Source organism: Streptomyces daliensis (assembly GCF_054782395.1).
Map to the genome: position 1 here is coordinate 1 of NZ_BAAGSO010000057.1, position 57,671 is coordinate 57,671.

At 72.2% G+C, this 57,671-nt stretch carries 44 protein-coding genes, 1 tRNA gene and 2 pseudogenes (1 of these 47 running past the window's edge); 28 read left to right on the forward strand and 19 right to left on the reverse strand.

Going from position 1 to position 57,671, the window contains the following annotated elements:
* Nucleotides 1-201: 201 nt before the first annotated feature.
* The 7 genes from ACYVOO_RS11700 to ACYVOO_RS11730 all read right to left on the reverse strand — a co-directional run bounded on the left by ACYVOO_RS11700 (nucleotide 202) and on the right by ACYVOO_RS11730 (nucleotide 5,167).
* Nucleotides 202-1,095: a JmjC domain-containing protein gene (locus tag ACYVOO_RS11700; protein ID WP_461015584.1), complete on the reverse strand. Its 894-nt coding sequence runs from the start codon at nucleotides 1,093-1,095 to the stop codon at nucleotides 202-204.
* The gene (locus tag ACYVOO_RS11705; protein ID WP_461015585.1) at nucleotides 1,092-1,532 is read right to left on the reverse strand and encodes a lasso peptide biosynthesis B2 protein; all 441 of its coding nucleotides are present in this window, start codon (nucleotides 1,530-1,532) and stop codon (nucleotides 1,092-1,094) included. The genes ACYVOO_RS11700 and ACYVOO_RS11705 overlap by 4 nt, the downstream gene beginning before the upstream one ends.
* Nucleotides 1,529-1,789 (reverse strand): lasso peptide biosynthesis PqqD family chaperone, encoded by a 261-nt coding sequence (locus ACYVOO_RS11710; RefSeq protein WP_461015586.1) that lies wholly within the window; start codon nucleotides 1,787-1,789, stop codon nucleotides 1,529-1,531. Before ACYVOO_RS11710 ends, ACYVOO_RS11705 begins: the two co-directional genes overlap by 4 nt.
* 48 nt (nucleotides 1,790-1,837) lie before the next feature.
* Complete coding sequence (locus ACYVOO_RS11715; RefSeq protein WP_461015587.1) at nucleotides 1,838-3,643, reverse strand: asparagine synthase-related protein; 1,806 nt, start codon at nucleotides 3,641-3,643, stop codon at nucleotides 1,838-1,840.
* 124 nt (nucleotides 3,644-3,767) lie between these two features.
* Entirely contained in the window at nucleotides 3,768-3,884 is a 117-nt protein-coding gene (locus tag ACYVOO_RS11720; RefSeq protein WP_461015588.1) for a lasso RiPP family leader peptide-containing protein, read from the reverse strand.
* A gap of 114 nt (nucleotides 3,885-3,998) precedes the next feature.
* Nucleotides 3,999-4,118 (reverse strand): lasso RiPP family leader peptide-containing protein, encoded by a 120-nt coding sequence (locus ACYVOO_RS11725; protein WP_461015589.1) that lies wholly within the window; start codon nucleotides 4,116-4,118, stop codon nucleotides 3,999-4,001.
* Between the two features lie 98 nt (nucleotides 4,119-4,216).
* Nucleotides 4,217-5,167: a helix-turn-helix domain-containing protein gene (locus ACYVOO_RS11730; RefSeq protein ID WP_461015590.1), complete on the reverse strand. Its 951-nt coding sequence runs from the start codon at nucleotides 5,165-5,167 to the stop codon at nucleotides 4,217-4,219.
* A 789-nt stretch (nucleotides 5,168-5,956) separates the two neighbouring features.
* On the opposite strand from ACYVOO_RS11730, the gene ACYVOO_RS11735 reads away from it, so the two are divergent.
* Nucleotides 5,957-6,892, forward strand: a complete 936-nt coding sequence (locus tag ACYVOO_RS11735) for a LysR family transcriptional regulator (protein ID WP_461015591.1) — start codon at nucleotides 5,957-5,959, stop codon at nucleotides 6,890-6,892.
* A gap of 21 nt (nucleotides 6,893-6,913) precedes the next feature.
* Here the strand turns inward: ACYVOO_RS11735 and ACYVOO_RS11740 are convergent, their stop codons facing one another.
* The gene (locus ACYVOO_RS11740; RefSeq protein ID WP_461015592.1) at nucleotides 6,914-7,690 is read right to left on the reverse strand and encodes an SDR family oxidoreductase; all 777 of its coding nucleotides are present in this window, start codon (nucleotides 7,688-7,690) and stop codon (nucleotides 6,914-6,916) included.
* 298 nt (nucleotides 7,691-7,988) lie between these two features.
* On the opposite strand from ACYVOO_RS11740, the gene ACYVOO_RS11745 reads away from it, so the two are divergent.
* Both ACYVOO_RS11745 and ACYVOO_RS11750 read left to right on the forward strand, forming a co-directional pair.
* Nucleotides 7,989-8,435, forward strand: coding sequence for a hypothetical protein (locus ACYVOO_RS11745; RefSeq protein ID WP_461015593.1), 447 nt, complete (start codon nucleotides 7,989-7,991; stop codon nucleotides 8,433-8,435).
* 414 nt (nucleotides 8,436-8,849) lie between these two features.
* Nucleotides 8,850-9,320: a hypothetical protein gene (locus ACYVOO_RS11750; RefSeq protein WP_461015594.1), complete on the forward strand. Its 471-nt coding sequence runs from the start codon at nucleotides 8,850-8,852 to the stop codon at nucleotides 9,318-9,320.
* A 267-nt stretch (nucleotides 9,321-9,587) separates the two neighbouring features.
* Here the strand turns inward: ACYVOO_RS11750 and ACYVOO_RS11755 are convergent, their stop codons facing one another.
* On the reverse strand, nucleotides 9,588-10,526 hold the full coding sequence (locus tag ACYVOO_RS11755) for a helix-turn-helix transcriptional regulator (RefSeq protein ID WP_461015595.1): 939 nt from the start codon (nucleotides 10,524-10,526) through the stop codon (nucleotides 9,588-9,590).
* A gap of 102 nt (nucleotides 10,527-10,628) precedes the next feature.
* Between ACYVOO_RS11755 and ACYVOO_RS11760 the strand changes: the two genes are divergently transcribed.
* The 3 genes from ACYVOO_RS11760 to ACYVOO_RS11770 all read left to right on the forward strand — a co-directional run bounded on the left by ACYVOO_RS11760 (nucleotide 10,629) and on the right by ACYVOO_RS11770 (nucleotide 12,607).
* A complete protein-coding gene (locus ACYVOO_RS11760; protein WP_461015596.1) occupies nucleotides 10,629-12,113 on the forward strand; it encodes an MFS transporter in 1,485 nt (494 codons plus the stop codon).
* 65 nt (nucleotides 12,114-12,178) lie between these two features.
* Complete coding sequence (locus ACYVOO_RS11765) at nucleotides 12,179-12,367, forward strand: hypothetical protein (protein WP_453348658.1); 189 nt, start codon at nucleotides 12,179-12,181, stop codon at nucleotides 12,365-12,367.
* A gap of 6 nt (nucleotides 12,368-12,373) precedes the next feature.
* The gene (locus ACYVOO_RS11770; RefSeq protein WP_453348659.1) at nucleotides 12,374-12,607 is read left to right on the forward strand and encodes a hypothetical protein; all 234 of its coding nucleotides are present in this window, start codon (nucleotides 12,374-12,376) and stop codon (nucleotides 12,605-12,607) included.
* Here the strand turns inward: ACYVOO_RS11770 and ACYVOO_RS11775 are convergent.
* Entirely contained in the window at nucleotides 12,586-14,019 is a 1,434-nt protein-coding gene (locus tag ACYVOO_RS11775; RefSeq protein WP_461015689.1) for a glycosyltransferase 87 family protein, read from the reverse strand. The genes ACYVOO_RS11770 and ACYVOO_RS11775 overlap by 22 nt on opposite strands.
* 313 nt (nucleotides 14,020-14,332) lie before the next feature.
* Here ACYVOO_RS11775 and ACYVOO_RS11780 point away from each other — a divergent pair.
* The 6 genes from ACYVOO_RS11780 to ACYVOO_RS11805 all read left to right on the forward strand — a co-directional run bounded on the left by ACYVOO_RS11780 (nucleotide 14,333) and on the right by ACYVOO_RS11805 (nucleotide 24,325).
* Nucleotides 14,333-14,405: transfer RNA gene (locus ACYVOO_RS11780), tRNA-Ala, on the forward strand.
* A 658-nt stretch (nucleotides 14,406-15,063) separates the two neighbouring features.
* Nucleotides 15,064-17,958: a leucine--tRNA ligase gene (gene leuS / locus ACYVOO_RS11785; RefSeq protein ID WP_461015597.1), complete on the forward strand. Its 2,895-nt coding sequence runs from the start codon at nucleotides 15,064-15,066 to the stop codon at nucleotides 17,956-17,958.
* Nucleotides 17,959-18,129: 171 nt separating this feature from the next.
* Nucleotides 18,130-18,969, forward strand: a complete 840-nt coding sequence (locus tag ACYVOO_RS11790) for a hypothetical protein (protein WP_461015598.1) — start codon at nucleotides 18,130-18,132, stop codon at nucleotides 18,967-18,969.
* 21 nt (nucleotides 18,970-18,990) lie between these two features.
* Nucleotides 18,991-19,836: a DegV family protein gene (locus tag ACYVOO_RS11795; RefSeq protein WP_461015599.1), complete on the forward strand. Its 846-nt coding sequence runs from the start codon at nucleotides 18,991-18,993 to the stop codon at nucleotides 19,834-19,836.
* A 620-nt stretch (nucleotides 19,837-20,456) separates the two neighbouring features.
* Nucleotides 20,457-21,227 carry a helix-hairpin-helix domain-containing protein gene (locus ACYVOO_RS11800; RefSeq protein WP_461015600.1) on the forward strand — a complete coding sequence of 257 codons (771 nt, stop codon included), beginning with the start codon at nucleotides 20,457-20,459 and terminating at the stop codon, nucleotides 21,225-21,227.
* Between the two features lie 398 nt (nucleotides 21,228-21,625).
* Nucleotides 21,626-24,325 carry a ComEC/Rec2 family competence protein gene (locus ACYVOO_RS11805; RefSeq protein WP_461015690.1) on the forward strand — a complete coding sequence of 900 codons (2,700 nt, stop codon included), beginning with the start codon at nucleotides 21,626-21,628 and terminating at the stop codon, nucleotides 24,323-24,325.
* On the opposite strand, the pseudogene ACYVOO_RS11810 reads toward ACYVOO_RS11805, so the two are convergent.
* Nucleotides 24,219-25,640, reverse strand: a pseudogene (locus tag ACYVOO_RS11810) (MFS transporter); the annotation flags it as partial. The gene ACYVOO_RS11805 and the pseudogene ACYVOO_RS11810 overlap by 107 nt on opposite strands.
* 324 nt (nucleotides 25,641-25,964) lie before the next feature.
* Here ACYVOO_RS11810 and ACYVOO_RS11815 point away from each other — a divergent pair.
* From ACYVOO_RS11815 to ACYVOO_RS11865, 11 genes are all read left to right on the forward strand, one after another.
* Nucleotides 25,965-27,506 carry an aldehyde dehydrogenase gene (locus tag ACYVOO_RS11815; protein WP_461015601.1) on the forward strand — a complete coding sequence of 514 codons (1,542 nt, stop codon included), beginning with the start codon at nucleotides 25,965-25,967 and terminating at the stop codon, nucleotides 27,504-27,506.
* A 94-nt stretch (nucleotides 27,507-27,600) separates the two neighbouring features.
* A complete protein-coding gene (locus ACYVOO_RS11820; protein ID WP_461015602.1) occupies nucleotides 27,601-28,602 on the forward strand; it encodes a VOC family protein in 1,002 nt (333 codons plus the stop codon).
* Nucleotides 28,599-29,444, forward strand: a complete 846-nt coding sequence (locus tag ACYVOO_RS11825; RefSeq protein ID WP_461015603.1) for an aspartate dehydrogenase domain-containing protein — start codon at nucleotides 28,599-28,601, stop codon at nucleotides 29,442-29,444. Before ACYVOO_RS11820 ends, ACYVOO_RS11825 begins: the two co-directional genes overlap by 4 nt.
* Nucleotides 29,441-30,319, forward strand: a complete 879-nt coding sequence (locus ACYVOO_RS11830; RefSeq protein ID WP_461015604.1) for an alpha/beta fold hydrolase — start codon at nucleotides 29,441-29,443, stop codon at nucleotides 30,317-30,319. The genes ACYVOO_RS11825 and ACYVOO_RS11830 overlap by 4 nt, the downstream gene beginning before the upstream one ends.
* Nucleotides 30,320-30,411: 92 nt before the next feature.
* On the forward strand, nucleotides 30,412-30,933 hold the full coding sequence (locus ACYVOO_RS11835) for a cupin domain-containing protein (RefSeq protein WP_461015605.1): 522 nt from the start codon (nucleotides 30,412-30,414) through the stop codon (nucleotides 30,931-30,933).
* Nucleotides 30,933-31,805, forward strand: a complete 873-nt coding sequence (locus tag ACYVOO_RS11840; RefSeq protein WP_461015606.1) for an SDR family oxidoreductase — start codon at nucleotides 30,933-30,935, stop codon at nucleotides 31,803-31,805. The genes ACYVOO_RS11835 and ACYVOO_RS11840 overlap by 1 nt, the downstream gene beginning before the upstream one ends.
* Before the next feature lie 81 nt (nucleotides 31,806-31,886).
* Nucleotides 31,887-32,675, forward strand: a complete 789-nt coding sequence (locus tag ACYVOO_RS11845; protein ID WP_461015607.1) for an SDR family oxidoreductase — start codon at nucleotides 31,887-31,889, stop codon at nucleotides 32,673-32,675.
* Nucleotides 32,676-32,805: 130 nt separating this feature from the next.
* Nucleotides 32,806-34,767: a thiamine pyrophosphate-binding protein gene (locus tag ACYVOO_RS11850; protein WP_461015608.1), complete on the forward strand. Its 1,962-nt coding sequence runs from the start codon at nucleotides 32,806-32,808 to the stop codon at nucleotides 34,765-34,767.
* Between the two features lie 13 nt (nucleotides 34,768-34,780).
* Nucleotides 34,781-35,800 (forward strand): PDR/VanB family oxidoreductase, encoded by a 1,020-nt coding sequence (locus ACYVOO_RS11855; protein WP_461015609.1) that lies wholly within the window; start codon nucleotides 34,781-34,783, stop codon nucleotides 35,798-35,800.
* A gap of 59 nt (nucleotides 35,801-35,859) precedes the next feature.
* A complete protein-coding gene (locus ACYVOO_RS11860) occupies nucleotides 35,860-36,117 on the forward strand; it encodes a recombinase-like helix-turn-helix domain-containing protein (RefSeq protein ID WP_461015610.1) in 258 nt (85 codons plus the stop codon).
* Nucleotides 36,118-36,122: 5 nt separating this feature from the next.
* Complete coding sequence (locus ACYVOO_RS11865; protein WP_461015611.1) at nucleotides 36,123-37,160, forward strand: Rieske 2Fe-2S domain-containing protein; 1,038 nt, start codon at nucleotides 36,123-36,125, stop codon at nucleotides 37,158-37,160.
* Nucleotides 37,161-37,176: 16 nt separating this feature from the next.
* On the opposite strand, the gene ACYVOO_RS11870 is transcribed toward ACYVOO_RS11865, so the two are convergent.
* Both ACYVOO_RS11870 and ACYVOO_RS11875 read right to left on the reverse strand, forming a co-directional pair.
* The gene (locus tag ACYVOO_RS11870) at nucleotides 37,177-38,919 is read right to left on the reverse strand and encodes an AMP-binding protein (RefSeq protein WP_461015612.1); all 1,743 of its coding nucleotides are present in this window, start codon (nucleotides 38,917-38,919) and stop codon (nucleotides 37,177-37,179) included.
* Nucleotides 38,888-39,712, reverse strand: coding sequence for a TetR/AcrR family transcriptional regulator (locus ACYVOO_RS11875; protein WP_461015613.1), 825 nt, complete (start codon nucleotides 39,710-39,712; stop codon nucleotides 38,888-38,890). The genes ACYVOO_RS11870 and ACYVOO_RS11875 overlap by 32 nt, the downstream gene beginning before the upstream one ends.
* 73 nt (nucleotides 39,713-39,785) lie before the next feature.
* On the opposite strand from ACYVOO_RS11875, the gene ACYVOO_RS11880 reads away from it, so the two are divergent.
* Nucleotides 39,786-43,055, forward strand: a complete 3,270-nt coding sequence (locus ACYVOO_RS11880; protein WP_461015614.1) for a carboxyl transferase domain-containing protein — start codon at nucleotides 39,786-39,788, stop codon at nucleotides 43,053-43,055.
* A gap of 27 nt (nucleotides 43,056-43,082) precedes the next feature.
* On the opposite strand, the gene ACYVOO_RS11885 is transcribed toward ACYVOO_RS11880, so the two are convergent.
* From ACYVOO_RS11885 to ACYVOO_RS11895, 3 genes are all read right to left on the reverse strand, one after another.
* Nucleotides 43,083-43,646, reverse strand: a complete 564-nt coding sequence (locus ACYVOO_RS11885) for a MarR family winged helix-turn-helix transcriptional regulator (protein ID WP_461015615.1) — start codon at nucleotides 43,644-43,646, stop codon at nucleotides 43,083-43,085.
* 126 nt (nucleotides 43,647-43,772) lie between these two features.
* Complete coding sequence (locus ACYVOO_RS11890; RefSeq protein ID WP_461015616.1) at nucleotides 43,773-45,308, reverse strand: substrate-binding domain-containing protein; 1,536 nt, start codon at nucleotides 45,306-45,308, stop codon at nucleotides 43,773-43,775.
* Between the two features lie 164 nt (nucleotides 45,309-45,472).
* A complete protein-coding gene (locus tag ACYVOO_RS11895) occupies nucleotides 45,473-45,718 on the reverse strand; it encodes a hypothetical protein (RefSeq protein WP_453348679.1) in 246 nt (81 codons plus the stop codon).
* Between the two features lie 110 nt (nucleotides 45,719-45,828).
* Between ACYVOO_RS11895 and holA the strand changes: the two genes are divergently transcribed.
* Nucleotides 45,829-46,827, forward strand: coding sequence for a DNA polymerase III subunit delta (gene holA / locus ACYVOO_RS11900; protein WP_461015617.1), 999 nt, complete (start codon nucleotides 45,829-45,831; stop codon nucleotides 46,825-46,827).
* Between the two features lie 1,151 nt (nucleotides 46,828-47,978).
* On the opposite strand, the gene rpsT is transcribed toward holA, so the two are convergent.
* Complete coding sequence (gene rpsT, locus ACYVOO_RS11905; protein WP_453348681.1) at nucleotides 47,979-48,245, reverse strand: 30S ribosomal protein S20; 267 nt, start codon at nucleotides 48,243-48,245, stop codon at nucleotides 47,979-47,981.
* Nucleotides 48,246-48,480: 235 nt separating this feature from the next.
* Here rpsT and lepA point away from each other — a divergent pair, with 235 nt between their 5' ends.
* Both lepA and ACYVOO_RS11915 read left to right on the forward strand, forming a co-directional pair.
* On the forward strand, nucleotides 48,481-50,346 hold the full coding sequence (gene lepA / locus ACYVOO_RS11910) for a translation elongation factor 4 (RefSeq protein ID WP_461015618.1): 1,866 nt from the start codon (nucleotides 48,481-48,483) through the stop codon (nucleotides 50,344-50,346).
* Nucleotides 50,347-50,656: 310 nt separating this feature from the next.
* Complete coding sequence (locus tag ACYVOO_RS11915; RefSeq protein ID WP_461015619.1) at nucleotides 50,657-52,558, forward strand: AMP-dependent synthetase/ligase; 1,902 nt, start codon at nucleotides 50,657-50,659, stop codon at nucleotides 52,556-52,558.
* Nucleotides 52,559-52,616: 58 nt separating this feature from the next.
* Here ACYVOO_RS11915 and ACYVOO_RS11920 read toward each other — a convergent pair whose 3' ends face one another.
* Complete coding sequence (locus ACYVOO_RS11920) at nucleotides 52,617-53,294, reverse strand: response regulator (protein ID WP_461015620.1); 678 nt, start codon at nucleotides 53,292-53,294, stop codon at nucleotides 52,617-52,619.
* Nucleotides 53,291-55,306 (reverse strand): annotated as a pseudogene (locus ACYVOO_RS11925) (hybrid sensor histidine kinase/response regulator); the annotation flags it as partial. The pseudogene ACYVOO_RS11925 and the gene ACYVOO_RS11920, both read right to left, overlap by 4 nt.
* A 704-nt stretch (nucleotides 55,307-56,010) precedes the next feature.
* On the opposite strand from ACYVOO_RS11925, the gene ACYVOO_RS11930 reads away from it, so the two are divergent.
* A protein-coding gene (locus ACYVOO_RS11930; RefSeq protein ID WP_461015691.1) for a SpoIIE family protein phosphatase crosses the window boundary here: on the forward strand, nucleotides 56,011-57,671 show its 5' portion. Its footprint extends 340 nt past the window's final position; the window shows 1,661 of its 2,001 coding nt (coding positions 1-1,661); the start codon lies at nucleotides 56,011-56,013; its stop codon lies off the right edge, out of view.

A 57,671-nucleotide genomic window follows, 5' to 3' on the forward strand; every position in this document is an offset into this window, starting at 1 on the left:
CCGCAGCTTCCGCAGCGCGAACGCGAACCGCGAAACCGGCCCCGCGCCCGGATCCACCGGACTCTCCCGACGCGGCATCCCACCCCCCTGCCCGACGGCGACGTTTGATGCGCGGAAACCTACGCACCCGCCCCGACCATGGCAAGACCCCACAAAAGCCACCCCACGCATCCAAGCCGTGCCGTATCAGGGCCGCCCCGGTCACTGTGACGTGCGCGGCGGTGGCTGTCCGGAATCCATGGTGTCCTCCTCCACCGTCCTGAGCAGGTCCCCGATGTCGAGTTCGTCGATGGCGGCGGCGAGTTCGTCCACCACCGCCGTCGCCCGCGCCAGGCGCTGCGTGAGGGGCCCCTGTTCGAGCCGGACTCCGACGCGGTGGAAGGCGCGCTCGAAGAGGGCGAGTGCGAAGTCCTGGGTCTGTGGCTCCAGGATGACGAACGAGACGTGCGTACTGGACTCGTCGGTCGCTCGTGCGGTGTGGGCGACCCCCGGCGGCATGTAGAGCGCGTCACCGCGGCGGAGGGTGACCTCGGCGACGTCGGTGCCCGGACCGTCGGACGGCAGGGAGCCGACGGCCCACCAGCGCGACGGAGCCTCCTGCTCCACCCGCCACTGTTTCGAGCCGGTGATCTGGACGGCGATCACGTGCTGGGCATCTCGGTGCCAGCCGAGGCCGGGGCTGTGCGCCGGGGTGTGGAAGACCGTCGCGTCGCAGGACGCGCGCAGCGCCGAGGAGACACCGGCGGTGACCGCGCCGAGAGAGTCGATGAGACGGTTGGCCCGGTAGACCACCGCCGTGGCCCCGTCGGCCAGCAAGGCCCGTGCCTTCGCCCGGTCCAGCTGCCCCGCGTCCGAGGGCGCTGCCTCTTTGTCCTCGACGGTGACGTCGCGGTCCGGGATCTGGCTGCCGTTCCGCGCGAAGGTGATGTGCGGGGGCCGCAGCGATTCCTCCTCCAGCAGTCGTTCGATCGTGACGGCGTTGAGGGCATCGAGCAGGGGCGGCGGGACGCGCAAGGCCGCCGGGCGGTGTCCCCAGGCTGTTTCGACGGTCGCGCGCTCGGTCGTGAGCAGGCCGAACCCGTCCGGCATCGTCATCGCGGCGCCCCCTTGCCGGAACGCGGCCGGATGACGACCAGCCTGTGGAAGTAGCGGAGCTGCTCCGTGTCCTCGTCCACCGGCACGCCGTCGACCTGGACCCAGGCATGGGCGGTGAAGGGTTCCGTGCGCACGCCTACGCACCACTCGGGCCAGGTGCCACGAAGGCGGCACAGCAGCGCGGTGGCTATCGAGCGTTGCAGGCACCACGGGCCGGTGCACCTCACGCTGACGAAGAGGACGGCGTCGCGGGCCCGGTGGGCCTCGTCCACGCGACTGGGCCGCGCGCCGCGGCGGAACGCCTCCAGCAGGGCGAACTGACGCTCCGGGGGCAGTTTCGCGATGCCCAGGGCGAGCAGGACGGCGACTCGCGCCAGTGGACGTACCCACAGCGACGGCGGTGCGCCCGCCCGCTCGTTGACCATCGAGATGCTCATCGGGCCAGCAACTTCGCATCCTGGAGCTGGCGTACCAGCGCGTGGACGTCGGAGACGGCCTGAACGGTTTCGCCGGGGAACTGCTCCTGGAGCCGGGTCGCGGCCGACTCCACGGTCTCGCCGCTCAGCAGCAGCCGGACGACCTCCGATCCCGTGCCGTTGAGCTGCCAGTACCGTCCCGTGCGTCCATTGAGGAAGACGATGCCGTCCTCCGACTCCACCATCTTGACGAAGGGAGAAAGAGCTATGTGTGCCACTGGAACCTCCTTTTCTGCTTCTCTTTTTCCGTCGTGTCGGTGTTCGTGTCAGTGCTGGGGCTGTGCCGCCTTCTCCAGGACGGAACGCAGCCACGCCTCGCAGGCCAGCGTCTTTTCGAGCGGCCCTACGTGCATGGGATCGGGCATGATGTCCGAGAGCGCGCGGCGGAATCCCCCGCGGTCGACCAGACCCAGATCGACGAGGCGTGACTCCTCGCACATCTCCCGCAGCTTTCCGAGGTTCCGCCTCCGGCCCTCGTAGACGTCCACCGTGAAATGACTCTTCGTGGTCCGGTCGAGGACATAATCCGGAACCGTTCCTCTCAGAGCCGCTGCCAGTACGGGTTTATGGCGGCCCATCACCTGACGGCCGGCCAACTGGACGGAGAGCGCGGTCTCCACGACCCGGTCGTCGAGGTACGGAGCTTCGAAGCTCACCCCGGAATGACCCGCGAGCGTATTCGAGAACCGGACGATCGTGCCGTTCACCCGAATGCAGCGCAATATCTCGTGATGGGTGGGGAGCGACGACAGGGGGGCGGGGTTCGTCGCCGCCGCGCGGAGCACTGTCTCCCGTGCAAGCTCTGCCGCTTCTCCGGAGATCCACGGAGGAAGATGCGGGGCCGGTTCCCAGCCCACTTCCGACTCGGGACTCGGCGGGGACAGCAGTTCGCCGGCGGACCTGCGCAGCCATTCGGCGTACGGCGGGAATTTCCGGACGACGCGCAAAGTCGTCCCCAGGGACCAGCGCCGCCGGGCGCGCATCGCACGGATCATTCCCAGGGAACCAAGGAGGCTCTGCTGGGCCATGGCGTTCAGATGGGTCGTTCCGGTGGCCGCCAGTTCATCGCTTCCGTGGCCCTGAAGGTGCCGGGTGACCCCGTGAGCGGCCATGATCCGGGCGACGGTTTCCATATGACTCGCCATGGCGACGAACGGCGGTGGCTCGTCCGTCGCGAAATCCTCGCGGTCCACCGCTTCGTAGTGCGAGGGCGCGCTGTCCCCTTCGAGGACGATGTGCTTGGCGTCCGGCAGATCCGCCGCGGCGCGGTCGGCGACGCTGTCCTCACAGTTGACCGGGTCCATCAGCCGGCGGCGTATGGTCACCAGCCGGCTGCCCTGCCCCGCGGCGAGGAAGCACAGGCTCGTCGAGTCCATCCCGCCGGAGAGATCGGCGCCGACGACCGGTGAACTGCTCGTGCGTGCGGCCACCGCTGAGGCCAGTGCCTTCCGGAATTCGGGAGCGGCCACCTCGACCGGGAACTCCGGCGCCGGGGGAGTCCACCATCGCACCGGCTCGGCGGTTCCATCGGGGGCCAGAGCCAGGTAATGCGCGAAGGGGAGAGGGGCGATCTCTCTCCACACGCTGCGTTCGCTCAGCGGCCACGGCGGCGTGAAGTCGAGCAACTGGAGCGTGAGCTGGTCCTCGGCCAGGGTCAGCCGCCGCAATGTGCTCAGGACGGATACCCGGTTCGACGCTACCGTGATGCCCGCGCAGTCCGTGGAGAAGACCTCGCGGGCGCCGGAGAGGGTGCCCTGGAACCTGACGCGGCCGTCGAGGGAGGCGACCAGATGGAAGCAGCCCGCGGTGCGGTCCACGATCCTGTCCAGATCCCGCACGGAGCGGGCCTTTTCGAGCTGATTCAGCAGAGCGGGTTCCGTGATGTGCGCGGTACCGAGGAGCACGACCTTCGACGGCCCGGCCTCTACGTGGACGGCGGCCTCGGCGGGCCAGTCCCCGACCAGCCAGGGGCGGCCGGACCGGTGGCGGATCGTGTTTTTCCGGTACTCCTCGGGTAACTGCGCGGTCACCTCCTCCGCGGCGGGATGGTCCGGCAGTACGACGAATTCCATGGAATGCTCCAACTGTTGTGGTGGTGTGCGTCGACGCCGAGTGAGGGGCGATGGGCGACGGGGCCGCGGCCCGGTCATCGAATTCCGGAGGAATGCTGCTGATGACCGGGCCGCGGCTACGGCGTCAGAACGAATATCCCAAGAATAAATCAGGGATCCATCCGCCTACCCAGCGTGTCTTCTCGGAGAACTCACCGATCTCGATCAGAGTGGGAATCTCGTAGTGATTCTTCGTGCTCATGTTCCTTCAGCTCCTTTTGCACGGTGTTTCCGGTGCGGTTCTGTGGGCGGTGCCGCGACCCGGTTGCCGGTGGCCGGAAATGGAGCAACTGGCAACCGGGTTACGGTCAGTGGGTCAGCCGCCAAAAGTGCTGAGGAGGTCCGGAACCCACCCCACGCGTACCCAGCGCGTCTTCTCGGAGAAGCCGCCGATCTCAACCAGTGCGGGGGCCTCGTAGCGAGTCGTCGTGTTCATGTTTTTCACCTCCATCCCTCGGATTTCTCTCAGCTTGCCTCGCTCGCAGTCGGGGTGTCGTTGACACTCCTTATCCACCTGTTGACGGTTTCTCCACTTCACGGCCTCGTGCAGTGCTGCCTGAGTTCCTGGGGCGGGATTCCGTACGCGGCGCGGAAGACCCGGCTGAAATGCGCGTGGTGGGTGAAACCCCAGCGGGTGGCGATGGCATGCACGGGGAGGCTGGCCAGACGGGGGTCGGCCAGGTCGCGGCGGCAGTGCTCCAGGCGACGGTGGCGGATCCAGGCGGCGACGGGGGTCCCGTGGCTGTTGAACAGTTTGTAGAGGTAGCTGACCGAGATCTTGTGCGCCGCGGCCACCGTCCGCGGTGACAGGCCCGGATCCGCCAGGTGCCGTTCGATGAAGGCGTGGATGCGGGCTCGGAGGGCCTCGTGGGGCGGTTCCTGGTCCGGGGAGCGGTCGACCCGGAGCGTATGGGCGAGCCAGGTGGCCAACAGGCCGGTGGTGACATCGGCCAGGCGGGCGGCGTCGGCGGACGGCGGATCGTCCGTGTGCCGGTCCAGCGCGGTCAGGTAGCGGGCGAGAAGCGCTCCCATGCCCTCTCCGCTGGATGTGCGCACGACTTCCAGCTCGGGGGAGGCGTCCGGAGGTAACGGCAGCAGACTGCGGGGCACCTGCGCGAGGAGAGCGGTGAATTCCGGTTCGGCGGTGTGGCAGGTCAGCGGCCGGGAACTGTCGTACAGCGCCATCTCGTCCGTGCGGAGCGCCGCCACGCGTCCGCCACCCGCGTCGTGTTCGACGGTGCACGAGCCGTGCACGTTGAGCCAGAGCGTGCAGGTCTTCGGGGCCGGCTGTCCGGCCGGGGGCGCTGGGGGAGCCGGGGGAGGGGCGTCCTGCCCCGGTGGCCGTGCGCGGGCCATCCGGGAGAGTTTCACCGGCCCGAGGTCCACGGTCCGTACGGTCTCCACGGGCCGTACGGAGGCAGTGCGGAAGGTCGCCGGCTCCTCGTCGCCGAGTGCGTCCGTCGTGCGTATCGATGATGTCGCCAAGAGATCCTCATCCTCCGGATTCGTTCGCGGTGTTCCCGCGGGACGCGGGGGATCGTCGGGTACGGGATGTCGGGGGAGTCGGGGAATTCGTCAGCGGATGAGCGCAGGACGTGCGGCCATCGGCCCTTGCCGAAGAAGAGGGCGCGTCCGCCTGGCATGGCAGGTGGAACGCCGGGCCTGTGCGGCTTCACCGGATGACGTCCGGTCGCCATCAAACCGCTATCGGGCCAACCGCTGTCAGGCCGCATTGGAACCCGAACCGGACGGACAGGCATGGCCTCTCTTCGCTCCCCCGTTGTCGGACGTCTCGTCCCTGGTCGTTCCGCGGCCTCGTCGAAGGCAGCGGCGATGTGGCAGCCGTCGGCACCGCGTACAACAAGGCCCCGGCGGCTGCCTGTAGTGCAGCCTTGACAGCCGGGGCGTTGTTGCACAGGCCCCTCCCCGGTTGTGGGACAACGGCAATCGCCGTGCCGGGTGGGGGATTTGCATGGGTGAGGTCTTCTTTATGTGATTCGCGCCAGGAGAAGGGCGAGCGCGTAAGTTGCCGTAAAGGCTGGCCCGGAGAATCGGCGGAACCGGGCGCGAGGCCGGTTGCGTGGTTCGCGCGCGCCTGGCATGGCGGACGTGCGCTCGCGACCCGGCCGTCGACGGACTGGAACGGCTCGACGCGGCGTGGCCACGGTATCGCCCACGGGAATCGCCGTCGGCGGAACCGGGTTACCGCCTCTGACGACCGGGCGGACCACGGTCCGCCTGGGGAGGCCCACCACAGGGAGAGAACGGGAGCCGATGAGTCTTCGCCAGTACGAGTACGCCCTGGCCGTCGCCGAGGAGGGCTCGGTGACGGCGGCGGCAGAGCTGCTGCACGTCGCTCAGCCGTCGGTGTCCCAGCAGATCCGCGGCCTGGAACGGGAACTCGGCGTGGAACTGTTCGCGCGCACGCCGACCGGACTGGTGCCCACCGCGGTCGGCCGCGCGTTCCTGCGGGAGGCGGAGGTCGCGGTGAGCGCGTCGCGGCGGGCGCGGGCGACGGCGCGGGCCGGTGCCGAGGAGCTGGTCGGCGAGCTGGTGGTCGCGGTACAGATGGGCTTCGGCACGCGGCAGTTGCCGCGCGCGCTGGGCGCGCTGCGCCGCCGCTTCCCGCGGCTGGAGGTCACCGTCTTCGAGGAGCCCAGCTCCGCCGAGCTGGAGCGGCTGTGCCGCCGGGGCGTGCTGCACCTCGCCCTGATGGCGGCGTGCGAGCGGAGCCCCGACGATGCGCATCACCTCGGCGACGAGGAACTCGTCGTGGTGCTGGGCGCCGGGCACCGGCAGCTCGCAGCCGATCAGGTCGAGCTGCGCGAGCTGGCGGGGGAGCCGTGGGTGAGGTTCGACCGCGACAGCGCGCTCGACGGTGTGCTGCTGAGCGCGCTGCGGGACAACGGGCTGACCCCGGCCACGGCCGCCCGCGTGTCCCAGACACCGACGGCCGTGCGCTGGGCAGCCCACGGTCTCGGGGTGACGCTCGTCCCGGCCTCCGCCGTGCCCCACGGCCACGAGCACCTTGTACGCGCGGTGTCCCCGGCCGTGTCCCAGCCCGTCATCGCCGTACTGCGGCAGGGCGCGGGACCGGCGGAGACGGCTCTGCTCGAACTTCTGCGTCAGGAGACCTGGTCCGATTCCGCTTCCTTTCCCGCTTCCTTTTCCACTTCCTCCCCCGCTTTCTCCTCCAAGCCGGTTTCCTGACGTTCCGGAATTCCTTCGTCGTCAGCCCCTGGGGAATTCACCGCCGTCCACGATGAGGTTGCTCCCGGTCAGCCAGCTCGCCCGGTCGGAGGCGAGGAACAGCACCGCGTCGGCGATGTCGTCGGGCCGGCCGTCGCGCCCCAGCGGTGTGGTGTCGTCGGCGTTGGTCTGGCCCGGCGCCAGGGCCAGGCGTGCCCACTCCTCCCGCGTCGCCTCGCCGCCTGGGGTGGCGACCCTGCCGGGGCTCACGGTGTTGACCCGGATCCCGAACGGGGCCAGCTCCGAGGCCAGCCCCCGGCTGTAGTTCTCCAGGGCCGCCTTCGCCGTGGTGTAGTGCAGGAACGGCCCCACGGGGGTGAGGACGGCGGCCGAGGAGATGTGCACGATCCTCCCCGAACGCCGCTCCCGCATCCCCGGCGCCAGCAGCGAGTCCAGCCGCACCGACGCCAGGTAGTTCAGGTTCAGCGCGTCCTGCCACTCCTCGTCGGGAATGGCAGCGGAGTCCTTGTACGGCTGCCCCCCGCCCGCGTTGTGGACCAGGATGTCCACCCCGCCGAGCATGTCCCGCGCGGCCGACGCGAGCGCCTCCGCTCCGGCGCGCGTCCGCACGTCGGCCTCTACGAAGGCGGCCCCCTCCGGCACCGTGCTCGTCGCCGACCTGGCGGTCGTGAGCACCTCGGCGCCCGCGTCCAGGAGCTGACGCACGACGGCCGCTCCGATTCCGCGGGAACCGCCCGTGACCAGGGCCCGCTTTCCCGCGAGTTCCCGCTTTTCCGATCCGTTCTCGACAATGGTCATCCCACCGGTCCTCTCGCTCGCATGTGAATCCGCTCGACGGAAGAAGAAATGACGTGCGCGGCGCACGAATCCTCGGGGAATTCGCGGTGCGCGCCTCGTCGAGCTGTTTCACGGTACGTACGGAAAAGAAGGAGAGGCAAAGACGAAATGTCAGTAGGGGGTATAGGGAGCTCCTATGGCATCCCCGGCCCCAGGGCTCCGTCGTTCTCGCGATCGGCCCGACAGAGCCGGTATGGGCCTGGTATGCCCAACTCGCGAGCTGTGATCCGGCCTGCCTCGACCGCCCAGCGAGGCGACCGTGCGCCGGGTTCTGCGGCGCATCGACGGCGACGCGCTCGACGCGGCGGTGGGCGGCCGGCTCACCGATCGTGCGGACGTCTCCCGCACTGTCGGCCAGGCGCTGCAGATCGTCCGCCGGCGGCGCACGGTGCGCACCGGCAAGGTGTCGCTCGAACGCGTCTACGCGGTCACCAGCCTGACGGTTCACCAGGCGGCAGCTGCTGACCTGGCGGAACGCGTACGCGGGTACTGGGCACTCGAGAATCGTGAGCACCATGTCAGGGACGTGACGTTCGGGGAGGACGCCTCGCGGGTGCGGACCGGCAACGCGCACCGGGCGATGGCCTCCCTGCGGAACCTGGCCATCGGCGCGCTCCGCCTGGCCGGATGGGACAACATCGCCGAGGGCCTGCGCCACCACGGGCGGGACATGACCCGGCCGCCGACCGCCCTCGGACTCATGTGATCATTCCCGACCGGTCGTGAGAACGACGGAGCCCTGCCCGCTCCCTCTTCGACGCGCCTCGGTGGGGGTCTAGCGTCGCCGGGGACCAGCACGATCGACCAGCACAATGCGAAAGCCGCAACACGCGCCGCAACCATCACACTCATACTCGCCAGCGCCCTTGCGGGCACAGCAGCAACCGCAACAGCAGACGACAGCTCCGGTGTGCCCGGCGGGGGCGTGGCGCCCATGGGCGAGAACGCCGGTGCCCGGCTTGGTCCCGGACTCCTGTCTCTGTCCCCAGAGGCAAGGTCGCTATCTGTAATGCGCAGACCGATGTCTCGCCCCTGGGCTTCTCGGTCACGGGGCGAGTCGGACGCCATTCCACGACTGTCCTGTAGCTCGAACCGAAAATTCCGGAGGAAGCCAGTGTTTGTGACACCGAGGAAACGCAGGATTCGGCGCACCGCGAGTGTGGCCGCGGTCGCCGCTGCTGTTACCCTGCCGCTGCTGGTGGGGAGTCCGGCGCACGCAGATCTCGTGAACTGCAATTACAACTCGACGCCGAACGGCTGGTATGGCTCGTGCCACCGGTCCCCCACAGACGGCGACGCAGGGGGCGTCAGCGGCGACGTCCAAAACGAAAAAATCAACAGCCGTAAGTCAGCGCGGGTGGAATTCAAGGCCAGGAGCGAGCGCTACTGGTTCTCCAACAGGACTAACAAGAAGGCGTCCTTCAAGTCCTGGATTTTCGTGGGCGGGCAATGGCGCATGTTCAAGGAAGCGCAGCTCAATTCGAACGACGATCTTTGGTTCGACACCAGCATCGCCGAGAACATCCCGGTCTCGATCAGCATCTGCGTCGAGGGTAAGGGCTGCGCACGGTTGGACTCCCTGCGGAGCTGACGCGATCGAAGGCCACATCCCCGCCCGGAGGCCGGTGCGTCTGGCGGGGGTGGCACCGTGTGATCACCCTGGACGCGATGCAACCGGCTCTTCCTGCACGCGGCTCAAGTATCGCCGCCGCCCGACGCGCCCACGCCGACCGCCCCCGCGTCCTCGCCCTCTACGGCATCACATGATCGTCACGAACCCGGACAACCGAGATGAACGCCGGGGCCCTGTCCCCGGCCCCGCCCGCCCGCCCGCTCCGTGGTGCGCATACGTGAGCCGTCATATCCGTTCGCGGGACGGGGAGTGGGGGAGGCGCTGGGGGCGGTGGGAGCGGAGGGTGGCCGTGCGGGTGCGGCTCTCCGCGTCGGCCGGGGTGTAGACCACGATCCGGGCCTCTGGCATGCCGTGGACGGACAGGGAGACCGAGGTCATCCGAATCTCGCCGACGGTGCGATGACGGAACGCCTTCACCCTCGGCCCAGGCGGAGCCACGTCCCCGCTCCGCCAAAGCCGTGCGAATTCCGCGCTCGCCTCCGACAGTTCCCGCACGAACGACTCCCACGCGGGCTCTCCCACATGCCGCCCGTACGCGCCACGCAGCGTGGCCACCATCACCGGCAGCTCCGACTCGCGGAAGACCAGGGGGCCGCGGCCGGCGGGCGCCGTGAAGAGCGACCACAGCGCGTTGCGACGGCCGTCGCGCGTGATGTGTTCGCCGAACAGGTCCTCGTAGGCGGGGTTGGTGGCCAGCACGTCGCAGCGCGCGTTGTAGATCACGGCGGGGAGCGGGTCCAGGGCGTCGATGATCCCCTGGATCTCCGGGTCCGTCCCGTCCGCCGAGGGCACGGGACCGGAGCCGGAGCCGGGGCCGGGGCCGGGAGCGGGAAGAAAGGGCACCCCCGCCAGTTGGTAGAGATGCTCGCGCTCGGCCTGTTCCAGACGGAGGGTGCGCGCGACCGCGTCCAGGACCTGGGCGCTGGCGTTGATGGGACGGCCCTGCTCCAGCCACGTGTACCAGGTGACGCCGACGCCGGAGAGCTGCGCGACCTCCTCGCGGCGCAGGCCCGGAGTGCGGCGGCGCAGCCCCGGCGGCATGCCCACGTCGGCCGGGGTGACGCGGGCGCGGCGGCTGCGGAGGAAGGCCGCCAGCTCAGGGCGGCGGCCGGGCTGTCCCGTGGCCCTCTGTGATTCGGTTCCCGCTTCGGTTCCCACGCCCACACCCCCATGCTCCGCCTTGTGCCCCCGCCGTGCCAGGTGCTGTCACTACCAGCACCGAGGGGCACTCACCACCCGTACCGCCCCGGCCCCAGGCTGACGGCCATGACCCAGACCGCTTCGACGCCGCACGCCGCGCGTCCGGCACAGACAAGTAAAAGCGACGGCACTGACAACCGGCCCCGCTGGATCCTGATCACCCTGCTCACCGGGCAGTTCATGGCGCTGCTCGACGTCTTCATCGTCAACGTCGCCGCGCCCACCCTCCGCGCCGAGCTGCACACCACGGGCGCCGGGCTCCAGTTGATCGTGACCGGATACACCATCAGCTATGCCGTTCTGCTGATCACCGGGGCCAGGCTGGGCGCCGGATTCGGTCACGGCCGCGTCTTCCTGATCGGCCTCGCGCTCTTCACCGCCACCTCGCTCGCCTGCGGCCTCGCCGCTGACGCGGGCCAGTTGACCGTCTTCCGGTTCCTCCAGGGCGCGGCTTCCGCCGTGATGATGCCGCAGGTGCTGAGCCTCATCCAGCGCACCTTCACGGGCCCCGCGCGTGCGCGGGCGCTGGGCGCCTTCTCCGGCGTGCTCGCTGTCGGCGCCGCTTCGGGGCAGATCCTGGGCGGAGTGCTGGTCTCCGCCGACCTGTTCGGCACGGGCTGGCGGCCCGCCTTCCTCGTCAACGTGCCGATCGGCGTGGCGCTGCTGGTGCTGGGCGCGCGCGTGCTGCCGCGCGAGGAGCACGCGGCCCGGGGCGCCGGACGGGCCCGCGACGCCGGGTGGGCCCGCGGTCTCGACCTCGCGGGACTGCTGCTGCTCGCCGCCGCTGTCTGCCTCTTCACCGTTCCGCTCGTCCTCGGCCAGGAGCACGGCTGGCCCCTGTGGTGCTTTGTCTCGCTCGCCCTCAGCGCCGTGCTGCTCGGCGTCTTCGCCCTCCACGAGACGCGCCTCGCCCGGCGCGGCGGCGTCCCGCTGATCTCCCCGAGGGTGCTGCGTGCTCCCCGTATGCCACTGGCGGTGCTGTGCGTCGGGCTGGTGATGGCGCTGAACTCGGGCTTCCTCTTCGCCCTCTCCCTGCACCTCCAGGCCGGGCTCGGCCACAGCGCGCTGCGCACGGGACTGGTTTTCGTACCGACGGCGCTCGCTTTCGGGGCCGTCGGGCTCACCTGGCAGCGGCTCCCCGCACGCGCGCTGCGCGCTGCCGTGCCGGGCGGACTGCTGCTCGCCGGGGCCGCGTTCGTGGCCATCGGAGCGCTGCTACGGGGCGGGGGCGACGGCGGCCCCTGGCTCCTCGTGGCCTTCGTGGCGCTCGGCGCGGGCCTCGGCCTCGGCTACAACCCGGCCCTGACCGGCGGCCTCGCGTCCGTGAGGAAGCCGGACGCCGCCGAGGCCAGCGGGCTGCTGACCACGACGAGCCAGCTCGGCATGCTCACCGGGGTCGCCACTTTCGGCACGCTGTTTCTGGACAGGCTGGAGGCCGGGGGTTCTTCGGCTCCCGCCCTGTGGACGACCGCACTCGTACTGGCGGTCACGGCCGTGGCCGGGGCATTCGCGGGTGTACTCGGCCGAGATCGTCGACCGGGACTCCTGTGATGTGGAAGAACGTGGCAGAATCGTGACGGCTGGAAGGGGGCAGCCCGAGGGGAGGGACGTGTGCGATGTCGGCGAGTGTCCTCGTTGAGGACGACAAGCGGACTTCACACCTGCGTACACGCTCACCGGCCTTCCCCGGTGCGACCCGGACCCTCCAGTGCCCGACCTGCGGATCAGCGAACGTCGCCCAGGTGCTCGGCGACAATGGAGGAGTTTCCTACGTGTGCACGGCCTGCGGCCACAGCTGGAGCTGATGACTGATGGGTGCGCACAGCCGGAAATGCGACTGGTGCGGGAGCGGTACGCCCATCGTCCGCGACATGGAACCGGTCAATCCCGCGTTCCAGTACTGGTGCGAGGAGTGCGCCAGGGCGCTGATCATAAAGGGCGACCCGATCGAGACGTACCGCGAGCTGGACGGCGAACCCATCTACGGGCGCCTGCTCGACGAGCACTGCACGCTGAAGCGCTTCTACTCCTTCGCCACGGCCTGATCCGGCACGGTCCGTCCCGGCGCGCTCTGCCCCGGCACGCCCTGCCTCGGCGCGGTCTGACTGTTCCGTCCAGTGGCCGGCAAGCGGCCCGGCCCCTCGCCCGGTTCGTACGGCGCGGGCTTGCGCAGCGCCCGTAGCGCGACGGCCGCCGTCAGCGCCAAGAAGCCCAGCCCCGCCGCCGGATAGACCGCCGACAGCAGCATCTGGGCAGCGCTCTGGCGCAGTTCGGGCGGCACGTCGGCGCCCGGGCTGTGCGGCACCCACCACAGCGCGTACGAGCAGAACAGCAGCGCCGCCAGCCCCGTCAGCGCCCACCAGCGCGCCCTGCCGCGCCGTACCGCCTCGGCACCCAGCAGCAGCGTGAGCGGCACGCACCACACCCAGTGGTGCGACCACGAGACGGGGCTCACCAGCAGCGCTGTCACGGCGCACGCGAGCGCCGCCCACGCGGGCGCGTGCGGCAGCCTGCGCTGCCCCGCCAGTGCGGCGGCGACGGCGGCGCTCAGCCCGAGCACGCCGACGGCGACCGCGACGACCAGCCAGGGCAGCCCCGGATCGACGGCGTGCAGCAGCCTCGCCAGCACGCCGCGCAGCGACTGGTTGTCCGTGATCACCGCGTGCCCCACGCGGTCCGACTGGAAGACCGCGTCCGTCCAGAACCGTCGCGAGTCGGCGGGCAGCAGCACGGCGCCCGCCAGCGCGGTGCCCAGGAAAGCCCCGGCGGCCACCGCCGCCTGCCGGAGCCTGGGGTTCCACAGGCTGCCCAGGCCGCCCGTCTGCCGCACCCGCCGCCACCCCTCCGCGAGCCCGCACAGCGCCAGGAACACCGCGAACAGCGCGGGCGTGAGCTTGATCCCCGCCGCGACGCCGATGCCCACACCGGCCCACCTGTGATCGGTACGGCGCGAGAGGTCCCACAGCACCAGTACGGCGAGGAGCAGGTTGATCTGCCCGTAGCGCAGCGTCGTCCACACCGGCTCGCACCAGACGGCGACCGACGCGAGCAGGAGCGTGGCCGCGGGCCGCGGTACGTACAGCGGCCGGCCGATCAGCCGCAGGGACAGGTGCACGAGCGCCACCAGTAGCGCGAGGTTCCCCGCCGCGGCCAGGACGCGCATGTCGGCGACGCCGAGGAGGGTGAGCGGCATGAAGAGCAGCGCGGCGAAGGGCGGGTAGGTCGTCGGCAGCTCGGCGTGGGTCGCGCGCATCGCGTAGAGGTCCTGGCCGTTGCGCACGGTCCAGCCCTCGGCCCGGTAGACCATGAGGTCGATCATCGAGACGTCCGCCGCGCTCTGGGCCAGCCAGAAGGAAACGAAGGACGTCAGGCAGAGCGTCGCCGCGAGGAGCAGCGGACGCCGCAACAGGTAGGTCTTGACGACCGCCACCGACCCGGCGTCGGCGGTCTGCGGCAGCGTGCTCACGACGTGCGGCTCCAAGGTCGGCGGCGACAGGCACAGGGCGTCGACAGTACCGGTCGGGGTGGGCGGGCCGGGGCGTCGGCCGGAGTGCTGGGCGGGGTGCTGGGCGAGGTGCTGGGCGAGGTGCGCTGGACGGGGTGCCCCGATGTGCCGGTGGTCAGACGTGGAGGGTGGCGGAGAGTGCGGAAGAGCGGAAGGGGAGGAGCCGGGAGACGGCCGGATCCGGAAACCGATTTGGCGGATGCGGGCAGGGGCCGTGTAAGGTTGGCGACGCCGCCGAGGGGAAAACCCCGGCGGACCAGAACATGGGGCTATAGCTCAGTTGGTAGAGCACTTGCATGGCATGCAAGGGGTCAGGAGTTCGAATCTCCTTAGCTCCACGCAGTCGACAGGCGACGTGTGTCCGCGGGAAGCGCGGACGGCGTCGCCTGCTTCGTGTTGTGCTCGGCTTCGCCTCGCGTGGCGGGGGCTTCGCCACCCGCACCCCCCTGGGGCCGGTGGGGGTTCGCGTGGGGGCGTGAGCTTCCTCGCTGGCGCTCGGTCGCCACGCCCTTTGTGCGGGGCGTGCGGGGCGTGGACGGCCTCGCTGCGCTCGGCGTCACGCCTGCGGCTCTTGTGGGGGCCTCGCTGCGCTCGGCGTCACGCCTGCGGGGCGTGGGCTTCCTCGCTGTGCTCGGGGCGCCACGCTTGCGGCTTCTGTGGGGGCCTTGTTGTGCTCGGCGTCACTTCACGGTTCGTGGTGTGCCTCTGTGGCCGCCTCGCTGTACTCGGAGCGTGAGGGGGGTCACGTTGGTGTGTGGGGGCGTATTGGTGTGCGGGACTACGTGTAGGGGCTTGGTGGGGTTGCGGTACCCTGACCGCATGCGTGCCGTACGCCTTCTGCTTAGCGGGCCGCGCTGATCAGTCCCAGCCTCTTCGGTCGAAGCGATCGACAAGATCGTCTCGGCTGACGGGCCGGAATCGGCGCGGCGTCCCCTCCTGTGCGAGGGGATTTTTCATTTCCGCCTGGCAGAGACGACCGATGGAGCTTTAAGGACGATGAGCGAGACGACGACCGCCGCGGAGACCGCGGCCCCCCATCGCTACACGGCGGCCCTGGCCGCCGACATCGAGGCACGCTGGCAGGACTTCTGGGAGAAGCGCGGCACCTACGAGGCGCCGAACCCGGGCAACGGTGACCTGGGAGGCGAGCCCGAGGAGGCCGCCAAGCCCAAGAAGTTCATCATGGACATGTTCCCGTACCCGTCGGGCGCGGGCCTGCACGTCGGCCACCCGCTGGGCTATATCGCCACCGACGTCTTCGCGCGCTTCCAGCGCATGACCGGGCACAACGTCCTGCACACCCTGGGCTTCGACGCCTTCGGCCTGCCCGCCGAGCAGTACGCCGTGCAGACCGGCACGCACCCCAGGACGTCGACCGAGGCCAACATCGTCCAGATGAAGGCCCAGCTCCGCCGCCTGGGCCTGGGCCACGACCAGCGCCGCTCGTTCGCGACGATCGACCCGTCCTACTACAAGTGGACGCAGTGGATCTTCGTCCAGATCTTCAACTCCTGGTACGACCGCGAGGCGGACAAGGCCCGTCCCATCGCGGCCCTGGTCGAGCAGTTCGAGGCGGGCGAGCGGGAGACGCCGGAAGGCTTCGGCCCCTGGAGCGAGCTGGACGAGGCCGGCCGCGCCGAGGTCCTGGGCGAGTACCGCCTGGCCTACGCGTCCGACGCGCCCGTCAACTGGAGCCCCGGCCTGGGCACCGTGCTGGCCAACGAGGAGGTCACCGCCGACGGCCGTTCCGAGCGCGGCAACTTTCCCGTCTTCAAGGCCAAGCTGCGCCAGTGGAACATGCGCATCACCGCCTACGCGGACCGGCTGCTGGACGATCTGGACGCGCTGGACTGGCCCGAGGCCATCAAGCTCCAGCAGCGCAACTGGATCGGGCGCAGCGAGGGTGCCCGCATCGACTTCCCCCTGAGCGGCGATGGCGAGAAGAAGATCGAGGTCTTCACCACCCGCCAGGACACCCTGTTCGGCGCCACCTACATGGTGCTGGCCCCCGAGCACCCGCTGGTCGACGGGGTCGTGCCCGACGCGTGGCCCGAGGGCACGCACGAGGTGTGGACCGGCGGCTACGCGACGCCCGCCGAGGCCGTCGCCGCCTACCGCGCGCAGGCCGCCGCCAAGTCGGACGTCGAGCGACAGGCCGACGCCAAGGAGAAGACCGGCGTCTTCACCGGCGTCTACGCGACAAATCCGGTCAGCGGTGAGCGTGCCCCCGTCTTCATCGCCGACTACGTGCTGATGGGCTACGGCACCGGCGCGATCATGGCCGTCCCGGCGCACGACCACCGGGACTTCGCCTTCGCGCGCGCCTTCGAGCTGCCGATGCGCTGTGTCGTCGAGCCCTCGGACGGGCGCGGCACGGACCCGTCGACGTGGGACGACGCGTTCGTCTCGTACGACGCGAAGATCGTCAACTCCACCTCGCCCGAGGGGCAGGGCGGCGTCGCGCTGGACGGCCTGGACGTGACCGAGGCCAAGGCCCGCACGACGGCCTGGCTGGAGGAGCGCGGCATCGGCGAGGGCACCGTCAACTACCGGCTGCGCGACTGGCTGTTCAGCCGCCAGCGCTACTGGGGCGAGCCCTTCCCGATCGTCTACGACGAGAACGGCGTGGCGCACGCGCTGCCCGAGTCGATGCTGCCCCTGGAGCTGCCCGAGGTTGAGGACTACTCCCCGCGCACCTTCGACCCGGACGACGCCGACACCCAGCCAGAGACCCCGCTGTCGCGCAACGAGGAGTGGGTCAACGTCACCCTGGACCTGGGCGACGGCAAGGGCCCCCGGCGCTTCCGCCGTGAGACCAACACGATGCCCAACTGGGCGGGTTCGTGCTGGTACGAGCTGCGCTACCTGGACCCGCACAACAGCGAGAAGCTGGTCGATCCCGAGGTCGAGCGCTACTGGATGGGGCCGCGCGAGGGCCAGCCGCACGGCGGCGTCGACCTGTACGTGGGCGGCGCCGAGCACGCCGTGCTGCACCTGCTGTACGCGCGCTTCTGGTCGAAGGTGCTGCACGACCTGGGCCACGTCTCCTCGAAGGAGCCGTTCCACAAGCTGTACAACCAGGGCATGATCCAGGCGTACGTCTACCGTGACGCGCGCGGCATCGCCGTACCGGCCGTCGAGGTGGAAGAGCGGGACGGCGCGTACTACTACCAGGGCGAGAAGGTCTCCCGGCTGCTGGGCAAGATGGGCAAGTCCCTGAAGAACGCGGTCACGCCGGACGAGATCTGCGCCGAGTACGGCGCGGACACGCTGCGCCTGTACGAGATGGCGATGGGCCCGCTGGACGTCTCGCGCCCCTGGGACACGCGCGCGGTCGTCGGCCAGTACCGGCTGCTGCAGCGGCTGTGGCGCAACGTCGTGGACGAGGCGAGCGGCGAGGTCACCGTCGTCGACGACGCGCCCGACGAGGACACGCTGCGCGCGCTGCACAAGGCGATCGACGGCGTCACCCAGGACATGGCTGGCCTGCGCTTCAACACCGCCATCGCCAAGATCACGGAGCTGAACAACCACGTCACGAAGCTGGACGGCGTGCCCCGCTCGGTGATCGAGCCGCTGCTGCTGCTGATCGCTCCGCTGGCGCCGCACGTCGCGGAGGAGCTGTGGCGGAAGCTGGGCCACGAGGAGAGCCTGGTGCACCACGATTTCCCGGTCGCCGACCCGGCGTACGTGGTGGACGAGACCGTGACCTGCGTCGTCCAGGTCAAGGGCAAGGTCAAGGCCCGCCTGGAGGTCTCGCCCTCGATCTCCGACGCCGATCTGGAGGCCCAGGCGCTGGCCGAGCCCGCGATCGTCAGCGCGCTGGACGGCGCGGACATCCGCAAGGTGATCGTCCGCGCGCCGAAGCTGGTGAACGTCGTACCCGCGTGAACGTCGTACCTGCGCGAATGCCGTAGCGGAGTAGGAGCGGGCGATTTCTCCCTTACGGGGAGCTTGAGGGGTCGCTCCGGGTTCTGTCGGAACCCGGAGCGACCCCTGTCCGTTTACGCTGGACAGGAGACGACCCTGGCGGACTGGCGGAACTGACGAAGGAGCGCGCCCGTGGAATTCGTCATCGGTGTACTGGCGCTGTTCTTCGTGCTCTTCGTGGCTCTCGGTGCTTTCGTCACCGTGAAGGCCGTGCGGGCCGTGCAGCGCGGCGTGGAGCGTACGGGCACGCAGGTCAGGCGGACCGTGGACGAGACGGCGCTGCGCGCGAAGGCCGTGCAGCCGGGGCCCGTGGGTGAGCTGGCCCGCACGCGCCTGGAGCTGCGCTCCTCCATAGACAACACCCGTCGCGCACTGGAGGCGGGCGCCGAGCGTGACGCGTCGCTGCGTGAGGCGATGGGCCTGCTCGATCGCCTCCAGGAGCACGCCAGGCAGCTCGACGGCGAACTGCGCCAGCTCATGGACCGTGAACCCGACAAGGAGCGCGTCGCCGAACGGCTCCCCGAGGCCCGCGAACGGGTCGCGCACATCAAGCAGTCGGCCGATTCCCTTCGCTTCGCAGCCCAGGACCGCGCGCGGGAGTACGACGCCGAGGGGCTGTCGGCCCTGCGCGAGCAGATCGAGATCGAGTCGGGTGCGCTGCGGCACTGGCAGCGCCCGGACGAGGAGCGCTCCGCGCTGGGGCAGGGCGACGCGGCGTCCGATGCGCGGTCCTCGGCGGCCTCGGCGTCTTCGGCGGGCTCCGATGGCGCGGGTGCGGGGTCTGCCGGGACCGGCTCGGGTCCTGCCGGGCCTGCCGGGGCGGGCGCCGATGCAGAGGGTTCCGCTCCGGGGCTTCCGGCCGGGCGCGAGGGCCGGACGGAGGGCTTCGCCGGGCCTGACGGGGGAGCGGCGGGGCAGCAACGGCAAGGGTTTCCCCACTTCGAGAAGGGCCGTCCTCGGAGCGCTTCCTGAGACGGCGGTAGCCTCCTGTTCATGTCCCGCCATGTCGCGATCGTCACTGATTCCACGGCCTACCTCCCGCCGGCGGCCCTGCGGCGGCACCACATCAACGCCGTTCCCCTGACGGTGGTGCTCGGGGACCAGGCACTGGAGGAGGGCACCGAGATCTCGGCCCGCTCGCTGGCCGAGGCCCTGCGCCAGCGCCACGCCGTCACGACGTCCAGGCCGAGCCCGGCGATGTTCGCCGAGGCGTACCGCGCGGCGGCCGAGGCGGGTGCGGACGGCGTCATCTCCCTCCACCTGTCGGCGGAGTTCTCGGGTACGTACGACGCGGCGGTGCTGGCCGCCCGCGAGGCACCCGTACCCGTACGGGTGGTGGACACCGGTGTGGTCGCGATGGCCCTGGGCTTCTGCGCCCTGGCGGCGGCCGAGGCGGCGGAGGCGGGCGGCTCACTGGACGAGGCGGTGGCCGCCGCAGAGAAGCGCGCCGAGGGCACCTCCACCTACTTCTACGTGGACACCCTCGACTATCTGCGCCGGGGCGGTCGCATCGGCGCGGCCCAGGCGCTGCTCGGCTCAGCACTGGCGGTGAAGCCGCTGCTGGAGCTGACGGACGGCCGCATCGGCATGCTGGAGAAGGTCCGCACGGCGACGAGGGCGATCGGCCGCCTGGAGGAGATCGTGGTCGAGCGGGCGGGCGAGGCCCGCGTCGACATCGCCGTCCACCATCTCGCGGCACCGGAACGCGCGGCACAGTTGTCCCAGCGGCTGCGTGACCGCGTTCCGGGACTGGGCGAGATGCACGTCAGCGAGGTGGGCGCGGTGATCGGCGCCCATACGGGGCCGGGGTTGCTGGGTGCGGTCGTGTCGTTGAGGTGAGTGGGAGGCGGGGGCGCTGGGTGTGGGGGTGTGAGGTGTGCGGGGCGTGTGGAGCGTGTGGGTGACGGAGTTATCCACAACTGGTGGGTTGTCCCCGGGAATTGAGCAAGATCACTGACGCGGTGTGAACGTCTCTACCGTCGGTCGGCATGAGCACCCGATCACGTTCTCCCCGCCTTTCCCGTTCCTCTGCCGGCGCGCCTTCCTCCGCTGTTCCGCGTCCCCGTCCTGCCCCTCGGCGAAGGGTGCGGGGACCGGGCCGTTCGGGGCGCTCTGACTATCCGGCTCCGGGGCGTCGTCCCTCGCGCCTGTCGCGGGGTTCTCCACGGCACCGGGCGGTGTCGGGCGGCGGGGGAGGTCAGGGTGCCCCTGCGGACACGCGGGTGGCCTCGCTCTTCTCGGAGGACGATGCGCCGAGGGGCGGCGAGGGGAGCGGGCCCGGTGCCGCTGAGGCGGTGCTGCCGCGCGAGGTCGCCATTGCCACGGCGCGCGCTGCCGTGCGGGAGAGCAGGGCCCGGCGTGCGGCGCGGGCCCATGAAACGGGGAGCGGGCGGGCTTCGGACGGGGAGCTGGGGCGGGCTCCCGCTGTGGAACGGGACGGGGACGGTACCCAGGGCCGGGTGAGGCGGCCCCAGCCGTCCCAGCCGCCCCTGTGGGAACGGCTGCCGTTATGGCTGCGGTTGCGGTGCGGGGTGGAGCCGAAGACCCTCGCGGCTCTTGTGGTGGTCTTGCTGATCGCCGTCGCCTTCGGGGTGCAGCACTTCTGGGAGGGACGCCCGCGGAGTGTGGCCGCGCCCGGAGGCGAGGGAATCCAGGCGCCGTCGGTGGAAGGCGGGAGCGCGGCCGGTCGGCCGAGTCCGGGCGCTTCGGCGATCGCGTCGGGAGGTGCGACGGCGGGTGCGGCGGGCTCAGCGAGCGGAGCGACGGGCAAACGGGTCGTGGTCGATGTCTCGGGCAAGGTCCGCGAGCCGGGTGTCCACAGGCTGCCCGCCGGTTCCCGTGTCGAGGACGCGATCGAGGCCGCCGGAGGAGCCCGGCGGGGCACGGACATGCGGGGGCTGAACCGTGCCCGGCTGCTCGTGGACGGTGAACAGATCGTCGTGGGCGGCGATTCGCGGGCAGGCGGGGGCGTGGGGGCCGGGTCGAGTCCGGCTCCGGGAAGCACCGGCGCCACCGGAGGGGCGGGCGCGGCGTCCGGCGGCACGGTGAGCCTCAGCACGGCCACGGTCGAACAGCTCGACACGCTTCCCGGAATCGGCCCCGTGCTGGCCCAGCACATCATCGAGTACCGCGATCAGCACGGCGGCTTCACCTCCATCGACCAACTCCGCGACGTCAACGGCATCGGTGAGCGCCGCTTCGCCGATCTGAAGCCACGGGTGACGCCGTGAGCGGGGCGGCGGGGGGCGGCGACGCCGAGCGCCCTTCCCGTCCGGGCCGCTCTCCGGCGCACGCTGCCTCGGGGCACCGGTTGGGAGCCTCGAACCCTCGGAGGGACGGGCCGACGGATCTGCGGCTGGTCCCGGCCGCGCTCGCCGCGTGGGCCGGGGCGGCACTTGGGCTCGGGGCGCCGGGCACGGTGGTGGCGGTCGGTGTGGGCGGGTGCTGTGTGGTCGCCGTCGCGATGCTGATGTGCGCGCGGGGCGGTCGTCGGCGCGGCGTGCGGTGCGGGCTGTTCGTCGCGGTCGCCATGGCACTGCTCAGCGCCGCGGCCGGGGGCGCGGATGCGGCGCTGCATGCCGCGGACCTGCGTCGTGGACCGGTGCCGAGGCTGGCTGGGGGGTACGAGATGGCGACGGTCGAGTTGACCGTCACAGGGGACCCGCGACGGGTCCGTCCCAAGGTGCGGGGCGCGCATCAGACGTCGGGGTCGGTCATGTTCCGGGCGGAGGTCACCCGGGTGCTGGTTCCGGGCGGCGGGACGGGCCTGGCGAGTCCGGCGACGTCGGGCCCGGCCGGTCCGGTGGCGGAGCGAGACGTGGCGGGTGGCGCTGGGGCGCCGGGTGTGACGGACGTGGGGGAGGACGTCCGTACCCCGGTGCTCGTCCTTCTCCAGCCGTCCGACCGCTCCAATCGCCCGTCGGGCTCGGGTCAGAACGCGGATTCGAGCTCTGGCCCGGGGCCCGGTCCGGCCTTCGGCCAGGACGCCGGGCCGGGCCTGGGCTCCGGTAGGGAGCAGGCCGGGGCGGGGGTCGCGACGGGCCAGGGGGCGGGGGAGGCTTCCGGGGCGGTCCGAGGTGCGGCGTCCGCGTCCGCGGCGGTCCCGGGGCCGGAAGCGGAGCGCGACGGTGCGGTGGCCTCGGACTGGCTGAGGCTGTTGCCGTCCACGGGACTGCGGGTGTCCGGGCGCCTCGCCGTGCCCATGGAGTCAGGCCCCGGGCAGGACATCGCCGCCGTCCTGCGTCTACGGGAGCCCGGCTCGCCCCACGTCGTGCGGGAGCCCTCGGCGGCGCAGCGCATGGCGGGCACGCTCCGCGCCGGACTGCGCGAGGCGAGCGGTGGCCTGGACGGGGACGCGCGTGGACTGCTTCCGGGGCTGGTCGTCGGGGACACCTCGCGGCTGTCCGCCGACCTCGACGAGGCGTTCCGTGCCACGGATATGACGCACATCTTGGCTGTAAGCGGAAGCAACCTGACGGTGCTGCTCGTGCTGCTGATCGGCCCGCCGGGCTTGGCGCACTCCGCCGAGCGGCGGGGGCTAGCCCCGCTGTTCGGGCTCTCGCTGCGGACGACGGCGCTGCTCGGCGCCGCGCTCACGCTCGCCTTCGTGGTCGTCTGCCGTCCTGATCCGAGCGTGCTGAGGGCGGCTGCCTGCGGCGCGGTCACGCTGCTCGCGCTGGCGACGGGCCGCCGCCGTTCGCTGCTGCCCGCGCTGGCGGGCGCCGTGCTGCTGCTGGTGCTCCACGACCCGTGGCTCGCCCTCGACTTCGGCTTCCTGCTGTCCGTGCTGGCCACGGCCTCGCTGCTCACGGTCGCGCCGCGATGGGCGGCGGCGTTGCGCCGCAGGGGGATGCCGGGCCGGATCGCCGAGGCGCTCGCCGCCGCCGCGGCGGCGCAGGTGGCTTGTGCACCGGTGGTGGCGGTGCTCGCTGCTCACGTGAGCCTGGTCGCGGTTCCGTGCAATCTGCTGGCGGAGTTCGCCGTCGCGCCCGCCACCGTGCTGGGGTTCGCTTCGCTCGCGGCGGCGCCCTGGGCGATGCCGTTGGCGAAGGGGCTGGCCTGGCTGGCGAGTTGGCCGACGGAGTGCATCGCCGGTATCGCCCGTGCGGGTGCCGCCCTGCCCGGCGCTGAGATCGCGTGGCCGGGGAGCTGGACCGGTGCGCTGCTGCTGGCGCTGCTCACGATCACGGTGCTGATGTGCGCGTCCGGGCTGCGAGTGCTGAACCGTCCGTGGCTGTGCGTGGCCTGCGCCCTGCTGCTGTTGCTGGTGGTGCTGCGTCCGACGCCACTGGTGCGGCCGTTGACGGGCTGGCCCCCGTCGGATTGGCGCATGGTGGTCTGCGACGTGGGGCAGGGCGACGCGCTGGTGCTGGCCACGGGCGAGGAGGGGACGGCCGTCGTGGTGGACGCGGGGCCCGACCCGGCCACGGTCGACCGGTGTCTGCGCGCGCTCGGCGTCACCACCGTGCCGCTGCTCGTGCTCACCCACTTCCACGCCGATCACGTGACCGGGGTGCGCGGTGTGCTGCGGGGGAGGGCGGTCGGCGCGATCCAGACGACCACGTTGGAGGAGCCGCCCGAGCAGGTGGAGTCCGTGCGCCGGGAGGCGCGGAAGGCGGGGGTTCCCGTCGTCGCGGCGTCGGCGGGTGAGCGGCGAAGGGCGGGCGGGCTGACGTGGTCCGTGCTCTGGCCGCTGCCCCCGCGACCCGCCTCACCCGCCGTACCAGCTCCGCCCTCGCGGGAGGGCGAGGGCGCCAACGACGCCAGCGTCACCCTTCTCGTCCGCGTGGCCGGACTCAGCGTGCTGCTGCCCGGCGATCTCGAACCGCCCGCACAGCGGGAACTGCTGGAGGCGCACCCGGGTCTGGGAGCCGTGGACGTGCTCAAGGTCGCCCACCATGGCTCGGCCTACCAGGACCCGTCGCTCCTGAGCCGGTTGCGGCCACGGATCGCGCTCGTGTCGTGCGGTGCCCACAACTCGTACGGGCACCCGTCCCCGCTGACCCTCTCCGCGATCAGGGCGTCGGGCGCGGTCGTGTCGCGTACCGATACGCAGGGCGCGCTGGCGGTGACCGGCGGGAACGGCGACGGCGCCCCGCCGCCCGCGGTGGTGACGGAGCGCGGGGCGCCGGGGCGCGGAGGCCGGGGCGGGCGTCTCAGGGCGAGACCTCCTCCAGGGGCCGGTTGGCGGTCTCCTCGGCGAAGAGCGCGGCGACCGCCGCGCCCAGCAGGGCCACGCAGCCCAGCATCGCGAAGACCAGGGAGATGCTGCCGCTCGCGTACACCATCCCGACCAGCACGGGGCCCAGGATCACCCCGAGGCGGTTGAGCGCTCCGCCCACGCTGCTGCCCAGGGCGCGCATCCGGGTCGGATACAGCTCCGGTGTGTAGAGGTAGAGGCAGATGTTGGAGCCGAAGAAGAACACGGCGGAGAGCGAGGTCCAGATGAGCACCTGAAGGGGGGTGTGGGCGCCGAGTACGGCGAGGGTGAGCAGGACGGCGGCGGCTCCCCCGAGGAAGACGGCGACGACCTTGCGCCGTCCCGCGCGGTCCACGGTCAGCGCCACGATCAGACAGCCGAGGAGGCCCGCGCTGGAGGTGACGGTCGAGTAGACGAGGGCGTCCGAGAGGGAGAGGCCGTACTCGCCCTGGTAGATCGTCGGCAGCCAGGAGGTGATGCCGTAGTTGACGAAGTAACCCGTGAACCAGAGGGCGCACACCATGAGGGTGCGGCGGCGGTAGCGGCCGACGAAGAGGCCGCGCAGGCCGGTGGCGGTCAGCTCGGCGGCCGTCGCCACGGCAGCGGGGGCAGCGGGCGCGGAGGCGGGGGAGCCCTTGGCCGTGCCGGACGCCGGGGCCGCGCCGGGTTTCTCGTCCGGGGCCGGGACCGGTGCCGGGGCCGGTGCCGGTTTCTCCGGGACCGGGGGGAGGGGGCGGCCCGTCGCGTGGGCGACCTTGGCCTCGATCTCGGTCATGACGGCGGCGGCCTCCTCCAGGCGCCCGTGGTCGGCGAGCCAGCGGGGCGACTCGGGGACCGTGCGCTGGACGAGGTAGCAGAGCAGCCCGGGGACGGCGGCGATGACGTACATCCACCGCCAGCCCAGCGCGGGCACCACCCAGGCGGCGACGACCGCGCCGACGGTGAGGCCGGCGGGGAAGACCAGCTCGTAGAGGAGGACGAAGCGACCGCGCTTGAAGCTGCGCGTGATCTCGCTGATGAAGGTGGCTGCCACCGGTACCTCACCACCGATGGCCAGCCCCTGGACGAAGCGCAGGGCCATGAAGGGGGTGACGGACGAGCAGGCGGCGAGGGCGAGGCTCGCCGCGCCCGAGACGGCGACGCACAGCGCGATCACCTTGACCCGCCCGATCCGGTCGGCCAGGCGCCCGGAGAAGAGCGCGCCGATCAGCATGCCGATCGAGCCGACGGTCAGCACCGTGGTCGTGCCGGTGTCGGTGAGGTGCCACTCCTGGCGCAGCTCCGGCATGGCGTAGGCGATGAGGAGCTGGTCGAACGCCTCGAAGAAGGTGACGACGCCGACGACGAGGCGCACCGTGACGTGCCAGCGGGAGACCGGAAGCCGTTCGAAGCGCGCGGCGATGTCGGCACGGGCCGCGAGGCCCGGCGAGGTGTCGATAGTCATCCAGGTGTCCTCCAACTCCGCGCCGGAGGTACGGAGTGGTTCGGGCCGCGTCGGATCGTGGCCGCGCGCGGCTGTCGGGGAGAAGCGAGATGCGAGAGACGGATGCGAGAGGGGAGGGCGCGGTCGGGCGGGGGCGCCGTGAGCGGCAGGAAACTTATGCGTAACCGCCAAGCTTCTTAGGGCTTAAGTTGTATCGACTGGGGGGTGGTCGCCGTCAAGAGGTAGGCACGGCAACTTCTTCACGGGATGGGTCTTGCCAAGAAATACCTAAGCGCTTAAATTTTTGGCCCTAGCGACACTTCGGTCCATCATCTGGAGGCTTGGATGCTTCAACTACCCGCCGACGAGGTGCTGGTGGCGGGGCGGTGGCGGCGCGGCGCGGGTGCGCGGACCGAGACCGTCGACCCCGCGACGGGGCGCGTCCTCACCGCCGTGCACGCGGCCTCCGTCGAGGATGTGGACGAGGCCGCCGAGGGCGCTGCCGCCGCCTCCGCCGATCCGGCCTGGCGCGAGCTGCCAGCGCACCTGCGTGCCCGTCTCCTCCACCGGATCGCCGAGCTGATCGAGCACGAGGCCGAAGCGCTCTCCGCGCTCCAGACCGCCGACACGGGAAAGAGCCGTACGGAAACGCGGGCCCTCGTGCACAGTGCGGCGGGGACCTTCCGCTACACGGCCGCCGCGCTGGAGACGGCGGAGGACGCCGTCACGCCCTCGCGCGGCGCTTACGTCACCGTGAGCCTCCACGAGCCCATCGGCGTCGTCGGCGCCATCACCCCCTGGAACTCGCCCATCGCCAGCGACGCGCAGAAGCTGGCTCCCGCGCTGGCAGCGGGCAACGCCGTGCTGCTCAAGCCCGCCGAGTGGACCCCGCTCGTCGCGCTCGCCCTCGGCCGCCTCGTCACCCGGGCGCTGGCGGAGGCGGGGCTTCCGGCCGGGCTGCTCTCCGTGCTGCCCGGCCGGGGCAGCGTCATCGGGGACGCGATCGTGCGGCACCCGCGCGTCGGCAAGGTCACCTTCACCGGCGGCACCACCACGGGCCGCACCATCGCGCACGCCGCGGCGGAGAAGGTCATGCCCGTGTCGCTGGAGCTGGGCGGCAAGTCCCCGACCGTCGTCTTCGAGGACGCGGACCTGGAACAGGCCCTCGCGGGCGTCATGTTCGGGATCTTCTCCTCCAGTGGCCAGTCCTGCGTGGCGGGCTCGCGGCTGTTCGTGGCACGCGGGCGGTACGAGGAGTTCGTCGACGAGCTGACGGCCCGTACCCGGAAGCTGAGGGTAGGTCCGGGCACCGACCCCGGTACGCAGGTAGCGCCGCTGGTGCATCACCGGCACCGTGACGCGGTCGCGGGCTATGTGGACCTCGCGCGCGAGGAGGGGGCGCGGGTGCGGTGCGGGGGAGGGGCGCCCGAGGGGGAGGAGTACGAGAAGGGCGCGTATTACCTGCCCACCGTGCTCGACGGACTGCCCAACTCGGCGCGCGTCTGCCAGGAGGAGATCTTCGGGCCCGTGCTCGTGGCGCTCCCGTTCGACGACGAGGACGACCTCGTCGCCCAGGCCAACGACTCCGTCTACGGCCTCGCCTGCGGCCTGTGGACCCGCGACCACCGCACCGCGTGGCGGGTAGCCCGGCGGATCGAGGCGGGCACGGTCTGGATCAACACGTACAAGCAGTTCAGCATCGCCACGCCCTTCGGCGGCACGAAGGACAGCGGCCTCGGCCGTGAGAAGGGACGCGAGGGCATACGCGCCTATCAGCGTCAGAAGAGCCTGTACTGGGGCGTCGGCGATGCGCCCCTTCCCTGGGCGACCGCGACCGCGACCGCGACTGCGACTGCGACTGCGTCGGCGGCGTCGATTGACGGTTGAGGCGCCGCGCCTCACGCCTCCGGTTCCCGTTCCGGTTTCGGTCCGCCCCCCGTACGTCCCTCCCCGACCCGCCCCCGCCATGTTGGAGACAGCGATGCTGCACGAAGCCGCCCCGCACGGGCCCGTCGCCCGGCTGCGCGCACTGCGTTCCGTCGAGCTGCGTACGCCCGCGCTCACCCAGGCCGCCGACTTCTACTCCGAGGTGTGGGGGCTCGAAGTCGTCGAGTCCGACCGGGAGAACGGCGCCCACTGGCTGCGCGGCACCGGCGACGAGCACCACGTCCTGAGCCTCACCCACGCCTCGCGCAACGGCCTCGGCCGTCTCAGCTTCGCCGTCGCCACCCCCGGCGAGGTGGACGAGGCGGGCCGACGGCTCCTCGCCCGCGGCGTCCTCCCCGTCACCGAGCCGGGCCCGCTCGACCAGGTGGGCGGCGGCTACGGGCTCCGCTTCACGGACCCCGAGGGCAGGCTGATCGAGCTGAGCGCCGAGGTCGAGGCCGTGGCACCGCGCGGCCGTGACGCGGCGGTGCCCGTCGGCGTGACCCACGCGGTCCTCAACACCACCGACATCGACGCGCTGGTGGCCTTCTACCGCGACGTGCTCGGCCTGCGCGTCTCCGACTGGTCCGAGCACCAGATGGCCTTCCTGCGCTGCAACGCCGACCACCACTGCATCGCCTTCAACCAGGCGGAGTGGGCCTCGCTCAACCACGTGGCCTACGAGATGAGTTCGGTCGACCACTTCATGCGCGGACTCGGCCGTCTCCGGCACCACGGGGTCGTGCCGAAGTGGGGGCCAGGGCGGCACGGTCCGGGGAACAACACGTTCTCCTACTTCACCGACCCGGCCGGGCTCGTCTGCGAGTACACGTCGGAGGTCGCCCAGATCGTCGAGGACGCGTGGATCGCGCGCGTGTGGCGGCGGGTTCCCGAGCTGTCCGATCTGTGGGGCACGGCCGGGCCGCCCTCGTCCGAGATCCGCTCCCACATGGCGGGCGAACCCGATCCGGGGCCCTTGGCTGCCTCCCCCGCCGACGGCGCCGACAGCACCAACGCCGGTACCCCGTCCCTGTCCGACGAGGAGGTCTCCGCATGACCGCGCCCGTGTCCACCTCGACGTCCGCGTCCGAGAGGACGGGGGTACGGTCCGTTCGGCGCGTCGGGCTCGTCGGGTGGGGCGCCATCGGGCGCGTCGTCGGGCGTGCCGTGGCCGAGGGCGCGGTGCCCGGAGCCGAGCTGGCCTGCGTCATCGACAACCGCGCGCTCGGCACGGAAGCCCCCGCTCCTCAGCTCGGCTTCGACGAAGCGCTCGCGCACTGCGACCTGATCGTGGAGGCGGCGGGCCAGGCGGTCGTACGGGAGTGGGGCGAGCGCGTGCTGCGCTCCGGCACCGATCTGCTGATCGCCTCCACCGGGGCCCTCACCGACGAGGCCCTCGCCGGTCGGCTGCTGGCCACGGGGCCCGGACGGGTCTACTTCACCGGTGGCGCCGTCGGCGGTCTCGATCTCCTCCAGGCGGTACGGGAGATGGGCCCGCTCACCGACGTACGGCTGACCACGACCAAGCTGCCCGCCACCCTCGAACAGCCGTGGATGGACGAGGAACTGCTGCACCGCATGCGTACCGCGACCGCGCCCGTCGAGGTCATGAGCGGTACGGCGCGGGACATCCCCGTGAAGTTTCCCAAGTCCACGAACGTCGCCGCCTCCGTCGCGCTCGCGGTGGGGGACCCCGGCCGGGTCCGGGTCACCGTCGTCGCCGACCCGGGCGCCGCCCGGACCCGGCACGCCGTCCACGCCTCCGGCGAGCACGGGACGTACCGCTTCGAGGTCGAGCATCTGCCCGACCCGGGCAACCCGGCGACGAGCCAGGTCGTCCCGTACGCCGTGCTGCGCAGCCTGGCCGCGCTCGCCGGAAAGACGGGGCAGATCCTGTGACCACGCCCGCTTCCGCTTCCCCTTCCGCGTCCGTTTCCGCGCCCGCTTCCGGTGCGCCGTACGACCTCGCGGGGCTGCACGTCGAGCGAGCAGGTGAACGGGGCCCTCTGGTGCTGTGCCTGCACGGGATCGGCTCGTCCTCGGCAGCCTTCACAGCCCAGCTCGACGGACTCGGCCACCGCGCCCGGGTCCTCGCCTGGGACGCGCCCGGCTACGGCCGCTCGGCCGACCCCCAGGGGCCCCTGGACCTGGACGGTTACGCCGACACCGCCGCAGCGCTGATCCGCGCGCACAGCGGCGACGCGCACAGCGACAGCACCCACGGGGACGGCGCCCACGTGCTCGGCGTCTCCTGGGGCGGCGTCATCGCGCTCCGGCTCGCCACCCGCCACCCCGACCTCGTGGCGGGGCTGATCGTCGCCGACAGCAGCCCGGGCTCCGGCACGGACGAGGCGAAGGCCGCCGCCATGCGCGGGCGCGCCGCCGAGCTGGAGAAGCTGGGGCCCCGCGCCTTCGCCGAGCGCAGGGGCCCGCGGCTGGTGTCACCGGACGCGCCGTCCGAGCTGGTCGGACGGGTCGTGGAGACCATGGCCTCGGCCGTGCGCCTGCCCGGCTACGCGTACGCCGCCGAGTCCATGGCCGCTACCGACCTGCGTCCCTCGCTCGCCTCCGTCGCCGCGCCCACCCTCGTCCTGTGCGGGGACGAGGACAGCGTGACGGGTGTCGAGGCGAGCCAGGCCATCGCGGGCGCGGTCCACAAGTCCGCTTACGTGATCGTCAAGGGCGCCGGACACCTCGCCAACCAGGAGCGGCCCGCGGCCTTCAACGACTGGGTCCTGTCCCACCTGCGCATCACAGCGCGCATACCCGAGTGACCCCGTAAGTCCTCGCGAACCGCCCGCTGTTCACCGACACCGAGATCCCACGCCGAGAACCGAACCCGAGAACCGACCCGAAGGAGCGCGTCATGCCTCTCACCACCACCGAGTACGACAACGGCGGCGACCTCGCCAAGTACACCGACGGTCTCATCGCCACCAAGGACTCCCGCGAGCCCGACTGGAACACCCTCGCCTTCCAGGCCAAGGCGGGCGACCAGTACCGCAGGGCCCAGATCCGCTACGTCGGCTCCGGCGCCACCGGCAACCACGAGGGCGACAACCGCGTCCTGCCCTCGGGCGGCTTCACCTTCTCCAACATGCTGCTGCCGCCCGGCGCCGAGGGCCCCGAGCACACGCACCACGACGTCGAGGAAGCCTTCTTCGTGCTGGAGGGCAAGGTCCGCGTCGGCATCCACCGGGGCGAGGACGAGGCGGAGTACCGCACCCTCGGCTACCGCGACATGATCGTCGTCCCGGCGGGCGTGGCGCGCAGCCTCAAGAACGAGGGGGACACCGACGCCCTGTTCTGCGTGGTCATCGGCACCCAGAAGCCGCAGGTCCCGACGTACCCCGAGCACTCGCCGATGCACGGCGTGACCCGCGACTGATGACAGCCCCGGACACCGCCCCGGACACCGCCCCGGACACCGCCCCGGACACCGCCCCGGACACCGGCCAGGGCTCCGCGCCTGACGCCGCCCCGGGCACCCACGCGGGGCGCGCCCGCGCGGACGGACCCCGCACCGTCGTCGTCACCGGCGCCGGCCGTGGCCTCGGACTGGCCACGGCCCGCCGCGCCGGCGCGGACGGCTTCCGCGTCGTCGTCGCCGAACTGGACGAGGAGCGGGGCGAGAAGGCCGTCGCGCTGCTGCGTTCCGAGGGGACGGAGGCCCACTTCGTACGGGCCGACGTCGCGGACCCCGCCTCCGTCGCAGCCATGGCGGACGAGGCCGCCGCGCTCGGCGGCGGCGCCCTGCACGGCCTCGTGAACAACGCGGGCCTCGCGGACGCGGTCGGCGGCAAGGAGTTCCAGGACATCGGCGTCGACGAGTGGGACCGCATCATGACGGTCAACGCGCGCGGCCCCTGGCTCGTGGCCCGCGCGCTGCTGCCCGCGCTCGTCGCGTCGGGCAGCGGCCGCATCGTCAACCTCGCCTCGGACGCGGCGCTCTACGGTTCGCCACGGCTCGCGCACTACATCGCCTCCAAGGGCGCGGTCATCTCCCTCACCAGGGCGATGGCGCGCGAGACGGGCGACAAGGGCGTCACCGTCAACGCCGTGGCGCCCGGCATCACGGAGGGCGAGTCGACGGAGCGCGTACCGGCGGAGCGGCACGAGCTGTACCGCCTCAACCGCGCCGTGTCCAGGGCGCAGCGGCCCGACGACCTCACGGGGATGATCGCGTTCCTGCTCAGCGAGGAGTCCCGCTACCTCACGGGCCAGGTCATAGCCGTCAACGGCGGCTTCACCATGCACTGACGGCCTGATCGCTGACGTGTTGACCGTACGGGCGCCCCCTCCCACTCCCGCCCACACCATCCCTCCCAAGGAGAAACCGTCATGGACCTCGGCCTCGCCGACCGCACCGTACTCGTCACCGGCGGCAGCTCGGGCGTCGGCCTGGCCACGGTCTCGGCGCTCCTCGGAGAGGGCGCGCGCGTGGCGGCCTGCGGCCGGGACGCGGACCGCCTCGCCAAGGCGGCTGCCGGTCTCGGCGCGGCGCGGGACCGGCTGCTGACGGGGGTGTGCGACGTACGGGACGCGGACGCCGTCCACGCGTTCGCCTCCCGCGTCGGCGCGCACTTCGGCGGGCTGGACGGCCTCGTCAACAACGCGGGCCAGTCGCGCATGAAGGGCCTCGACGAGACGACGGAGGCGGACTGGCGCGACGAACTGGAGCTGAAGTTCGCGGGCGTGCTCAACCCCCTGCACGCCACCCGCGAGCTGCTCCGCGCCTCGGACGCCGCCGCCGTCGTCAACGTCAACGCGGTGCTCGCCAAGCAGCCCGAGCCCCGTCTGATCACCACCAGCGCGGCCCGCGCGGGCATCCTCAACCTCTCCAAGTCCCTCGCCACCGAACTCGCGCCCGACGGCATCCGGGTCAACTCCGTCTGCCTCGGCCTGGTCGACACCGGCCAGTGGGCCCGCCGTTACGCGGCGTCCGGCAGCGCGCTCGGCTACGAGGAGTGGCAGCGCGAGCTGGCCGAGGACCGGGGCATCGCGCTCGGCAGGCTCGGCAGGGCGGAGGAGGTGGCCTACGCGATCGTCGGGCTCCTCTCGCCGCGCGCCTCGTACATCACCGGCACCAGCGTCGACGTCTGCGGCGGCATAGGCCGCGGCATCGCCTGACGGCAGCCCCGCGCCGCCCGCCTGCCCCCCTGCGCCTTTCTCCCTTCCCCCTGACGACTCATTCCGCCGACCCGCTCGGCCCGTCGAGCCGGTTCCGCCAGTCCTGCCGGTCCAGCCAGGAGCGTTCACCATGAACCCACAGCAGCCCCCGCCCCCCTCCTCACCTCCGCAGCCAGGGCGGCCCGCCAACGGCGGGGACCTCCTCGTCGCGCTCCTCCGGACCCTCGGGATCGATACGGTCTTCGGCATCGTCAGCGTCCACAACCTGCCCCTCGTCGAGGCTGTGGACCGCGAGCTGCGCTTCGTACCAGTACGCCACGAGGCCACGGCGGTCAGCGCGGCCGACGCGTACGGACGGGCGCGCGGCGGCATCGGATGCGCTCTCACCAGCACGGGTACGGGCGCGGGCAACGCCGCCGGGTCGCTGATCGAGGCACTCAGCTCCGGTGCCAGCGTTCTGCACGTCACCGGGCAGATCGACAGCGAACATCTCGGCCGGGGGCGCGGTTTCATCCACGAGACCAAGGACCAGCTCGGCATGCTGCGCGCGGTCTCGGTCCACGCGGCGACGGTCACCGGCACAGCGGACGCGGCCCGCGTCCTGTGCGGTGCGGCGCGGCACGCGCTGACAGAGCCGGGCGGGCCCGCGAGCGTCGAGTGGCCGATCGACCTCCAGTACGCGCCCCACGATCTCCCCCGTGACCTCGCGGAACTCCGCGAGCTGGCGGCGCTGCTCGAATCCGCCGGTGACGCGGACTCCACCGAGCGCGGCACCCCCGTCGAACCCGGCACTCCCGTCGAACCCGGCACTCCCGTCGAACCCGGCACTCCCGTCGAACCCGGCACTCCCGTCGAACCCGGCGCCCCCGAGCGGCCCCGCATCCCCGTCGCACGCCGCCGCCCGCTGCCCTGCCCCCTCCCGCGCCCCACCGAGGCCCAGCTCGACGCGGCGGCCGGGCTGCTGGCCTCCGCGCGCCGCCCCCTCGTCTGGGCGGGCGGCGGCGCCACCCGCGCGCGGACCGAGCTGGCCGCGCTCCTGGAGCGCACCGGCGCCGGGCTGCTGACCAGCAACTCCGGGCGCGGCAGCGTGCCCGAGGACGACCCGCGCGTGATCGGCAACTTCGCGACGACCCCAGCCGCACGTGCCCTCCTCGCGGACGCCGACGTCCTGCTCTCCATCGGCACCCACTTCCGCTCCAACGAGACCGCCGACTACGGCCTCCGCCTCCCCGAGGCGCACATCCAGACCGACATCGACGCCGCCGCGCTCGGCCGCGTCTACCCGGCGACCCACGCCCTGCACGGCCACGCCCCCGACGTCCTCGCCGGGCTCCTGGCCAGGCTCGGCCCCCGCGAGGCAGCAGCCCAGATGCCGCAGCCCTCGCCGTCCTCGCCGCCCTCGTCGGAGTGGAGCGCCCGGATCGCCTCCGTACGCGCCGACGTACGCGCGACGCTCCGCGACGGCATCGGCCCCCAGGCCGCCGTGTGCGCGGCGCTCCGTGCCGCGCTGCCGCGCGACGCGGTGATCGCGCGGGACGTCACCATCCCGTCCAGCAGTTGGGGCAACCGGCTGCTGGAGATCTACGACCCGCGCGACAACCTCTTCCCGCGCGGCGGCGGCATAGGCCAGGGCCTCGGCATGGGCATCGGCGCGGCACTGGCCCGCCCCGGTACACCCACCGTCGTCATGGCGGGCGACGGCGGGCTCGCCGTGCACCTCGGCGAACTGCTCACCCTCGCGCAGGCGGCGCCCCGCCTCACCCTCCTCGTCTTCAACGACGGCGGCTACGGCGTGCTGCGCAACATGCAGGACCGCTACTGCGACAGGCGCTCGGGAGTCGATCTGGCCACCCCCGACTTCGCGCTGCTGGCACGGGCGTGCGGCATCCCGTACGCGCGGATCGCGGCCGAGGACGAGGCGGGCCCCGTGCTCGCCGAGGCGACGTCGGCCGACGGACCCGTCCTCGTGGAGGTCGATCTGACGGCGCTGGGGCCCATGAAGACCCCGTTCACCCCGCCCGTCAAGATCCCCGACGCCGCCCGCACCCCCGTTCCGGGACCCGCCCCCGAACCCTCGACCTCGACCTCGTGAGGAGGCCGACGCCATGACCACGGCCCGCGAAGAGCAGGAACCGTGCCTCGACCTGCTCGTGCACCGGATGACCTGGGAGGCCGACGGCGTCCTGTCCGTCGAGCTGACCCACCCCGAGGGCAAGCCCCTGCCCGCATGGGAACCCGGAGCGCATCTCGACCTCGTCGCGGGGGAGCACACCCGCCAGTACAGCCTGTGCGGCGACCCGAGGGACAGCGGCAGATACCGGATCGGCGTGCTCAACGAGCCGTCCTCGCGCGGTGGTTCGCGCTACGTGCACACCGCGCTGCGACCGGGCGCGACGGTCACCGTGCGCGGCCCCCGCAACCACTTCCGCATGGTCCCGGCCGAGCGCTATCTCTTCCTCGCGGGCGGCATCGGCATCACCCCGCTTCTGCCCATGGCGCGCGAGGCCGCACGTCAGGGCATCCCGTGGCGGCTCGTGCACGGCGGCCGGTGCCGCGACGCGATGGCCTTCGGCGCGGAACTCGCCGAGCTGGCGCAACAGTCCGGGCTGGCCGAGCCGGCCGGTGCGGTGCTGCTCCATCCCCAGGACGAGCGCGGCCACATCGACCTGGAGGCAGCGCTCACCGGGCTCGACGCGCCGGGCGACGGCACCCTCGTCTACTGCTGCGGCCCCGAACCGCTGCTCGCCGCGGCCGAGGAGCGGTGCGCCGCGCTCGGGATCGCGGACCGGCTGCGCGTGGAGCGGTTCGCCGCACCGGCCACGCGCCGTGACGGCCGCGACGACGAGGTAGAAGCGGACGCGGAGTTCGAGGTGGAGTGCCGCCGCTCGGGCCGCACCGTGCGGGTGGGGAGCGGCACCAGTGTCATCGACGCCGTCGAGAGTGTGGGCGTCTCCGTGCCCAGCTCCTGCCGTGACGGCATCTGCGGCACCTGCGAGACCCGCGTCCTCGACGGCACCCCCGACCACCGCGACTACGTGCTCAGCGAGGCCGAACACGCCGCGGGCGAGTCGATGATGATCTGCGTCTCGCGCTGCTCCTCGGGCCGCCTCGTCCTCGACCTGTGACCCGAACCCCCGGAACGCGAAACCCCGGAACCCGAACCCGCTGAATCGGAGCCGACGACATGGACACCACGAGCGACCCGCGCGATCCCCACGACCCGAGCGCCCCGCGCTACCTGGAGGTGCACCAGTCCCGCACCCACGAGCCGACCCCGTACGAGTACCGGCTCGCCGCCACCCTCGAAGAGGTCTTCACCACCGTGGGGCACGACCTCGCCTCCGTGGTGAGCGGCCTCAACGCACGTCAGGTCCACGCCCCCGACGGCAACCCCTGGACCGAGCAGACCTTCCGCGACGAGATGCACCGCCTGGGAGCGTGACCCCGATGACCTCCATGACCCCTACGAAGACGACCTCTACGCAACAGACCGCCGAGCACATCTACGCCACCGGGCTGCGCAACCAGTGGCACCCCGTCGTCCCCTCCCACTTCGTCGCGCCGGGCGGCATGCGCCGCGTCACCGCGCTCGGTGAGACGTGGCTGCTCTTCCGCAGGGCCGACGGCACCCTCCACATGCTCGCCGACCGGTGCCCGCACCGGGGCGCGCCGCTCTCGCTGGGCAAGCACCTCGGCGACCGGATCGCCTGCTGGTACCACGGCGTCGAGGTCGACGGCGGCGGCACCGTCACCTCCGTGCCAGGGCTGCCCGGCTGCAACCTGGAGGGCAAGCAGCTCGTCAAGAGCCCGCCCGTGCGCGAGGTGAGCGGCGCGATCCTGGCGTACTTCGGCGACGAGCGGCACCCCGAGCCCTGCGAACTGACCCTCCCCGAACCGCTCACGGACCCGGACGTCTCCGCCTTCCTCTGCTACGCGGAGTGGGACGCCCCGTGGCGCTACGGCATGGAGAACCTGCTCGACCCGATGCACGGTGCGTTCCTGCACCACGAGTCGCACACGATGTACGACGGGGACACGACGGCCAAGTTCCGCATCCGCGAGACCGACCGCGGCTACTTCTTCGAGAAGACCGACCAGCGCGGCGTCAACTTCGACTGGGTGGAGCTGTGCCGTACGGGAGTGGACTGGGTGGACCTGTCCATCCCGTACCCGCCGTCGGCCGGGCCCGGCGGCCCGTTCGGGATCGTCGGCATGATCTGCCCCATCGACGAGCGGCGCAGCGGCGTCTTCTTCTGGCGCTACCGGCGCGTGGCGGGCTGGGAGCGCGACACCTGGCGCTTCCTCTACCGCACCCTGATCGAGAAACGGCACTGGGAGGTGCTGGAGCAGGACCGCACCATGCTGGAGAGGATGCCGTTCGACGCCGACCAGGCGGAGAACCTCTACCAGCACGATCTGGGCGTCGTACGGCTGCGCCGCCTGTACCGCGCGGAGGCGGAGAAGCAGGCGGCCGCCCTGGCGTGAGAGGGGGCGGGCCCGCTCAGGGGCGGCCCGCCGCCCCGGCTGCCCCCGCCGCCCGCTCCGCCAGTTCCACCTTGCGTATCTTGCCGGTGGCGGTCAGCGGGAAGCCGTCGACCAGCTCGATCGCCGGCACCTTGTAGACCGCCATGTTCTCCCGCGCCCACGCCCGCAGCCCCTCCGCCGTGACGTCGGCACCGGCACGGACCCGGACGAAGGCGTACGGCGACTGGCCGCGCTCCGCGTCCTCGACGGCGACGACCGCGGCGGCCACCACGTCCTCGTGCTGCCCCAGCAGCGCCTCGACCTCGGACGGGAAGACGCTCATCCCGCTGACCTTGATCATGTCCTTCGCGCGCCCGAGGTAGTGCAGACAGCCGTCCTCGTCCAGCATCCCGATGTCCCCGGTGTGCAGCCACCCGTCGCGCAGGGCGAGCGCGGTGGCCTCGGGCTGCCGCCAGTAGCCGGTCAGCAGCGAGGGGCCGCGCAGCACGATCTCGCCCTGCTCGCCCAGCGGAAGGGGCTCGCCCGTGCCGAAGCCGACGACCATGATGTCGGTGCCGGGTACCGGCAGCCCGCAGAAGACGGGCTCCGTGCGCAGGTCGCGGTCGTCGTCCTGGAAGCCGAGGGTGAGGGTGTCGCTGGTGTGCGTCTCGGTCATCCCGTACGACGCCTCGCGCAGCACGCTCCCCTCGCCCACCGCTTCCCGCCACCGGTGCCGCAGCTCCGGGGTGAGCTTGCGGATGAAGGAGATGACGGTCGGGCCTGTGAGGCTGGACAGGTCGCGCTTCGCGAACGCGGGGTGGTCCAGCAGCTCCTGGTAGTTCTCGACGGTGCCGGTGAGAACGGAGACGTTGTAGCGCTCGACGCCCAGCAGCACCGCCTCCGGGTCCCAGCGCGAGAGCAGCACGCTCGTGCCGCCGCTGACGAGCGGCGCGAGGATGCCCAGGTTCTCGCCCGCGATCCAGAACACCGGCAGATAGCAGAGCACGTTCAGCGGCTCGCCGTCCGCGCACCCGGAGCCCGCCCAGACGGCGGCGGCCGTGTAGAGCATGTGGCGTTGCGTGTGCTCGCAGCCCTTGGGCAGTCCGGTGGTGCCGCCCGTGTAGTTGAGCGCGGCCAGCGCGTCGAGATCGTCCGCCGTACGCCCCAGCCGGGGATGCGCCAGCGCCTGCGCCCAGCGTGACGGAACCGGCGCCACCGTCCCGTCGGAGGGCTGCGGCGGCAGCGGAAGCGTCGGTTCGACGGGGAGGACGTCGGCGAGGGAGGTGACCAGGACCTCCCGTACGGGCGTCTGCGCGCGTATCTCCAGCAGCGCGGGCGCCAGCGTGTCCAGGGTGATCACCACGCCGGGCGCCGCGTCCCGCAGTTCGTGCCGCAGCTCGGCGGCGCGGAAGAGCGGGTTGACGGGGACGTGCACCGCGCCGAGCCGCAGCACGGCGAGGAACGCGACGAGGAACTGCGGGCAGTTGGGCAGATGCACCCCCACCCGGTCGCCGGGCCCGACACCCGCGCTCTCCAGCCGGCCCGCGAGCCGGTCGGACGCCTCGTCCAGCTCGGCGTAGCTGGTCTCGGCGCCGTAGAAGACGACGGCGGCGCGGTCGGGGTCGCGGGCCGCCCAGTGCGCGACGTGGGCGGGGAGGGACAGTTCGCCCAGCGGGTAGCGGGGGCGGTCGGGGAGGATGTCGGGGCGTATCCGGTCCTGGCGACGGCGCAGCTCGGTCAGATACTCCTCAACCGCGGGCTGGTCCTGGGTCATCGGCATCGGGCGGCTCGCTCTCGGCTCGGGCTCGTGGCGTGACGGTGCCTGACGTGTCGGTGCCTGACGTGACGGGTCCTGGTGCGGCGGTTCCTCGCGCGGCGGCGTCCTCCGTGACCCGGAGCAGATGCAGGTACATCGTCGTGACGTCCCGCACGGCCGCCTCGTACGCGCCCGGGTCCTCCGCGACCAGGCGCGCGCTCTGGGTGGACATGGCGCCCACGGCGCGCGCCAGCGCCAGGGGCTCCACGACCGGGTCCGCGAGGCCCGCCTCGGCCAGCCGCCGCACGTACTTCGCGTGCCGGTGCAGCGGGCGGCGGTGGATCTCGGACCACAGCCGGGCCACTTCCTCGTCGGCGAGCGCCTGCTGCTCGAAGAGCGCGAGCAGCGGCAGGTGCGCGGCGTAGGCGGCGATGAAGGCGCCGACGGAGTCGCGGGCCACCGCGTGCGGGTCGTCCGGATCGGTCCCTGGCACCTCCTGCGCCGCGAGGAAGGCGTCCCGCACCCGCCCCGCGAGCACCCGGAAGACCTCGGCCTTCGAGGCGAAGTAGACGTAGAAGCCCGCGCGGGAGACGTCCGCCTCGGCCGTGATGTCGGCGATCGTCGTACGGCCGTAGCCGCGTCGCGCGAAGACCCGCTCGGCCGCCTCCAGGAGGAGGGCCCGGGTGTGCGCCTCCGTACGGTCGCGTTCCGTCCTCGCCGCCCACGGCTGCCGCGTCTGCCGCGCCTCCCGCGTCTGCCGTGCCTGCTGTGCCTGCTGTGCCGCCTGGGCTTGCGCCTGCCGCTGTCGTGGTGCCACGTCGCGAGCATATTGACGTTGACGCCAGTGTCAATGACGATGGCGGCGCCAACACCGCGCCGTGGAGGGGCTCATGGGAGAACCGGCCGTGCTCGTCGCCAACCGCGGGGCCGCCGCCGTACGGGTGCTGCGCGCCGCAGCCGAGGCGGGCATGCGCACCGTCGCCGTCCACACCCCCGACGAGGCGGGAGCGCCGCACACGCGGCTCGCCGACGAGGCGCACCCGCTCACCGCCGAGGGCGCACACGGCTACCTCGACATCGACGCACTGCTCGGCATCGCCCGCCGCACCGGCTGCGATCTCGTCCACCCCGGCTGGGGCTTCCTCAGCGAGAGCGCCGACTTCGCGCGCCGCTGCACCGCCGACGGGCTGACATTCGTCGGGCCGAGCCCCGAGGTGCTGGACCTCCTCGGCGACAAGGGCCGCGCCCGCGCGCTCGCCGCCGAGCTGGGCGTTCCCGTGCTGCCCGGCACCACGGGCGCCACCACCCTGGACGAGGCCCGCGCCTTCCTGGAGGGGCTGGGCCCGGACGGCGCGCTGATGGTGAAGGCGCTGGCCGGAGGCGGCGGCCGGGGCATGCGCCAAGTGCGGGCCCAGGGCGGCCCCGACGCGTCGACCGAGAGCGACGGGCCCGACCTGTCAACGCCGAGCGGGCCCGACGCGCTGGCCGAGGCGTGGGAACGCTGCGCCTCCGAGGCCCGCCAGTCCTTCGGACGCGGCGAGCTGTACGTCGAGCAACTGCTCACCGGGGCACGGCACATCGAGGTCCAGATCGCCGGGGACGCGCAAGGCGCGGTCACCCACCTGTGGGAGCGCGATTGCAGCGTCCAGCGGCGCCACCAGAAGCTCATCGAGATAGCGCCGGCGCCCGCGCTGGACGGGGAACTGCGCGGGCAACTGCTGGACGCTGCCGTACGGATGGCCTCCGCCGTGGGCTATACCGGACTCGGCACCGTCGAATTCCTCGTCGCCGACGGCACGTTCCACTTCATGGAGGCCAACCCCAGGCTCCAGGTCGAGCACACCGTCACCGAGGAGATCACCGGACTCGACCTCGTGGCCCTCCAGTTCGCGCTGGCCGCGGGTGAAGACCTCGCCGGGCTCGACCTGGACACGCCGCCGCGCCCACGCGGATACGCACTCCAGGCGCGGGTCAACGCCGCGTCGACGGGCACCCTCACCCGCTTCGAGCCGCCCGCGGGGCCCGGGGTGCGGGTGGACAGCGCCGTGCGTGCGGGCGGTGAGGTCGGTACGGCCTACGATCCGCTGCTCGCCAAGCTCGTGGTGCGCGCCCCCGGCTTCAGCACGGCGGCCGAACGGGCGCGGCGCGCGCTCGCGGAGTTCCACATCGAGGGCGTCCGCACCTCCGCACCCCTGCTCGGCGCGCTCCTCGCCGACCCCGGCTTCCTCGCGGGCGGCACCGACACATCCTTCGCCGACCGCTTCCCGGAGCCCGCACCCGAAACGGGCTCCGGCCCCGGCACCTCCGCCGAACCCCTGAACGGCACCCCCGACGGCACCCACGCAGCCCTCGCCCCCATGAGCGGCACCGTCGTCTCCCTGGACGCGGCGCCCGGCGACACCGTACGCGCCGGGCAGCAGCTCGCCGTCCTCGAAGCGATGAAGATGGAACACGTGGTGCGGGCCCCGGTCGCCGGAACCGTGCGCGCCGTGCCCGTCGGCGTCGGCGACACACTCGCCGAGGGCCGCCCCATGCTGCTCCTCGACCCCGCCGAGGGCGACACCGCGGCCCAGGCCCCCGCCGAGGAGACCGACCCCGACGCCGTGCGCGCCGACCTCGCCGAGGTACGCGCCCGCCACGAGGCGGGGCTCGACGCCGCGCGCCCCGAAGCCGTCGCCGCGCGCAGGAAACGCGGCCGTCGCACGGCCCGCGAGAACCTCGCCGACCTGTGCGACGAGGGCAGCTTCACCGAGTACGGCGCCCTCGCGCTCGCCGCGCAGCGCCGCCGTCGCAGCCTGGAGGAGCTGATCGCGCAGACCCCGGGCGACGGCATGGTCGCCGGGACGTGCACCGTCAACGCGGACACCTTCGGGCCCGGACGCGCCGACTGCGTGGCCCTGACGTACGACTACACGGTCCTCGCCGGGACCCAGGGCCATATGAACCACCGCAAGACCGACCGGATGCTGGAGATCGCCGAGCGCCGCCGCGCTCCCGTGGTGCTGTTCGCCGAGGGCGGCGGAGGCCGTCCGGGCGACACGGACTCCCCGTCCGTCGCCGGGCTCGACGTCGGCACGTTCCGGCAGATGGGACGGCTCAGCGGCCTCGTCCCCCTCGTCGGCATCGCCTCCGGCTACTGCTTCGCGGGCAACGCGGCGCTGCTCGGCTGCTGCGACGTCGTGATCGCGACGCCCGAGGCCAGCATCGGCATGGGCGGCCCCGCGATGATCGAGGGCGGGGGCCTGGGCACGTACCGGCCAGGCGAGGTCGGGCCCCGGGACGTGCAGGTGGCCAACGGGGTCGTGGACCTGTGCGCGGAGGACGACGCCGACGCGGTACGTCTCGCCCGCCGCTACCTCTCCTACTTCCAGGGCCCCGTCACCGACTGGCAGGCCCCCGACCAGCGGCTGCTGCGGCACATCGTCCCGGAGAACCGCCGCCGCGCCTACGACATCCGGCGCGCCGTCGCGGGCCTGGCCGACAGCGGCTCGGTGCTGGAGCTGCGCGGCGGCTTCGGCACGGGCGTGGTCACGTCGCTGATCCGCGTCGAGGGCCGCCCCATGGGCCTGCTCGCCAACAACCCGGGGCACCTGGGCGGCGCCATCGACAGCGAGGCAGCCGACAAGGCAGCGCGCTTCCTCCAGTTGTGCGACGCGTTCGGACTGCCCGTCGTCTCGCTCTGCGACACCCCCGGCTTCATGGTCGGCCCCGAAGCGGAACGCACCGCCACCGTCCGCCACTTCTCCCGGCTCTTCGTGACGGGCGCCAACCTGTCGGTCCCGGTCTGCGCGCTGATCCTGCGCAAGGCGTACGGGCTCGGCGCGATGGCCATGCTCGGCGGCAACACGCACGCGCCGGTCGCCACGGCCGCCTGGCCGAGCGGCGAGATCGGCGCGATGGGCCTGGAGGGCGCCGTCCGGCTCGGCTTCCGGCGCGAACTGGAGGCCGTCGCAGAGCCCGTCGAGCGCGAGCGCGCCTTCCAGGCCCGGGTGGACGAGCTGTACGCGCGGGGCAAGGCGCTCAACGCGGCGACGGTCATGGAGATCGACGACGTCATCGACCCGGCCGACAGCCGCGCCCTGATCACCGCCGCCTTCCGCGACACCCCGGGCCCGGTGCCGGGGAGCGAGCGGCGGCGCCCGTACGTCGACACGTGGTGAGCGCGCGGCGTCCACGGGCCGCCGGGCTCACTCCTCCCCGGAAGCCCCCGCGGTCTCCCCGCCCTGTGCGGCCTCCGCGTCCTCCAGCGAACGCTCCAGCTTCCCCAGCAGCCGCGCCAGTTGACGGCACTCGGCCGGGCTGAGCCCGGCGAGCATGCGGCGCTCGTTCTCCAGGTGCTCCGCGAAGAGGCCGTCGATGCGCTCCAGGCCCTCTTCGCTGAGCCGCGAGTGCACGACGCGCCGGTCCTCGGGCCCGCGCTCGCGCACGATCAGGCCGTCCTTCTCCAGCCGGTCGATGCGCAGCGTCACCCCGGCCGAGCTGATCAGCCCGGAGTCCGCCAGCTCGCCCGCCGTGCGACGGTACGGCGCGCCCGCCCTGCGCAGGGCCGTCATCACGTCGAAGCCCGCCATGGAGAGCCCGTACTCCTCCAGCGGTTTGGAGATCTGGGACTGGTAGCGCAGAAACGTCCGGTGCAGGCGCGCGAAGACCTCCAGCGGCGCGGTGTCCAGTTCGGGCCGTTCGCGTCGCCAGTCCTCGATGATGGACGCCACGGCGTCCTGGCGCGCGGACGCGGTCCTCTTCTGGGCCATTCGGTCGTTCCTCCCTGCGGCAGGCGGCAGCACTCCGTCCGGAATAAATCTTAGTCCTGAAGGGATGCCGACATGACCCACATGCCCGGACCTTGTCCGGACCCTCCCCAGGCCCTCCCCGGGCCCTCATGACCTGCGGCACAGCTCCATGTTCGGCGGCGCCGCGCACGGCAGATGCCCGTGGGTGGCGACGATGTTCTGGCCGCTGCCGTTGATGAGGAAGTCGAGGAAGCTGGACGCGAGCGAGTCGGCGGGCGGCTGCCCGTAGGTGTAGGCGTACTCCGTCTCGTGGTACGGGTACCGCTTCTCGGCGACGGACTCGGGCGACGGGGCACGCCCGTCGAGGCTCACCCGGCGCATGCCCTTGAGCTGGTCCGCTGCGCGCAGCTCGGAGTACCCGAGCGCGCCGGGCACATCCGCGACGGTGCTCAGCACCCGCTCGGTGCTGTTGAGTTCGCACCGCGTCACGCGCGCCCCTGGGTCGTCCTTGTGCACGCAGTCCCTGGCCGTGTGCGGGGGCTCGTTGCCGTCGAGCACCCGCCGCTGGAAGACCTCGCGCGTCCCGGAGTCCGCGTCACGGCTGACGAGCCGGACCGGCAGATCGGCTCCGCCGACCTCCTTCCAGTTGACGATGTCGCCCCGGTAGATGCGCCGCACGTCGTCCAGGGACAGATCCTTCACGCGGGCCCGCTCGTTCACCACCAGCGTGAAGACGGACACGGCCACATAGCGCTCCCGCAGCTTCGGGAAGCTGTCCGGCTTGGCGCCGTCCGAGAGCGTGACGTGCGCGGGCGCGCCGCCCTCCGCCTTCTTGCCCGCCTCGTCCAGCGCCCAGAGCCCGGTTCCGGTGCCCCGCGCGTCGACGGTGACCGTCGCGCCAGCGCACTCCTTCTCGTACGCGGTGCCGACCTCCTCCAGCACCGGCGCGAACGCCGTGGACCCGGTGACGGTCAGCGCGCCCTCGGCGCAGCCGACGGGCGGCAGCGTGCGGTCGCCCAGCGTCAGCACGACCGGCTCGGCGACGAGCAGCAGCGCGAGGAACGCGACGAGGCCCAGCACCCGGTTGCTGGGGCGCGGCTGCCTCCGGTTCCGCTTGACGGCGCCTTCCCGCAGTCCGCCGCTCACGGTCACCGGGCGGCCGATGCCCGAGCCGGTGAGCAGCACCAGCAGCTTGTAGCTCTCGCCCCTGTTGAGGGGGACCTTGGGCACGTGGACGACGTTGGAGGCGGGATCGTGCCGCAGCCCCGCACGCGGCGTGAAGTGCGACATGAGATGCGGCGAACTGGGCTCGGTGACCGCGACCCCCGTCACCGTGCGCTCGGTGAACGTGACGGTGAGGCCGCTCAGTTCGCGCGACGTGTAGTCCTCGGTGCCGACGGCGCGCAGCCCGTCGTTCTCGATACGCAGCAGCACCAGCGACGCGTCCGACATCTCCGGGGTCTCCCCGAAGAGCCCGAGCCGCACGTCCGCCTGCCCGTTCTGCGCGTCCCCGCCGATGAGCGTGTCCATCTGGACGCGGTAGCCGATGCGCTTGAGGCCCGGCATCAGCCGCTCGTAGGCGAGCACGCCGACGGTCACCAGCACACCGAGCCCGGCCAGCACGTTCTCCGGGCTCAGCCAGTCCAGCCACTCCATGGTCATCGCCCCCGCTGCGTCGCACATCTGACCGGAATGTGCGGTCAAGTGTGCGTGCGCGGAGCGGTGCTGTGGGGTGTGTCCCGGAGCCGTCGCCGGATGTTCGCCCGGCGTTCAGCGGGGCCGTGGGCGGTCCGGTGGCGGCTCCGGGGCGGAGAGGGGGCCTCCGGGGGCCTCCGGGGCGGAGGGGGTCAGTCCTTTTCCAGCCAGCCTTCGTGTTCCGCCGCGAGCGCGTCCAGGGCCGACGGCTCGTAGCGCCCCTCGGGGCCCTCCAGCACCACCAGCCACTGCGCGTCCTCCGCGTCGTCCTCGCCCGCCAGCGCCTCACGGATCACCTGCGGCTCCTCGGGCGCACCGAGCGTGTCCACCACCGCCTCGGCGACCTCCTCCGCCGCTTCACGGTCGGGCAGCACCAGAATGTGTCGTACGTCAGTCACCCCGGCATTCTCCGTGAAGCGGTGCGCCGGGGCGGGGAGGGGGCGGGTCCGGCAGGGGCGCCGGGGCTGTCAGCGGGGAGTGTCAGCGGGGCGTGGGATGCTGGAGCGCGATGGCCAGCCGTGAGACACCCCGCAAGAAGCAGACCGACGACCCGCTCGCGCCCCTGACGCTCGCGGTGGGGCAGGAGGAGCTGCTGCTCGACCGCGCCGTGCGGCAGATCGTCGAGGCGGCCCGCGCAGACGATGCGGACACGGACGTGCGCGATCTCGCCTCCAGCGACCTCCAGCCCGGCACCCTCGCCGAGCTGACGAGCCCGTCGCTCTTCGCCGAGCGCAAGGTTCTCGTCGTGCGGAACGCGCACGACCTGTCGGCGGACAGCGTCAAGGACGTCAAGGCGTACATCGCCTCGCCCGTCGAGGAGATCACCCTCGTCCTGCTGCACGCGGGGGGCGCCAAGGGCAAGGGCCTGCTGGACGCGGCCCGCAAGGCGGGGGCCCGCGAGGTCGCCTGCCCGAAGATGACCAAGCCCGCTGACCGCCTCGCGTTCGTACGGTCCGAGTTCCGCGGCCTCGGCCGCTCCGCGAGCCCCGAGGCGTGCCAGGCCCTCGTGGACGCCATCGGCAGCGATCTGCGCGAGCTGGCCTCGGCCTGTACGCAGCTCACGGCGGACGTCGAGGGCACGATCGACGAGGCGGTCGTCGCCCGCTACTACACGGGCCGCGCCGAGGCGTCGAGCTTCACCGTCGCCGACCGCGCGGTCGAGGGCCGCGCCGCCGAGGCGCTGGAGACGCTGCGCTGGGCGCTGGCGACGGGGGTGGCGCCGGTGCTGGTCACCAGCGCACTGGCCCAGGGAGTCCGGGCCATCGGGAAGCTGGCCTCGGCGCCGCGTGGGGCCAGGCCCGGGGATCTCGCGCGGGAGCTGGGGATGCCGCCCTGGAAGATCGACCGCGTGCGGCAGCAGATGCGGGGCTGGTCGGGGGACGGCGTCTCGACGGCCCTGCGGGCCGTCGCCGCCGCCGACGCGGCGGTGAAGGGCGGTGGCGACGATCCGGAGTACGCCCTGGAACAGGCCGTCATCACCATCGCCCGCGCCGCCCGCTCCCGCTGACGCCCCTACGGGGCGCCTTTCGCGGTATGGCTGGCGCCGTCTGCCGCCTAACGGCGCGTGCTGGCCTGCGCCCGACGTCTGCCACTGCGACGGTGCGCCCCTCTTGGCCCGCTGAGGCGGCCGTCCCGTGTCCCGCCGCGACGGCGCCCTTCCTCCCGCTGAGGCGGCCGGGTCACCTTCGCCCTGCCACGACGGTGCCCTCTTCCCGCTGAGGCGGCCGGGTCACCACTTCCCGCGCGACGGTGGGACGCGGGACGGTGCGGTCCGGCGGTGCCGTTCCGGCCTCCGCCGGTGGCGCGGTGCTTCGTGTGGGGCACCCCGCGCTGCGACAGCCCGCCCCGTGCCTCCCGCTGAGGTGGCCGGGCCGCCTTCTTCCCGCCGCGACGGTGGGACGCGGGACGGCGCGGTCCGGCGGTGCCGTTCCGGCCTCGGCCGGTGGTGCGGTGCTTCGTGTGGGGCACCCCGCGCTGCGACAGCCCGCCCCGTGCCTCCCGCCGAGGTGGCCGGGCCGCCTTCTTCCCGCCGCGACGGTGGGACGCGGGACGGTGCGGTCCGGCGGTGCCGTTCCGGCCTCCGCCGGTGGCGTCGGCGCCGGGTGCCGGTGATCTTCGATGCCGCCGAACCCTCTGGGTGGGGGCCGCGCCCCGTCGCGGCGGAAAGAGGGGGTGGGCCACCACCGCCTCGCACCCCGGAGGCGCCCGGGCCCAGCCGTCCCGCACCGGAGGTGCTGGGGCCAGCAGCCCCCGACGGGCTCGGGGTCAGCTGCTTCGCGCCCCGAAGGTGCCGGGGTCAGCCGTCCCGTACCCCGAGGGGCCCGGGGGCAGCCGTCTCGCGCCCGGAGGGGCAGGCGCCCCGGGGTTACCGGGGCCAGCCGCCCCGTCGCACCGCCGCAGCGGCGTATCGGAGAGGCACTCGGGGCAGCCAGGAGGAGCCCGCCCCGAGCAGGCCGAAGGCCCCGGCGCCGCCTGGGGAAAGGCGGCCATCGGGGCCTTCGGTTTGTTTCAGGTGATCGCGAAGCGATCCACCGCACCCGCGTGGCGAACGCAGGCCGCGTGCGGTGTGTGCACATCGTCAAGCGGCCGGTACGGAGCGGAGTGAGAGGGCCCGCCCGTGGTCGTACCGACCGGATCCCGGGGGATCCGTCACGCGGGTCAGCCCTTGAGGGAGGAGACCTTCTGCGCCAGGGCCGCCTTCTTGTTGGCGGCGTTGTTCTTGTGCAGAACACCCTTGCTGGCGGCCTTGTCGAGCTTCTTGGCCGCGACGCGCTGCGCCTCGGTGGCCTTGGCCAGGTCACCGGCGGCGACGGCCTCGCGGGTGCGACGGATCGCCGTCTTCAGCTCGGACTTGACCGCCTTGTTGCGCTGGCGCGCCTTCTCGTTGGTCTTGATCCGCTTGATCTGGGACTTGATGTTCGCCACGAAAGAGCCTTTACAGGTTCGGTGTATTTCCGTCTTGTGCCGCTCCGCTCCCGGCTTCGACCAGGTGTCGATCTCGTCCAGGGCGCACAAGGCACAGTGAGCCAGGCTACCAGCAGGCCCCCGGGCCCTCCCAATCCGGTCGGAGGCCCCCGCGCATGGGACCATGGGAGCGACCAGCGATCCAGGAGCGCCCGCGCTTCCAGCCGAAGACCCGACAGACCCGACAGGACCTTGCGTGCCCGCGACCCCTTCGAACGTGCCGGAGCCGAGCCGTACCGACCCGGCGTTGATCCGTAACTTCTGCATCATCGCGCACATCGACCACGGAAAGTCGACGCTCGCCGACCGGATGCTCCAGCTCACCGGGATCGTCGAGGAGCGGCAGATGCGTGCCCAGTACCTCGACCGTATGGACATCGAGCGTGAGCGCGGCATCACGATCAAGTCCCAGGCGGTGCGGATGCCCTGGGCGCCCTCGGACGACAAGGACGTGCCGCACGTCCTGAACATGATCGACACCCCGGGCCACGTCGACTTCACCTACGAGGTCTCCCGCTCCCTCGCCGCGTGCGAGGGCTGCATCCTGCTGGTGGACGCGGCGCAGGGCATCGAGGCGCAGACTCTCGCCAACCTCTATCTGGCGATGGAGCACGACCTCACGATCATCCCGGTCCTCAACAAGATCGACCTGCCCGCGGCGCAGCCCGAGAAGTTCGCGGCCGAGCTGGCGCACCTCATCGGCTGTGAGCCCGAGGACGTGCTGAAGGTCTCGGCGAAGACCGGTGAGGGCGTGCAGGAGCTGCTGGACGAGGTCGTCAGGCAGGTCCCGCACCCGGAGGGCGTCGCGGACGCGCCGGCCCGCGCGATGATCTTCGACTCGGTCTACGACGCGTACCGCGGCGTGGTCACGTACGTGAAGGTCGTCGACGGCATGCTCAGCAAGCGTGAGCGCATCAAGATGATGTCCACGGGTGCCACCCACGAGCTGCTGGAGATCGGAACCAACTCCCCGGAGATGACCCCCGTCGAGGGGCTCAGCGTGGGCGAGGTCGGCTATCTGATCACCGGCGTGAAGGACGTGCGCCAGTCCAAGGTCGGTGACACCGTCACCCGGCTCTCCAAGGGCGCCGAGAACCCGCTGCCGGGTTACAAGGACCCCAAGCCGATGGTCTTCTCGGGGCTGTATCCGCTGGACGGCTCCGACTACCCGGAGCTGCGCGACGCGCTGGACAAGCTGCTGCTGAACGACGCGGCGCTCACTTACGAGCCGGAGACCTCGGCCGCGCTCGGCTTCGGCTTCCGCGTGGGCTTCCTGGGGCTGCTGCACCTGGAGGTGATCAGGGAGCGGCTGGAGCGCGAGTTCGGCCTGGACCTGATCGCCACCGCGCCGAACGTGGTCTACCGCGTCGAGATGGAGGACGGCTCCGAGCACGTCGTCACCAACCCCAGCGAGTTCCCGACCGGCAAGATCGACTCGGTCCACGAGCCGATGGTCCGCGGCACCCTCATCGCGCCCAGCGAGTTCGTCGGCGCGATCATGGAGCTGTGCCAGACCCGCCGGGGCAACCTCCAGGGCATGGACTACCTCTCCGAGGACCGTGTCGAGCTGCGCTACACGCTGCCGCTGGCCGAGATCGTCTTCGACTTCTTCGACGCGCTGAAGTCCAAGACGCGCGGCTACGCCTCCCTGGACTACGAGCCGACGGGCGAGCAGAGCGCCGATCTCGTCAAGGTCGACATCCTGCTCCAGGGCGACAAGGTGGACGCCTTCTCCGCGATCGTCCACAAGGACAAGGCGTACGCGTACGGCACCCGGATGGCCAACAAGCTGCGCGAGCTGATCCCGAGGCAGCAGTTCGAGGTGCCCATCCAGGCCGCCGTGGGCGCCCGCATCATCGCCCGCGAGACCGTCCGCGCGATCCGCAAGGACGTCCTGGCGAAGTGCTACGGCGGTGACATCTCCCGTAAGCGGAAGCTGCTGGAGAAGCAGAAGGAGGGCAAGAAGCGGATGAAGGTCGTGGGCCGGGTCGAGGTCCCGCAGGAAGCCTTCATCGCGGCGCTCTCCACCGACGACGGCGGCGACGCCAAGGCCAAGAAGTAAGCGCCAGAGCCGAGAAGCAGGCACCAGAGCCGAGGGGCGACGGGCGGCACGGCGGTCACGGACCGTCGCGCCGCCCGTTCTCCGTTCCGGGCCGGTACGGGCGGTCACGGGCCGGTACGGGCGGGCCCGGGTGGGCACGGGCGGAAACGGTGCGTGGTGGCCCTGTGACGATCGGGCGGTGATCGGAGTTTCACCCTCAGCAGCCCCCTTACGTGAAGGGGCAACGGCCTCTAGGCTGACGCTGCTCCATAGTTACTCGTGAGTCACCAAGCAAGTCACCAAGCAAAGGTGCTGGGCCCCGGAGGATGTCGTGAGCGACACACAATCCCTGATCGAGAACCGGCCGCCCTCCGTGGCGACACTCTTCCTGGAGAGGGTCGAGGCCACCCCGGAAGCGCCGGCGTACCGGTATCCGGTGCCGCCCGCCTCGGGCGAGGGCCCCGACGAATGGCACTCGTACACCTGGAGCGAGGCGGCCCGCCGGGTCTTCGCCATCGCGGCCGGGCTGATGGTCCTGGGCGTGCGCCCTGAGGAGCGGGTCGCGATCGCCTCCGGCACCCGCGTCGACTGGATCCTCTCCGACCTGGGGATACTCTGCGCGGGCGCGGCCACCACCACCGTCTACCCCAGCACGAACACCGGGGAGACGGCCTTCATCCTCGCCGACTCCGAGAGCCGCGTCCTGATCGCCGAGGACGCCACCCAGTTGGCCAAGGTCCGCGAGCACCGCTCCGAACTGCCCCGCCTCGACCACGTCGTCCTCATCGAGGAGGGCGATCTGGACGCGGCGGGTCCGCAGCACGGCGATCCGGAGGGCTGGGTGCTCTCCCTCGCCGAGCTGATGCGGCGCGGTGACGCGTATCTGGAGAAGAACCCCGACGCGGTCAGCGACACGGTGCGCACGCTGCGTGCCGACCAGCTCGCCACCCTCATCTACACCTCCGGCACCACGGGCAAGCCCAAGGGCGTCCGCCTGCCGCACGACTGCTGGTCCTACATGGCCAAGGCCATCGCGCAGACCGGGCTCGTGACCGGCGAGGACGTGCAGTACCTGTGGCTGCCGCTCGCGCACGTCTTCGGGAAGGTGCTCACGGCCGGGCAGATCGAGGTCGGCCACGTCACCGCCGTCGACGGGCGCATCGACAAGATCATCGAGAATCTCCCCGTCGTCCGGCCGACCTACATGGCCGCCGTCCCGCGGATATTCGAGAAGGTCTACAACGGCGTGGCCGCCAAGGCGAAGGCGGGCGGCGCGGCCAAGTACAAGATCTTCCAGTGGGCCGCGGGCGTCGCCCGCGAGTACGCGAAGGTCACCCAGGACAACTTCCGCCGCACCGGCAGCCACGCGGCCCCCGCCGGGCTCAAGGCCAAGCACGCGGTCGCCGACCGCCTCGTCTACGCCAAGCTCCGCGAGGCGTTCGGCGGGCGGTTGCGGGCCTGCGTCTCGGGCTCCGCCGCGCTGGCCCCGGACATCGGCTACTTCTTCGCGGGCGCGGGAGTGCACGTCCTGGAGGGCTACGGCCTGACGGAGTCCAGCGCCGCCAGCTTCGTGAACCCCGGCGAGGCGTACCGCACGGGCACCGTCGGCAAGCCGCTGCCCGGTACCGAGGTGCGCATCGCGGAGGACGGCGAGATCCTGCTGCGCGGTCCCGGCATCATGCAGGGCTACCACGGGCTGCCGGAGAAGACGGCCGAGGTCCTGGAGGACGACGGCTGGTTCCACACCGGCGACATCGGCGAGCTGTCGGACGACGGCTATCTGCGCATCACCGACCGCAAGAAGGACCTGATCAAGACGTCTGGCGGCAAGTACATCGCGCCCGCCGAGGTCGAGGGCCAGTTCAAGGCGCTGTGCCCCTACGTCTCCAACATCCTGGTGCACGGCGCCGACCGCAACTTCTGCACCGCGCTCATCGCCCTCGACGAGCCCTCCCTCATGGCCTGGGCCGCCGACCAGGAGGGGCTGAAGGGCAAGCCGTACGAGGAGGTCGTCCTCTCGGAGCAGGTGCGGGAGCTGATGGACGAGTACGTGGAGCAGCTCAACGCGACGCTCCAGCGCTGGCAGACCGTGAAGAAGTTCCGCGTGCTGCCGCGCGATCTGGACATCGAGCACGGGGAGCTGACGCCCAGCCTCAAGCTCAAGCGGCCGGTCGTGGAGCGCGAGTACGGCGCCCTGATCGAGGAGATGTACGCGGGCACGCGCGAGACGTAGCGCCGTCGTCCTGGGCGCCGCACGGACCGGCCGCGGGCTGGACCGGCCCGCGGGAAGGTCAGTGTGCGGCGCCCACGTCGCGCTGTAGTTCGCGCAGCGCGTCGGCCATCCGTGCCACGTCCCGGGCCAGCTCCCCCGGCCCCGTGCCCTCCCCGTCGGACCCTTCGCCTCCGGTCCCGGAGGCGTCCGCTTCGCTGCACCCGTGCTCCGTGGGCCGCTTGTGCTCGGTGAGCTGCCGCTCGACCGCCTCCAGCCGCAGCGCGAACTCGCCGAGCCGGTCCCGCTCGCCCTCCAGGAGACGGCGCAACTGCCGGTTCTTGCGGTGCAGTTCCAGGAAGACCGAGACCTTGGTGCGCAGCACCCACGGGTCGAAGGGCTTGGTGAGGAAGTCGGCTGCGCCCGTCGCGTAGCCGCGGAAGGCGTAGCCCGCGTCGGTGGCGGACTCGGCGCCGGTGAGGAAGATGATCGGCACGTCCTTGGTCTGGTCGAGCCGCTTGATGTGCGCCGCCGTCTCGAAGCCGTCCATGCCGGGCATCAGCACGTCGAGCAGGATCAGCGCGAACTCCTGGCGCAGCAGCGACTTCATCGCCTCCTCGCCGGAGGTCGCCCGCACCAGCGGCACGTCGAGCGTGCCCAGGACGGCCTCCAGCGCGACGAGATTGTCCTCCATGTCGTCGACGAGGAGGATGGCGGCCTCGTCGGTGGTGTGCGTGTACTCCATAGAGCCGGGCGTCATCGCTGCCTCGTAGAGGGTTGTGGGTCGAGAAGGTCGAGCACGGTGCTCAGCAGCCGGTCGGTGTCGACGGGCTTGGGCACGTAGGCCGACGCGCCCGCCGACAGCGACTGCTCGCTGTCGCCCGGCATGGCCTGCGCGGTGAGCGCGATGATGGGCAACTGGGCGAAGCGGACGTCGGCGCGCAGGGTGCGGATGGTCTCGTAGCCGTCCAGCTCCGGCATCATGATGTCCATCAGCACCAGGTCCACGTCCGGATCCCGCTCCAGCCCGGCCACGCCCTCCAGCCCGTTCTCCGCGTAGCGCACGGACATGCCGACGCGGCCCAGCACGTGGCTCAGCGCGAAGACGTTGCGGATGTCGTCGTCGACGACCAGGACGCGCACACCCGGCAGCACCTCGGCCGCGCGGCCCTGCTGCCAGGCGGCGAGGCTGCGCACGGATTCCGCGTCTGCGTCCCCGCCGGTCCCGCCGGCCCCGTCCGGCGCGTCGGCGTCGTGGACGCCCTCGCCAGGGGGGCTGCTCGTGGCCGGTCCAGGCCGGTGCGAGTCCAGCCGCTCGTCGAGATCCTGCGGCAGCCCCGGCATCCGGGACTCGCGCAGGTCCCGGAACTCGCGCGACTCCCACGCCGTGCCCGTGCGCGACGGCTGCCTGTCGTGCGGTTCCTCGCCCCGTATGCCGTCCGTCGCGGTCTGCGCGGTGGCGCGCGTCGGCAGATAGAGGGTGAAGGTGCTGCCCTCGCCCGCGACGCTCGCCACCTCGATGCGGCCCGACAGCAGCTCGGCGATCTCCCGGCTGATGGAGAGGCCGAGCCCGGTGCCGCCGTAGGTGCGGTGGGTGGAGCCGTCGCCCTGCTGGAACGCCTCGAAGATGCGCGACAGGCGGTCGGGCGGGATGCCGATCCCGGAGTCGGAGACGGTGAAGGCGATCAGCTCCTCGCCGTTCTCCTCGCAGGGCGCGACGTGCAGATCGACGCGGCCCTCGGCGGTGAACTTGAAGGCGTTGGAGAGCAGGTTGCGCAGGATCTGCTGGATGCGGCGCTCGTCGGCGTGCAGCTCGGACGGCGCGTTCTCGGCGACGGTGACGGCGAAGGCGAGACCGCGGTCGAGGGCGAGCGGGCGGAAGGTGTCGTGGACGTAGTTGAGCAGCGCCATCAGCGGCACCCGCTGCGGCCGCACGTCCATCCGGCCCGCCTCGATCTTCGACAGGTCCAGCACGTCGTTGATCAACTGGAGCAGATCGGTGCCCGAACGGTGGATGGTCTCCGCGAAGCGCACCTCCTCGGGGGAGAGGTTGCCCGCCTCGTTGTCCGAGAGCAGTTGGGCGAGGACGAGCAGCGAGTTGAGCGGGGTGCGCAGCTCGTGCGACATGTTCGCCAGGAACTGCGTCTTGTACTGCGAGGAGGCGGCCAGCAGCGCCGCCTTCTCGGACAGCTCGGTGTTGGCCCTGATCGTGTTCAGGGCGACGCCCATCGTGTGCGCGAACTGGTCGAAGAACGCCAGGTGGATGTCGCTGAACGCGCTGAACGAGGCCAGCTCGACGACGCCCAGGAGACGGTCCTGGTACAGCACGGGCAGGATCACGACGCAGGCGGGCGAGGACGCGCCCAGCCCCGAGGTGATCGGCAGATACCCGGGCGGCACCTCCGTCAGCAGCACCCGCCGCTTCTGCGCGGCCACCTGGGAGATCAGCCCGTGGCTGGGCGTACCGGCCCGTGGCCTGGACCCTGCCTCGTACGTCGCGTTGCCGTACCCGGCGACGTAGGACAGGCGCGCCGGATCCGGCGGGATCTCCGCCTCCGGGCTCTCGGCGAGGAAGAGGGCGCCGAACTGCGCGTCGACCAGGGGCGGCAGCTCCCGCATGATCAGCTCGGCGACGTCCCGCACATCGCGGCGGCCCTGCATCAGCGCCGCGAGCCGCGTGATGTTCGACTCCAGCCACTCCTTGGCCTGGGTCGTCTCGCGCAGATCGGACACGATCTGGTTGACGGCCTCGGCCGCGTCGCGCCAGCTCCCCGAGAGGCCGCGCAGGGTGGTGTGCTGGCCGTGGTGCTTGCCGCCCTGTCTGCGCCCGCTCTCGCTGTCGTCCTCCATGGCGGCGCGGGTGACCTCGCTGGTGAAGAGCGAGAGCTGGTCCGTCATACGGTTCACCGTGCGGCCGAGGCGGCGCAGTTCGCCGCGCAGGGGGCGGCGGCCGTCGTAGAGCTGGACGCGCTGGGAGAGGTCGCCGTCGGCGACGGCGGCGAGGACGCGGGTGGCGTCGGCACGCGTGATGAGGAGCGCGTCGAGGAGCGCGTTGACGGCGTGCACCGAATCGGTCCACGCTCCCTGCCCGGGGCTGGCCTTCAGCCGCTCGTCGATCCGCCCGTGCCGCAGCAGGCCCTCGCGGACCCGCTCCAGCTCCAGGTAGTGGTGCTCCTGACGGGAGGCGATCTGGTTGACGGTCTCGGCCAGCTCCGCGTGTATGCCCAGGCGGAAGGCGTCGTCGGGGTGGACCCGGGCGCGGAAGTCCCCGTCGCGCAGCGCGCGCAGGGCGCTGAGGACGGGGAGGAGTTCCGCCGCGCACACACCGGTTCCCTCCGGTGCCGCGGCTGCGTCTGTGGACATGCGGGGCCCACCACTTCCGTAACTCGGTGCGTATGAGCGAGCCCAGTCTGTCACCCTTGCGGTACTGCGCTGGGCGCAATGACAGAACTCTTGGGGAGCTGCACGTGGGGACGATGATGCCGACGCAGCGGGGGGTGGCGACCGAGGTGACCGGCGGCGAGACGCGGCAGGTGCCCGCGGCGCGGACCGAGCTGCCCGGCAACGCGCTCGCGGCTTCGGCGGGCCGGACGTTCGTGCGCGCCGCACTGGCCGAGTGGGGACTCGGCGGTGCGGTGGCGGACGACGCGGTACTGCTGGTCAGCGAGTTGGTGACGAACGCGGTCGTGCACGCGGGCACGGCCGTCGGTCTGGAGTGCCGCCAGGAGGGCGGCAGCTTCGTGGGTGAGGTCTCGGACCGGCACCCCACTCGCGCCGTGGAGACACGGGGCGGGGACCTGCCGGACGACGCGCCGGGCGGCGTACCGGACACGGCGCGCACGGAAGGGAAGGGGGAGCGCGCGGGTGTGCGCACCGGCGCGGACGGCGGGAACGGTACGGGTTCCGACGGGAACGGCACGGGTTCCGGCGGCGGGAACGGCGGGGGCGGGGCAGGCCGTGCCGCCGCCTCGACGGACGACGGCACGGACGTCAGCGTCTACGGCCACGGCCTGCGACTGGTCGCGGCCCTCGCCGAGGAGTGGGGCGTCACCTACCGGCGCGACCGCAAGACCGTCTGGTTCAAGCTCGCCGTGACCGGCCAGGGGCCGCGCGCGGACGACATGGGCAACGGCAGAGCGGTCCTCGACCGCTACGGCAACTGGTCGGGCCTCAGCCTCACCGGCATGCTCGCCCCCTCCACGGCGGCCTCCGCCGGATCAGAGGCGGCCACCGGCGCCGCGACGGTCACCGGGGCCGAACCCGTGCTCGTCAGCCACAGCGCCCTCTCCTTCCTCGCCGAGGCGTCCGACTTCCTCGCGGGCCAGACGGACGAGGACAAGGTCGCCTCGCTGTCGGGGCAGTTGCTCGTGCCGCGGTTCGCCGACTGGTGCGCCGTATGGCTGGAGGGCGCGGACGCGATGGCTCCGCCCCGGCTGGCCCGCGTCTGGCACTCCCAGGAGAACCGGATCGAGGAACTCCGCACCGAACTGGAGAAGAACCCGCCTGGCACCTCCAGACAGGTCCTGCCGGGCCAGGCCGTGCCCTGGCCCTGGCCCGGCGAGGCATCCGCCTACGGGCCCGGCGGCGCGGCCGTCGCCTGCCGCCTCATCGTGGGCGGCCGGGCCGTGGGCACGCTGGCCATCGGGCGCGCGGGGCTGCTGCGGATCTCCGAGGAGGTCATAGGCATCGTCGAGGATTTCTCCCGGCGCGTGGCCCTCGCGGTGCTCGCCGCCCGCCGCTACACGCGGCAGGCCACCATCAGCAAGGTGCTCCAGCGCGGCCTGCTGCCGAGCGGCGAGGTCGTGATCCCCGGCATCGAGACCGCCGTCGTGTACGAACCGGCGGGCGAGGGCTCCTGGGCCGGGGGCGACTTCTACGACTTCTTCGAGGTCGAGGAGGGCCGCTGGCGCTTCGCCCTGGGCGACGTGTGCGGCAACGGCCCCGAGGCCGCCGTCGTCACGGGGCTGGCCCGCCCCGTACTGCGGTTGCTCGCGCGCGAGGGGTACGGGGTGCCGGATGTTCTGGACAGGCTGAACCGCGAAGTGGGCGAACAGGCGCGCTTCCTCTCCCTGATCTACGGAGAGCTGAGGTCTCTCGGGCCGGAGAGCGGGGGCGGGGTCGAGTGCACCGTCGTGTG

Coding starts and splice junctions, on each gene's coding strand:
- ACYVOO_RS11700 (WP_461015584.1), bottom strand. CDS start 1,095: ATGACGATGCCGGACGGGTTCGGCCTGCTCACGACCGAGCGCGCGACC.
- ACYVOO_RS11705 (WP_461015585.1), bottom strand. CDS start 1,532: ATGAGCATCTCGATGGTCAACGAGCGGGCGGGCGCACCGCCGTCGCTG.
- ACYVOO_RS11715 (WP_461015587.1), bottom strand. CDS start 3,643: ATGGAATTCGTCGTACTGCCGGACCATCCCGCCGCGGAGGAGGTGACC.
- ACYVOO_RS11720 (WP_461015588.1), bottom strand. CDS start 3,884: ATGAGCACGAAGAATCACTACGAGATTCCCACTCTGATCGAGATCGGT.
- ACYVOO_RS11725 (WP_461015589.1), bottom strand. CDS start 4,118: ATGAACACGACGACTCGCTACGAGGCCCCCGCACTGGTTGAGATCGGC.
- ACYVOO_RS11735 (WP_461015591.1), top strand. CDS start 5,957: ATGAGTCTTCGCCAGTACGAGTACGCCCTGGCCGTCGCCGAGGAGGGC.
- ACYVOO_RS11740 (WP_461015592.1), bottom strand. CDS start 7,690: ATGACCATTGTCGAGAACGGATCGGAAAAGCGGGAACTCGCGGGAAAG.
- ACYVOO_RS11760 (WP_461015596.1), top strand. CDS start 10,629: ATGACCCAGACCGCTTCGACGCCGCACGCCGCGCGTCCGGCACAGACA.
- ACYVOO_RS11765 (WP_453348658.1), top strand. CDS start 12,179: ATGTCGGCGAGTGTCCTCGTTGAGGACGACAAGCGGACTTCACACCTG.
- ACYVOO_RS11770 (WP_453348659.1), top strand. CDS start 12,374: ATGGGTGCGCACAGCCGGAAATGCGACTGGTGCGGGAGCGGTACGCCC.
- leuS (WP_461015597.1), top strand. CDS start 15,064: ATGAGCGAGACGACGACCGCCGCGGAGACCGCGGCCCCCCATCGCTAC.
- ACYVOO_RS11795 (WP_461015599.1), top strand. CDS start 18,991: ATGTCCCGCCATGTCGCGATCGTCACTGATTCCACGGCCTACCTCCCG.
- ACYVOO_RS11805 (WP_461015690.1), top strand. CDS start 21,626: ATGGCGACGGTCGAGTTGACCGTCACAGGGGACCCGCGACGGGTCCGT.
- ACYVOO_RS11815 (WP_461015601.1), top strand. CDS start 25,965: ATGCTTCAACTACCCGCCGACGAGGTGCTGGTGGCGGGGCGGTGGCGG.
- ACYVOO_RS11820 (WP_461015602.1), top strand. CDS start 27,601: ATGCTGCACGAAGCCGCCCCGCACGGGCCCGTCGCCCGGCTGCGCGCA.
- ACYVOO_RS11825 (WP_461015603.1), top strand. CDS start 28,599: ATGACCGCGCCCGTGTCCACCTCGACGTCCGCGTCCGAGAGGACGGGG.
- ACYVOO_RS11835 (WP_461015605.1), top strand. CDS start 30,412: ATGCCTCTCACCACCACCGAGTACGACAACGGCGGCGACCTCGCCAAG.
- ACYVOO_RS11840 (WP_461015606.1), top strand. CDS start 30,933: ATGACAGCCCCGGACACCGCCCCGGACACCGCCCCGGACACCGCCCCG.
- ACYVOO_RS11845 (WP_461015607.1), top strand. CDS start 31,887: ATGGACCTCGGCCTCGCCGACCGCACCGTACTCGTCACCGGCGGCAGC.
- ACYVOO_RS11850 (WP_461015608.1), top strand. CDS start 32,806: ATGAACCCACAGCAGCCCCCGCCCCCCTCCTCACCTCCGCAGCCAGGG.
- ACYVOO_RS11855 (WP_461015609.1), top strand. CDS start 34,781: ATGACCACGGCCCGCGAAGAGCAGGAACCGTGCCTCGACCTGCTCGTG.
- ACYVOO_RS11860 (WP_461015610.1), top strand. CDS start 35,860: ATGGACACCACGAGCGACCCGCGCGATCCCCACGACCCGAGCGCCCCG.
- ACYVOO_RS11865 (WP_461015611.1), top strand. CDS start 36,123: ATGACCTCCATGACCCCTACGAAGACGACCTCTACGCAACAGACCGCC.
- ACYVOO_RS11870 (WP_461015612.1), bottom strand. CDS start 38,919: ATGCCGATGACCCAGGACCAGCCCGCGGTTGAGGAGTATCTGACCGAG.
- ACYVOO_RS11880 (WP_461015614.1), top strand. CDS start 39,786: ATGGGAGAACCGGCCGTGCTCGTCGCCAACCGCGGGGCCGCCGCCGTA.
- ACYVOO_RS11885 (WP_461015615.1), bottom strand. CDS start 43,646: ATGGCCCAGAAGAGGACCGCGTCCGCGCGCCAGGACGCCGTGGCGTCC.
- ACYVOO_RS11890 (WP_461015616.1), bottom strand. CDS start 45,308: ATGTGCGACGCAGCGGGGGCGATGACCATGGAGTGGCTGGACTGGCTG.
- holA (WP_461015617.1), top strand. CDS start 45,829: ATGGCCAGCCGTGAGACACCCCGCAAGAAGCAGACCGACGACCCGCTC.
- ACYVOO_RS11920 (WP_461015620.1), bottom strand. CDS start 53,294: ATGACGCCCGGCTCTATGGAGTACACGCACACCACCGACGAGGCCGCC.